Source organism: Rhodococcus sp. NPDC059968 (assembly GCF_042738615.1).
Lineage (GTDB): Bacteria > Actinomycetota > Actinomycetes > Mycobacteriales > Mycobacteriaceae > Rhodococcus_F.
On the sequence record NZ_JBHWUE010000020.1, the window covers coordinates 57672 to 115342 of the forward strand.

Sequence of the window (57671 nt, forward strand, 5' to 3'; positions counted from 1 at the left end):
CACCTTGTACTCTCCGCGTAAATGCGCTGCAACGATTTCTGCCTGCGCGAACACCACAGGGGGTGTCGCACCGACCGGTTGGAGCAAACCGATGAAGTACAACCCTTGGACATCCGGAGGGAAGATCTCAAGGTACAGAGGCACGTACTGATCATCGGCGGGCAGGGCCACTTCGTCCAGAAACGTGTGTGTGACGCGATACCCGGTGGCCCAGATGATCCTGTCGACCTTCTCGCGGGTGCCGTCGACGAAGCAGACGTAGTCGCCGTCGAAGCGTTCGATGCCTGGCTTGACCTTGACGTGCCCGTGGTTGATGCGGGTAAGCAGTACGTCGCTCACTGTGGCTCGGGCCTGCAGCACGCCGTGCGACGGCTGTGGGATGCCATACTTTTCGTTACCGCCCGTAACCATCCTGAGCAGTTTCGCAACGGCCCACTGGCGAATTGGCCGAGGGAGTCGCTGCAATGGCCTGTCCATGACGTTCATTCGCGGACGGCCGAACAGGGTCTCCGGAAACAGGTGGAAGCCACGTCTCGTGGATAAGAATGTCTGGTCGGTAACCCACGAGATGTCTGATGCGATATCGATTGCGGAGTTACCGGCTCCGACGATGAGGGTGCGCTTGCCCGCCTCGCTGAGGTTGTTCTGGAACGAGTGCGAATGGATCTGCTCACCATTGAAGACACCTGGACAGGGCTCGGGCCAACGCGGGTCGTTTAGGTGGCCAGTCGCGACGATAATCGCACTGAACTCCTCCACATCGCCGGAGGTGAGCTGAACCTGCCACCCAGTGGAGTTCGGCGTCACCCGCTCCACCTTGCTGTTGAAGCGGATCGACTCTCTGAGGTCGTGGCGGTCGACATACTCGTTCAGATATTTGACGATGTCGGCCCAGCTCGGGAAGAGGTCGGTATCGGCGGACATGGGCATGTCCGGATACGGGAAGGTAACCCGCGTTCCTTTCGCGTGCAGGCTCTTGTAGGCCGTGGTGCGGCCCGGCTCATCGCTGTAAACCCAAAGCCCGCCTAGGACGTCAGTAGCTTCCAGCGCTATCGCATCGATCCCGCCCTGTCGACATTGCCGCAGGGCGGCGATGCCCGAAACGCCGGCTCCGATAATGGCGACGCGTCCATTGCCTGAATGCCTCAACTGTGGTCCCTGCCTTCTGCGCTTACCTGTTCGATTACGAAGCGAATTCGACCGATGGAAATCGAGTGTCCACACCAACTCGATACCTCATCGTCCCGCCTGGGGATAGGCGGCCTATAATAGAAGTATACCTATATCTCAATTGCCCGCAATGGGCTTCAGTTCTCAGCCTGACAGGCGCATGCTGCCGTAACGTTGGAACGCGCGGTCGCCCGCCCGAGATGGAATCGCACAAGGCGTGCCTCCACTGCGTGTTGCCGGGATCGACGAGGGCGGTCGGGAAGATTCTCCACTGACGGTTACCGCAGGCGTGCTTGCCCATTTCGGCAGTCTCATGACTCGTGTATTGCCTGAACGCTGTACCAGTATCCGCGCGAGCCCGGCGCCAGCGACGGACTTATCGGTACCTTACGTTCAGCTCGCATTCTCGCCAGCGCGGCCTTGGCTTCCTCGAGGCGGCCGCCTGCAACCTCGTAGATCACCATGAACTGCCATGGCGCCTTCCCGCCGGCGTCGAACGGTTCCAACTGCATCCTCGTTGCCCTGGTGAAACCCTCCAGTTCGACTATTTCGGGAAGGTGGACATCGTCGTACCACGCGGTCAGCTCGTCGGCCTGCCCGTCTACGGCGTTGGAAAACACGACCAGAGCGTTCCTGATTGTGGTCATTCATGGAGCCCTTCTAGGCGTCGGAACCGGACGGCAACTGGATCTTTGCCGTTGCTGTCAAAGTGATTTCGTCACGTTGGTTAGTGGCCGTAACTTCACATGTGACGATCAGGCTCGAGGAATCGACGTCCGTGATGACGCCAGTAAATGATGTGACGTCTCCGAGCACATTTGGCCGGCGCAATCGGGCGTCGAGTTCGCGGACGAACCCACTGTCCCCGCACCAGTCGGTTAACAAGTGGGCCGCCCAGGAGATTCGTTGCGCGCCGAAGTCGTACGGCTGCGAGAAACCAGCGACCGGGGCCAGATCGCGGTCCCAGTGAGTGGCCTCGATCGTGTCGGGCCATAGCCCAGCAGGATGCGTTATAGCTGCGCCGGGACGGCTGTGCAGATAGTTGCTCAGCATCCGATTTGTCGACGCCATTGGCGAACCCCAACCGAGCATCCAACCGACGATGTTGGTAATAGTCAGCGGCCCTTTGAGGAGCACCGGCAGGCGGTCCCCCACGCTGACGTCCCGAATAGTACGGGGGGTCCTTCCGCGCCGGGTGTCGACTGCCTCGCTGAGATAGTGGTTGGTTATAGCTACAACATCCTCAGCTTCCAACGTCCGGACGGGAATGTCAGACGGAGGGCTGGGGATGCGGCGCCTGCGCAGCATGGTCTTGTCGCACTGGGCAATGATGTCTCCGTCCGCACCCCGATACATGGTGCGGTCGACGACCGTCACCATCCGGCCGTATCGAGAACTCTCACGTTCGCTGACGTCAACTAGCTCCTCGGCTGCGAACACCGGTTCACCGACATAGGTAGGACGGAAGAATTCCCACCGATCGGACAGCCAGACCGACTGACTGCCCGGGAGCCAGCTCTCAGCAGGATGCATGCGAGAGCTGTTGTCCGATCCTCCAGACCCGTTGCTGCAGCTATAGAGGAAGGTCGGCGGTGCCGTGTGTCGCCCCGGCGGCCCAGTCCGTGCGTATGCCTCGTCCCACCACATCGGGTTGTCGTCACCGATCCCCTGCGCGAAGTGTCGGACTGCGTCCGGTGTCACGACGGAGTTCCACCCCTTGACTGGGCGGGCGACATGCAGCCACTGCTGCAGGCTACCGATCGACTCGTCGTTGATGGGGCCACCATTCGACGCCTGCGATGACTTACCTTGCGGTACAGCAACATCTAACAGCGGTACAAAGTATTGAACGCCGTCGAAGTCTGTTTCCTCGGCGCCTCCACTACCTTGCCGCGGCAGGGTCAACTTCAGAGTCAGGATCTGCGGGCACTCGAAAAGCTGCACGTCCTCGACGCCGACCTGGAAGAGCTCGCTGACAAGCTTCGGCGTTATCACCTCGGCGTCGACAAGCTGCTGGTAGGAATCGGCGTCGCGCATCACGATGTCCAACGTCAACCAGGAGGCACCGGCATTCGCGCTCTTGACTGCCTTGGCTACATCTCGAAGGGTTTGCATTGTCATACCTCGAACAGTTCGATGCTGAAGGGCGACGCCGGATCCTCGACTTCGAGTAGGTGCCACAGACTCCACTCATAAACAGCGCCGCCGACGAGGACGTTGGGCGAGAAGGGGTACGCAAAGTTGCCTCCGCCGCCCAGCCGGTCGTTGAAAGTGGCCTTCGAGCCCGCTGGACCCGCTCGGGTGGCGAGCGCGGTGGCGATGTCCTGCGTCTGGGCAATGACATCGACAACCAACCCGACCTCATGCGGAATCCGCGAGCGATGGGGTTCGAGATCGCCGAGGACCGCGTCCCTGCCGTAGCAGCGAAACCGCACTGACCACGCGTTCGGCTCGATGCCCAGGCTTGCCGCCGACCGCTGAAGGTTCGCGCGAAACTCCTCGACGAAGGCGTCGAGTTCTTCGAGTATCCGAGGATCCCTGAGGCCAGCGACGAGTACGGCTCGAAAGCCCAACTGCCGCGCGCCTTCCAACTTGACAGTTGGGGCGGCCGCTACTTCGAAACGGCTACCCGTCACCCGGACACGCCTCTCATCCAACTGCTCGTACTCGGCCTTGTCGAGACAGATGTCGCCTTCGGGAAGGCTGATCCGAAACGGGTTCGGGTTCTCATACAGAGTCTGTTTGGCGACACTTTCAGTGGTGCAGCGCACGCCTGGCTTGGTCGGCTCGATGATGAAGTGATCGTGTTTGATCGTTGCGAGCACCGGCGATCCTTGGGCGGGGTCGGCAGTCGCCAGATAGCCCTTGTCAATCGCTTTCGCCGCATGCCAGGTGGGCGACGGTGTGGCTCCTCGGTGCAGGGCCGGTCCGGCAAAGATCGCAGCATCGGCGCAACGCCCGGCGAGGACAACGTCAGCGCCCTGAGCCAGCGCCTGTTGCACCGGGCCAGCACCCATCATCGCCACGATCTCGGTGCTCGCCTCGATCGCGGCCTTGTCGAGCGGCGGCCTGGGACCGAGTGGGCGAACTCTGCCGTCGTCCACCGCGGCACGAATCGAGTCGGGGCTCTGGGACGCGTTGACGATCGCGGCAGTGAAGCGAATTCCGCGCCGCTTTGCGATCTCGCGGATGATCGTCTGGTAGCCGGCCACGTGTGCCAGCCCGCCGGCCCCGCCGCATGAACCGAGGATCAGTGGAATCCCCAACTCGTGGGCGCCTTCCAGCATGATTGATAGGTCTCGTTCGACAGCGACGCGCGACTTCGGGTCACGCCCGCTTCCGAGGAACGCCGGCCCGTAGTCGGCGGAGCCGGCGTCACACCCGATAGCATGCGGTTGATGCTCGAGCCCTTGCCGAAACCCGCGGTAAGAGAATCCCAGTCCGACGGCACAGTTTGCGAGCAGTCGGACTTCCGCGTCGCCTGCCGTGAACTCAGTCATCGTTGGGCTCCTACAGCAACGACTGCTCGATCGTGCAGAGCGCAGGCCAATGCCGCCCTGCGGTGTTCGCCCGTGGTTCCGAACAACACGGCGTTGACCCGTGCTCGCCGGAGAAACAGATGCAGATCGTGCTCCCATGTCATGCCGATTCCACCGTGGATCTGCAGCGCCTCGCCCGCGATCTCGACCGCTGCATCGTTCGTGTTCGCCTTGGCCATATGCACATACCGCGCGGCGGAGGGCGTGTCGCGATCGTGGTGCATCGCCGCCACGTACAGCAGTGTCCGAGCTCCTTCGAGTCGGATCCTCAGGTCGGCGCACTTGTGCTTGATAGCTTGAAGGCTTCCGATTGGCTGACCGAACTGCACGCGCTCCTTCGCGTAGGACACGGTCAGCTCAAGCAGACGCTCTGCCACACCTAGACTTTCGGCTGCCGCAAGAAGCGCACCGAGTCGGAGCACTCTACCGGTTAACCACTCCGCTTCCGACCCGGTGGCCAATATTGCCTCGGCGCCAACAAGACAGTCGTCGAAGTCGACACGGCACAGGTGTCTGGACAGATCCAGCGTCTGTTGCCGCTCGATGTGTACACCCGCAGCATCGACATCGACCGCAGCAACCACTAGATCTGCGTGCTCCGTCCGTGCGGTCACGAGCAGCATCGTCCCCGAGTCGGCGTCCACGGCGTAGCACTTGCTGCCGTTCAGACGCAGCCCGCCATTGTTCGATGTCCCCCGCAGCGCGACCTCCTCGGCCTGCCAGGGCCGGGATTTCTCCGTCAACGCCCAGCTCGGGCGAACACTTCCGTCGGCAATCCCCGTCAGAAGATCCGAATTCCGCTTATCGACGCGGGCCAGAAATTCGGCAGTCAGTGCACATCCGAACAGCGATAGTGGCGCCACGGTGCGACCGAGCTCAATTGCAACGAGCAGCTGTTCGATCGTCGAGCCACCACTTCCACCCCGCTCTTCTGCGATTCCAAGCCCCAACCACCCCGCCGTCGACGCCGCGCGCAGGAGCCGACCGTCGAACTCGTCAAAGGAGTCGGATGGCGCTTCTGCTACGCGACGGGCGGGTCCGGTTCCTCCTTCGGATTCCAAGATCGCACGTGTGGTCGTCTGCAGAGCACGTTGCTCCTCGGATAGTACGTAATCCATTTCATCTCCTACGGATGCGTCGATCAACACAAGCGACCGGCTCAGCGAGGGCAGCGCACCGGCAGCGAATTCAGGTCATGACGAGCGGGTTGACCGGACTGCCGACGCCGCCTCGAATACGAAGCGGGGCCACTACCAATAGATAGGCGCCAGGACCGGCATCCGTGGCTAGCTCCTCGAGTTCAAGGTTTTCCAACAAATAGACGCCAAACCGGTTCAGCATGGCTCGATGCACGATCAGGCCCTCCCCCGTCGTGGCCGGTGGGACTGCCTCGACTCCCCAGTTGTCCGCGCCGATGAGAACGACGCCCTGTTCAGCGAGAAATTCCGCCACATCGATACCGATGCCTGGTTCGCCCCAGTTGTACGTCGCCTTGTCGACGGCGTACTGGGCAACCCAGCCGGTGCGAAGCAGGATGGCGTCACCCGCTTCAATCCTGCTGCCCGTACGTGCCACAGCTTCCTCGATGTGGTCGAGCGTGATCTCGAAGCCGTGACCCGCTTTGCCTGTTGGGCAAACAACCGATAGATCGAGAAGCAAGCAGCGCAAGACGAAACCACTGACTCGATCGATCGACAGATGCGGCGCTCCCTCACTGGTAATTGCGCCGGATGGCCAGCCGTTGTACAAAGTGTCGCCACGCCAATAATGTGACAACGCGTCGATATGCGTGCCCGAGTGGCTATGCATAATCAGCAGGTCATCGGCCGCGACACAGCCCGACTTGGCCTCGCGGACGGTCGTTGTGTGCCACGTCGGATGCTTGCGATCCTGCACGGGGGCTTCCCGGCCAACCTTGTGCGCGATACTGAACACGCGTCCCGTCCGCGGTGTTGCCAAAGCCCGCAGGACAGTCTCCGGCGTACTCAAATTCAGTGCGCCCAGCTGATCATCGCTGCCCCAACTCCGTTGCGCCGCCATGGTTACACCTTCGCCTGGTCGGAACTGGGCGACATGACGGGCTCGGCGCGGCGCGGTGCGCCGTCAATGGGTGCGCTTCCGTCAGCATCTTGACTCCCGGGATACGCCGCGCGGGCCGACCAGAAACTGTCCCAGGTTCCCCACGATTCCGGCAGCGTCCGTGGGCTGTCGACATTCATGATTCGACACTGTGTTCCGTCTTCGATGAAGAAACAGCGGATCTCACGCGATCGGAAACGCCACGATCCACGCTCGAGGACGTACTCGTCGCAGTAGGCGAGTTGGTGTGTGACCCATGTGCCGCCGAAATCACACCGTTCGGCGCGGCAATAGACAATCCCGGACGCAGAGGTTTCGCTCTTGCACTCGATAATGTGATTGCTCACTGAGTGCACGCTCGACCCGAATGTGCTCCCGAATTCACGGAAGAACGATGTACATCCACGGGCTCCGGCGCCGTGCCTGCAGAAGTCGGCATTCTCGCTGAAGAGCTCGACGACAGTCTCCAGATCACGCGAGTCGATGGCCAGTGCGTACCTGCATGCGAGTTGTTCGATCTGCGCGGCTACGTCAGCGCGAGCCATCTCCGGTGCGATCACGCTAGTTGCCTCCAGTGATTCTAAAACAGGGACTTGAACACGCTTTTTAGACAGCCGTTCTCGCCAGCAATTTACGACTGGCTGCCAGAACTCGGCAGTTGCTCATGGTGTTCCCGATCGGTATTCCAGAACTCGTGCCAGGTACCCCATGCATCGGGAAGGATCGGCCTGGGTTCTGGATGACCGACGTGACGCTCGCCGTCAATGTCGACATACCAGAAGTAACTCTTGCGACTGAGAAAACGCCAGTCGCCGTCCTCGATAGTGTAACGGTCAAAGTAGGCGAGTTGATATGTGCGCCAGGACTTATCATGCTGCTGCTGTTCGGCACGGCAGTAGACAGTACCGACAGCATGAGTGTCATCGATCCGATCGATCACATGATTGGTTACAGTATGAACACTCGGACCGAACTTCTCCCACACGCCGCGAAAGAAAGCCATGCAACCCTCCGAGCCCTCACCCCACCGGCTGAAGTCACTCTCTCTGCTGAATAGGCTCGCTACGCAAACCAAGTCGCGACTGTCCACTGCTAGGGCGTAGCGGAATGCAAGCTGACGTACCTCGGCATAGAACGCAGCCGTATCGAGATGTGGGTTGGTCATCGGGTTCCTATTCGCTGAAAGAGCCTAGGGCTCACATAGAACGATGCTGCTTTCCTCGATCTCCGGTTCTCGGCCTATAGCAGGTCCGCGCCTGCGGTCTGCCCGATTCGGCGGCGGCGCTGCGTAAAGTCACGCGCCGCGTTCCAGCCAAGAACTGCGGTAACACACCCGTTTGCGGCATACTCGCCGACGAATCTGTCATCCAAGCTTCCAACCGCGACGCGGAATACTGCGTCCGGCGCCACGGTGCCGGCAATCTGTATTCGTGCGTCGTACTGATCGGTCCAGGCATACGGAACAGGGGCAAACGGCTCATCGCTACCGAGAAGTGCCTTGGCGGCGGCGATGCCGTGTTCGGCGGCATTCATGCGATGCTCCACACGAACCCGGGTGTTCAGTCCGGGAAAGACCCAGTTCGCAACGTCACCGGCCGCCACTATGTCGGGCGCCGCGCGACAACTCGAATCGCAATCGATGCCGTTGGACATCGACAGCCCGCTGCCCGACAGCCAGCCGATAGCTGGGTCGCTCCCGATCGCCACAAGTACCGTGTCGGCGGCAAGGGTGCGGCCATCAGTCAAAACGACTTCTGTGACCCGCCCGTTCGCGCTCCCGAACGCTGTCACTCCGGTGCCGGTTATGACCTGCACACCATGCTCTTCGTGTAACTGCAGCACCCGACGCCCCACAATTTCTCCGCACTGCCTGACCAGCGGAAACTCCAGCGCGTCAACCAGGGCAACGTCCAACCCCATCTTCCGCGCTGTCGCGGCCACCTCCGCCCCGAGGAATCCGGCGCCAATGACCACCAAACGTGCGCTGGTCAGAAGGTCCTGCCGCAGCGCCAAGCTGTCTTCGAGAGATCGAAGCACATGGATGCCGGACAATTCTCCACCGAACGGCAACCGACGCGGCGTAAGTCCGGTTGCGATCACCAGCCCGCCGTAGGCCAACATCGACCCGTCTGAAAGTCTCAGCTTGCGGCATCCGATGTCCAGTGCGGTGGCGGAAACGCCGAGAAGCCAATTGGCATCGACATCACCTGGCAGAGAAACTCTTTCGGGGGCCCAGTCCCCACGCAAGACTTGCTTGGACAATGGCGGGCGCTCATACGGGCGTCGAACTTCCGCGCCGATGATCGTGAGTTTACCGCGGTAGCCTTCGAGTCTCAGCGTCTGCGCTGCAGTAAATCCAGCAACTGACGCACCGACTACGACGAGGTTGTCCGGCCCCACTTGGTTGTCAATCAGCACTGGATTCATCGACCGTGATGGCAAGCGCCGGGCACACCCTGGCTGCCTGACGGACGCCGCTTGCCATGTCCAGCGACGGGCTGTCCGTGAGCAGGAAGGCGACACCGTCGTCATCGCGCTGATCGAAAACGTCCGGTGCAGCAGAGACACACTGCCCTGAACTTACGCATCGCTCCTGGTAGAGGTGCACCTTCATTGTCGCTCCTTGTCTTGCCGAGCTACGGCTGCAGAAGTCTGGTAGCCAGCACAGCCAGAGCCATAGGGCCAGGCCGAGACGGAATCGCCCGCCGATCCAACGGCCGAACGAGCTTCCACCCAGACTCTCTAAAACGGTATCTGAATTAGCAGTATTGCCCCTTTGCATGTGGAGCGCAAGCCCCCACAAGGGCCGGCTCGGACGGAGCGTGATCGCGCGTTACCTCACCTGCGAGGCCCGTTGGGGCACGATCGATGGGCTGTTCACAGACCCCGCACGGCTGGAAAACAGCGCCCTGGTCCGTCCGTCGGCACCTGTACTGCCTGGGCATGACGGTGGCGGCGCGGCCGAGATTGAACGCGATGACCCCCACGGCGCCAGCCACTGTTCGCCGCGAATTGTCTCGGAGGCGGAGACGCGACGGGTAACCCGGCGGGCGCCCACTGGCAAGAACCACATCCGATCCCTCGGCTGACATCCCGTCTTGTTCGCTCCATCGTCACGTACCCGAAACCAAGCCCAGCAACCACAAGGAAGTGGCAACGGGAAATACTGAGCGAGCTGGGTTTTCAGCGGGGCGGCGAGACTTCCTGCTCAAGCGGCGCCAACAAATGCGCTTGAACAGGCTATTCGTCAGGTTTCTTGGCATACCGGCCCACTCGGGTTTGCTGACGCACGGCAGCGACAATCGGACTCCCACGCGAGCCGGAGCGAGAATCTCGCTGGGGCGGATCTAGACATTTTACATTCGATCTAGTTTGATAGCCGTCAACGCCCTCGCAGCACCATCCTTTTACAGCGGCTCATTGCCGGTTCAGAGAGCAGTCGCGCATGACGGTCACTACGAAAGTCAGTAATCACGCTGTTCATCAACATCTTTCGCTTGGACACGCGCGTTCCGGGTATGAGCGAATCGCCACAGCGGGTCGTGTCTCGACTCCTTGTGTTCCTCCCAGATCGCGAATCGTTGCAGTCTTCTACGGCCGTCGCACTACCGAATGGCACCACGCGGAAAGCCGCCACTTGAAGCGCCATAGCCGACCAGTTGAACGAGCCGATCCCACAACCTCATCGCGTTCCTTTTCCGAAACCTCAACCCCCGAAGCCTGCCCAAAGGATGGTGCCTAGTGACTTCCCCAGAGACCGACATCAACAGCACTCGGTTAATTGGCAGCCCAACTGCTCGACTAGACCGACTCCCCACCACTCCGACGCACATCTTCTGGATCCTGATCCTGGGCATGGGCTACCTCATCGAGACGTTCGACAACACCGTCTTCAGCTATCTCGCACCATCGATCAGATCCGAATGGAATCTCTCGATCGAAAGCGTGGGTCTCGTGAGCTCCGCGGTGTTCGTCGGGATGATGATCGGCGCCATCGGCGGCGGACGTCTGTCCGACCGAGTCGGCCGCAAGCCCGTGTTGATCTGGGGATCGGTCTTCTACTCCGCAACATCCCTAATGTCCGCATTGGCACCGAACTTTGAAATTCTGCTGCTCAGTCGGATTCTGACCGGCATCGGGGTCCAGGCCGCAACCGGCGTCATCATGGTCTACGTCAGCGAAATGTTCCCACGCCTATCCCGGGGGCGGTTCTTCGCCGTCATGACTTCCTTCGGATTCATTGCCTCACCAATTGCCTCGTTTACGGCGCTCGCCATCGCACCGACGGGGGTAGGTGCCTGGAGATGGGTGTTCGCGCTAGGCACAGTTGGTGTCTTCATCGCCGTCGCCGTCGCCGTCGGACTTCCTGAGACCGTGAGATGGCTCGCGCTCAAAGGACGTGAAGCACAAGCCGCCACGGTCGTCGAGAGGCTCGAAGCGAAAGCTCTGCGCCGAGGGGAGCTCGCCCCGATCCAGCCGGAATCGCCCGTCGTGAAACAGGGTTCCTTCCGAGAACTGTTCAAGCCCCAGTACCTGCAGCGAGTTACTGTCCTGGGACTCACCTTCGCCGGCCTAATTTTCTGCCTTTACGGCTTCGTCTCCTGGATGCCAACGGTTCTCGTCGGCCGCGGGATGACAAAAACCGAAGCTCTCAGCATGGCCAGCATTATCACTCTCGGATCTATCACCGCCGGACCAATCATCTTCTTAGTGGCTGATCGCATCGAACGCAAGACCGCTCTCCTGGTCGAAGGATTGATCGGTGGCGCAGCACTCGTCACCTTCGGTTTCGCGACCGACCATTCAGTCATGATTATCGCCGGGTTCGTCGCTCAGTTCGCGCTCTCAGCCAACTCGACAACCTTCTACACCTACATCCCCGAGGTATTCCCGACCGAAGTGCGCGGAGTCGGGGCAGGTACGGTTAACGGCTTTGCCCGAATCGCCGGCATCGCATCGGGGATCCTTGTTGCTGCCATGTACGCCCACATGGGAGCCACGTTGCTCTACCTCATCCTCGGTATCGGCCTCGTGCTCGTGGGGCTCGGTGCATTCAGATTTGGGCCGCGCACGACACGGCGTTCTCTCGAGACCATCTCCCCGGAGTAGGTCTGAGTGCTGGTGAGGGCCGTGCCTCGAGCGTCACGGCCCTCACTCAGCTTCCGCAGTCTGTAGCCAAGAGATTGTCCTTTGCGCGGTACGTCCGACATCTCCTTCGCATCCTGATTTTCCAAATAGTCAGCGCTACAAACACATTCGAACGAATCGGATCGGCTTCCAGGTGTTGATCAGCCCTTCACAACAACGGGATCCGATTGTAGGAACAGTGGTTGCAATGAACGAGGACGCCAGACAGGGCCATAGGCCGGCACCCGGAGTCGGGGGCCTCCCGCCTGTCTCCCGCCCGACTGAGAACGTCGACGACACGGTTCGCCATTACCGGCGCTGGCGTCACCGACGAAAAGCCGCCGCTCGGTTGCAAGACACGAAGCAAGCGCTTTCCCGCGACAAGGACACAGACGACGTCGTTGCCTTTGCGCGAACGTGGGCACCATACGGCGGTGCGCCGACTTCAGAAATCTTCGTCCGGTTCGGAATGTCACGATCACGCTTCGTGGACCGCCTGTGGCAAGTGGTACCGAGTGTCAGATGCGACCCCGCAATCGTGCGGGAACTTGCTGCCGTCTACCCGCGACGCGCACAGGACAATTGATCCGATAACAGGCGACAAGTCCTGTCACCTCAGACCACACCAGCCCCGCCAGCCGCGGCGAAACTCATCCCTGCGCCGTTGGACGGACGACAATCTCACCTACATCGACACCAGCTGGCTGCTCGATCGCGAACACGATGGAACGGGCGATCGCCTCGGGCGGCATTCCGAATGCCTCGCGGGACTTGACGAGCTGCGCCTTCACCTCCTCATTCGGTACTGATTCGATAAAGGGCGTCTGAGTGAAGCCCGGAGAGATGATCGTCACGCGCAGCTTGTCACCCGCTTCCTGACGCAGGCCTTCGGAGATTGCACCCACGGCCATCTTCGTGCCGGAATAGACTGCCATGTTCGGCGTGGTCTGGTGCGCCGCTACGGAAGAGGTGTTGACGAACTGTCCGAAACCCTGCTCCCGGAAGATCGGCAGAGCAGCGGCGATACCGTACAGGACGCCCTTGATGTTGACGTCGATCATCGCTTCCCAATCCTCGACACGCAGGTCGTCGAGAGGGGAAATCGGTCCGATGCCGGCATTGTTGACGAGTACATCGAGCTGGCCGAAGCGCTCGCATGCAAGCGTCACCAGGTTCGAAAGGTCCTCGCGCCGCCGCACATCCGTGGGAGCATAGACCGCTTCCCCTCCCGCGTCCGTGATGCGGGCCGCCAGCGCCTCCAGACGATCCTCACTGCGTGCCCCAAGCACAATTTTAGCGCCGCGCTCAGCAAGCAGAAGCGCTGTTGCCTTGCCAATTCCGCTGCTGGCACCCGTGATTACGACAACCTTGCCTTCAATCTCCGACATGCAATTCTCCTTTCTGGTCGCTCCTACTTGGAGTCGACCGGTGTGCAGCACCGGCGAGTCGCGCCGGGGCATCTTCACAACCTCAAATTGGCTCATATTGCGGCAGTGCGTTACACCTGCGCCATTCCGCCGTCGGCAAAAAGTTCGACGCCGGTAATGAAGCTAGAGACGTCGCTCGAGAGGAAGGACACAGCTTGTGCGATCTCCCGGGGCTGTGCGATCCGCCCAGTCGGGTTACCTTCTCCCATCTCCTTCACTGCGCCGGGGACCTGATCTGGTCCAATAGCCATTGCGAGAGCGCTTCGCAGAGAAGGGGTGTCCACTGCCCCAGGACTGAGGACGTTGAGCCGGACACCTGAGCCCTTGATGTCTTGAATCCAGCTTCGTACGAACGCTCGCACGGCGGCCTTGGCCCCACCATAGAGGCCCATTCCGCGCGGAGGCTGAATCGATGCTGTCGACCCAACGATGACAATCGTTCCGCCATCTCGCATCAACGGCAACGCCTGCTGAACTGTAAAGAGAACGCCCTTGACATTGGTATCGAAGGTCCGGTCGAACTGGTCCACCGTGATGGAGCCGAGAGGAGCGTGTGCCCCGATGGCAGCGTTGGCCACGACTGCATCCAGACGTCCATGCCTGACCATTACTTCTTGGTACATCGCGTCCATGTCCTCGAGGCTCGAGACGTCCGCCCTGATTCCCGAGCCAGCCGACCCGATCTCCGCGACCGCTTCATCGATCGAGGGCTGTTCGCGACCCGTGATTACAACTTTGGCGCCCTGTTCGACAAACTCCTTGGCGATCGCCAATCCGATCCCCTGCGTACCGCCCGTGACAACGGCAACTTTGCCTTCCATTCCCAACATGAAGTCCTCTATTCATTCCGGCCCTTGCTATGTGCGGGCCGTGGCCGATTCAGTAGAAGCGGAGACCTCTCCGCTAACTGGAAACTTTAACGGAGACGTCTCCGCTTGGCAAGTGTTGAGCTACGATCAGGAAATGTACGAGGGAATGAGACGCGGATGACCCAAGCGCCACGATCGTCAATGCGCGCCGACGCAGAGCAGAACCGGATCCGAATCCTGGAAGTTGCGCGGACGGCGTTCGCTGCATCGAGCGACGCATCGCTGAACTCGATAGCGAAACTCGCTGGCGTCGGTCCGGGCACCCTTTACCGCCACTTCCCGAATCGGGACGCTCTCATGCTCGCTGTGTATCGCCAAGACGTCCGCGAACTCGTCGATGCTGCCCCGTCACTTCTCGATACGCATCCTCCGTTGGAGGCATTACGTCTTTGGTTCGACCGCCTCGCGTCGTATGGGCGGATCAAACACGGCCTCGCGGAAGCGCTGAGCACTGCCACCAGCGCCGAACTCGCCGGCGAGTCGTACGGCCCGGTGGTCGGAGCAATCACGCTGCTGCTGGAAGCAGGCAAGAAATCAGGCGCGGTGCGACCGGACATCGACGCTGACGAGGTGCTGCTTCTCGTCGGATTTTTGTGGCGGATCGATTCCGATGCCAACTGGGAGACGCGTGCCCAGCACATGCTCAACCTTGTGATCGACGGCCTGCGCAGTCAACATGCGAGGGCTGATTCGTAACTGAATTTCTCCGAGTACAAACGGTTCGCCCCGTCCCACCGCCTTTCGGTAACACATGCACTGCTGCAACCGACCCTGGACCGGCCTCTCCATTACGCTTCCCCGCGCGGCGGTGACCTCGCCGAGGCGCAGGATTCCCAGCTGAACGGGATCAATCGTCGGGCTGCTGAGTTCCACTGACCTATCTTCGCTTCCTTCCACAGGTCCCAGGATTTCTCGCGAATCGGGCGCCGGCGGGGATCTGACGCCGAAGGCATTCGGGCACTCTGCAACTCGTGCCCACTAGCCAAGAGCGGTCCCTGTCAATTGCGGCTTGGATCGTTTCGGGTTGGCGTCAGGTTCGGTGCGCCTGCTTCTGTTCGATCAGCCAGGTGGCGATTTGTGTTCGCGAACTGAATCCCAGCTTGACAAGAATGTGTTCCACGTGGCCCTGTGCCGTTCGCGGTGAGATCCCGAGGTTGGCCGCAATCGCCTTGTTGCTCAGTCCCTGCGCAACAAGGTCGGCGACCTGTCGCTCCCGTTTGGTCAGTGCCTCCGTACTGTCGGTCGGTATCGTCGCACCCTGGGATTGCTCGCCGAGAGCATAGGTAACGGCCTCTTCCATCCCCAGTGCTCGGCCCTCTTGGTAGGCAGCGTGGTATGCCGATTCACCGAGGGCATGGCGAGCCAGTTTCTCGCACTTTTCGTGGTAAACGACCAGGTTGGGGAACACGACAGCGGTGCTGCCCATGGGCTGGGCCCGCCCGGCGGATTGGGCCATTGCCTCGGCCGCTGCCATCAGTACGACGGCACGCTTGGCAGTGTGCTCGTTGCACGCAACCCACGCCAGTGCCTCCAGAGTGACCGCGACCGTGAGTGGGTTGTCCACCAGCCTGCCCAGCCGCAGTCCCTGTTCGAGCAACCGCACTGCGCGGTCGCGGTCGCCTTGCCGCCACAGTGCTACCCCGGTCGCCCACAGCGAATACGCCCGATACACCGATTCGCCGCGCGAGGCCGTAATCTCGAGTACCTGCTGATGACAGTTGAAGGCCTGTAGGGTTTTCCCGCTCAACTCGTAAGCCAATCCAAGCATTTCCAGAATCTCGACGTGCACGAGGAGGCCTTCATCCTCTCCCCAGGTGTCGTGGATCGCGAGCGCGCCTTCCAGGCATGAACACGCCCGCGAAAAATCGCCGCTGTAGAGCGCAAGAATTCCGTCCGCGGTGGTGATGAGCACACGGGACCCAGTGTCGGTCCCCGGTTCGGTAAGAGCCTTTCCCTCCTCAACCAGGCGAGCCCCCGCCACGAGATCGCCCTGCACTTCGGCAAGCACGCTGTCGGCATAGAGCGCTTTGACCCGTTCAGTTGTCAGCTGCCCGGGTTGGCCCGCGAGGAGGCGGTCTAGCCAGCGCCGTCCTTCACTCAATAGTCCTTGGGAGAGCCAGAACGGATATAGCGCTGCAGCGATCGCCAGACCCGGCACGGACTCGACGGCGACTGCCTCCGACAGACAGAATTCCATTGCCTCTCGCAGGTTCGGCTGCTCCCGTTTGAGCCGCGCGATCCAATCGAGTTGTTTGGGACTGATCCACTCGGCCTCCGCTTGCAACGCGAGTTCTTGATACCAATCGCGGTGTTGCCGAGAGAGTTTGGTGTACTCGATGGTCTGCTGCAATTTCTCGCGGCCGTAATCGCGCAGGGTCTCGAGCAGCCTGAAGCGCACCACGGCGCCCGGTTCCTCCCGGATCAGGATTGACTTGTCGACCAGCGATGCCACCGCGTCGAGTATCTCCCCCGCCGCCAAGTCGTTGGCGCAGATGTTCTCCGCCGCATCGAGCTCGAAACTGCCCGCGAATATCGATATTCGTGCCCATATCTGCTGTTCCAGCGGGGTGCATAGTCCGTAGCTCCAGTCGACGCACAACCGCAGTGTCTGCTGCCGTGTCGGTGCATCCCTGTTGCCGGAGGTAAGGAGCCGATACCTGTCAGTCAAACGTTGCAGTATCTGCTCGGCGGACATTGCCCGCAACCGCGCGGCCGCCAACTCGATCGGCAACGGCAACCCGTCGAGCCGTCGACAGATCTGGGTGACGACGGGTTTGTTGTGGTCGGTGAGTTCGAACTCGGGTACCGCCGCGCGCGCCCGTTCCGTGAAGAGGATGATTGCGTCGTCACCGGCAGGTGAACCCCGCCGCGACACCGAACTGCCCGGACCCGGGACGGCGAGTGGAGGCACTCGCATCACCGCCTCGCCACTGATACCGAGGGGTTCACGGCTCGTCGCGAGTATCCGCAGTTCCGGACAGGTCCGTAGCAGAGGTTCAGCCAGCGCGGCGGCTGCATCCACGAGGTGTTCACAGTTGTCGACGACCAGTAGCTGCCGCCGGTCGGCGAGATACTCAGCCAACCTCGTCACTGGGGAATGCGCTGAGCGTTCTCGAAGACCAAGCGCCGCGAGGACAAAGTCGCCCAATAGGGCAGGGTCCCTGAGTCCGCTCAGTTCGATCAACCACACACCGTCGTGGTATGTGCGCCGCGTATCAGCCGCTACCCGCAACGCCAGCCTGGTCTTGCCGACACCGCCGATGCCCGTCAGGGTCACCAGCCGCGACGCGGACAGCAGTCGCTTCGTCTCAGCCACTTCGCGGCGGCGGCCGACGAAACTCGTCAACTCCAAAGGTAGGTTTCCGCTCTTGCCTCGATTCGCGATCACCAGAGGTATAGCGGTGTCGCTCACTGGCTGGGGTTGTTCCGGCAACGGACCATCCTGATCCCGCCAGGGAGGCATGTCACCGGCAAATTCGGTTCCTCCACCCACCAGCGCCATCTCGTCGACGCCGCGGTGGTTACGGCGTTCGGCGTCGCGGAACAGCTCCCCGAGTTCCATGGCAGTCGCTGGGCGCTCGGTCGCGCTCCCAGCCATGGCCTGCTCGATTGCCGCGCGGACATCGTCGGGAATACCCATTCCACCCAGATCGGGAATCGGTTCCGTGGTGATACGTACGAACTGTGCGACAACTTGCTCGCCGCTGCGCCGTTCGAAGGCAGCGTGGCCTGTGAGGGCACAGAAGAGCGTCGCGCCCAGGCTGTAGACGTCGGCGGCGGCGGTTGGGGATTCGCCCCTGAGGACCTCGGGGGCGGTGAACGCCGGCGAGCCAGTGACGGTTCCCGCCTCGGTCTCGAAGCCACCGGATATGTGGGCGATGCCGAAATCGGTCAATTGAGGCTCACCGTAATCGGTGAGCAGGATGTTTCCGGGCTTCACATCATGGTGAAGAACGCCGAGGCGGTGGGCCGTTTCCAGGGCGCCGGCGATCTTCACGCCCACCCGAAGGGCCTCGGGCCACCGGAGCGGACCGTCGCGCCGAATTCGGGCTTCCAACGAATCCTTCGGGTGGTACTGCATGACGATGAAGGGTCGTCCGCTCTCTACGGTTCCCACGTCAAAGATGTTCACAATGTTCGGATGTCCCGACAAACGCCCCATCGCACGTTGTTCACGGAAGAATCGGGCGAGATCCTCGGAGTCCAGATCGGACGTGAGAACCTTGACTGCGACAGTGCGGTCCAGAGACGGTTGACGGCAGCGGTAGACAATGCCGAAGCCACCGCGACCGATTTGGTGAACGTCCTCAAATCCATTCGCAGCGAGTTCTGCCGCAGCAGAGTAGGGCACGTCACGCTGTGTCGCCAGGGGGTCCAACTCGACCATCAGCTGCTTCAATCCCGGGATGGTGCATTCACAACGACGTCCGTCGAGCTGACCACCGGTCCACTATTCGGCTGGATTCAGACAAGTTGGGCGGCCCACCCAGAGCCTCGAATATTCGCACATATACTCACCTCTTGACACTGTGTACCCAGGGTATCGCGACCTCGGCCGTCTCCGGGTTGTTCGTCACAGCTTGCTTCACAGTTGCCGACTTCTCACCCTCCACGAACTCGATAGAGCTGATGCCGGTGTCGGCGTTGACGGTGGCGCCGACCTCGGTAGCCCGCTGGACCGAGATGAGCGCATACAGCGCCGCACCCGAGGCCGGTTCGACGCCTGCGTCGAACGCATCGACCGCGGTGCCGCGGGCAGGGTGATGGGGTGCGCGTCGAGCCCGGATGCCGCGGCCTCCTCGATCAGCGCCGGCCGGTAGTCGCCGGGGGCGGCGAGGAAGCGGTGCACCGCGACCGCGACCACGTCCCGCGGCGAAGCCTCGTAGCGGCCGGCGAGTGCGACAAAGCGGGCCGCCGTCGGAAAGTCGAGCTTCAGCGTGACCGGATCGTGCGGCAGCGCACAGGCCGCAGCGGCGACCCGCCGTGCCTGCGCAATATCGACATCGTGCGGGTACCCGATGAGTCTGCGAATACCGACCCGGAGCGGCGCCGAGCCCCGGCGGCTCATCCGCAAGCTCCTCCAGGCGGCGTTTGGTGTCCTCATCGAACCTGATATGTACGCCGGTTTGTCAAGGGCCGAGGACGTACACGAGGGTGCGGCAGAGTCAGATCCGTGCGGGCGTCTTCGCGGAGCACCGGGTGGCGGAATCGGCCTGCCCCGGTCAGGAAGCGGCGCAGAGCGATGCGGACGATCGCACTCCGATCGGTGTACAGGTCGCCGGCGAGTTGGTTGAGTCGAGTGCGTTTCGTGTCGAGGTCGAGAGGTCTCCACCCATGTGATGCGGCGAGCCTGATCCCGCTCCGGTTCGATCCGACGAACAAGCAACGGCGCGAGGAGTTTGCCGCCGGCATCGGTACGCGCCGATTCGGGGCGCTGGTGCGGGTGTCCGCACGACGACTTCTGTCCGGCCCCGACCGCGTGCCGGAGGCACTGGCCCAGGCCCGGCGCACTTGGGCGGCGTGCTTCCCGGCATCCAACAGTCTGTGTGAGGGACAGTCTGGGTCACGGTGGGGCACAGGGTGTCCACGGCAGGGGGCGACGCTGGACACAGGGGGTACATCGGCAGGGTCTCCAAGATCCTGCCCGCTCCGTCTGGAAGCGGTCCGTGGCTTCCATGACGGTGTCTATTCGCCGTCGGACCAGCTGACGTGCTGGGTCAGACTCTCGATACGCCAGCCATCCGATGTGCGGAGCATGTGGGTGGTGTACGAGCCGCGCAGCAGGAAGAACCCACCCTCGGAGCCCTCGCGGTAGTGCTGCGCGTACATATACGAGTAGCAGAGCGCCCGGTCGGAGTCGTTTTCGTCGAACTCGATGACGTGGTTGGTGCTGAGGTGCTGAGTTGCCGTGTAACCGCCGAGTGCCCCGCGAACAATGCCGACCAAGTCGTCGCGGGCGAAATCTGCTGCAGGCATCCCGTTCTCGGAGTAGTCGGCGTGCACGGGATCGGTGAAGCAGTCGGCGAACATCTCCCAGTCGGCACGGTCGACGGCCATCGCGTATTTGATGACCCGCTCGCTGATGAGGGCGCGGTCTTCGAGCTGGCGAATTCGTGATTCGAGGTCGGTGGTCATGGGAAGTCCCTCCAAAGGATCACGCCAATTTTCCTCGCGCGCAGTCATGATGAGCACAGTATCGCCAACCGCAAGCCGGTGGCGTCGAGTAGCCTCCGCAGTAGCCACCGACGACCGTCGCGCCGAGACCAGGTGCGGGCCGAGGCTTCCCGTCCAGTCGTTGATGATGTGCTCAGTGTGGTCTGGTGCGGCGCCGAACATTCATCGACGTCGGCGGATGACGTTGACGATCATGTCCCCGCCCGTCAGTTCGGGGTTCGGCATCTTCCAGGTCCCGTAGACCCGCCCTCAGACTGGCCAAGGAACCTCGATAGGGCAGGTGGTTGCCGGCCTGGCCACAGCGCTCGTCCCGCAGCGCTTTCCTCGGTCCCGGGCCTCGGACCACCGGTTCGGAGGTCGTGTGTCTCCCGGTATCCCTGCTCTACCGAGAAACGCCCTCGAGGCCAGCGGGACTAGGGGTGACCATAGGACAAATGAGACGGACCGTCGCTCTACGTCCGGGCCGCGCCTGGACTCAGCAGGTGTCTATCTTCGCCGTGGCGACAGAACGGGGACCTCCGGGGAGGTCAGGCTTCGTTGGATCGTGGCGCTGCCCGCTTTCAGCAGTTTGGCGATGTCCTCGATGTGGGTGATGAGTCGTGAGGTGGGCCCGGAGATGTTGATGACGGAGGTGATCGTGTTGTTGCTGTCCCTCACGGGTGTACTCACCGAGGTCAAGCCGATCTCGACCTCTTCGCTGGCAACGGAATAGCCCTGCGCTCGTTCATTTTTCAGCCGCTGCAGGAGCACATCCAGATTGGCCGGAGCGGCGAGCGTCGAGATCGGAGTCAACAGGTCCTCGGCGGTGAGTGCCTCGACGAGGTCGTCGTCGCTGTCGAAGAGCAGCGCCCGCCCGGAGGCGGTGCAGTGCATCGGGGAACTGCGCCCGACCCACCCGCCGGCCCGCAGCGACTGATGGGACTCCTCCCGGAGCACGGTCAGGGACCGGTTTCCCTGCTGCACCGACAGCAACGCCACCTCCCCGACCCGTGAGACGAGGGTCTGCAGGACCGGCCGTACCGCCCGCAGCAGCGGGGTGTCGCCCGCGCCGGTGGCGAGGACCAGCAGCGACCACCCGAGCCGGTACCGCTTACTGTCGGCGGCCTGCTCGACCAGACCGCCACGCTCGAGTGCTTTGAGCATGCGCGAGACCTGACTGCGCTCACGGCCGACCGCGCGCGCCAGGTCGCTGACGGAGTGTTCACCGTGGGCGTTGCCGCCGCGCCCAAACGCGCGCAGCAGCGCGGCCACCCGTTCCGCACTGGTTTCCGACACCACCAACCCTTCCGTTGCTGTATGAGCAACAGTATTTCATCAAGAATGCACAAAGGACCAGTAAGGCGAAAAAAGTGTTGCTGTGAAAGCACGGGTGATTGGCCACAGTGCGTGTGATTCCTACAGTTGTCACCACTCCCCCAGTGGTTTGCATCACACGAAAGGTCCACCTCATGGTCATCGCACAGACGACCGCCGAGCCGGCGACCCGGCTCTACGGTCAGCAGACAACCCTCTCGCTCGGGAACTTCCCCGGGCCCGGTCGTACCTTCGGTGATGTGCCCACTTTCGTGCGGAACTATGCCCTGGTGAAACTGGCCGCCGCCCGCGCCAATCACGACGTCGGTGTCCTCGACGAAGTCCGCAAGGATGCGATCGTCGCGGCGTGCGAGGAGATCGCGGCCGGCGCGCACGCCGGCCAGTTCCCGTCGGCGCTGCTGCTCGGCGGCGGTGGCACCACCACGAACATGAACGTCAACGAGGTCATCGCGGCCCGGGCCTCCCAGCTGCTCGGCGAGCCGGTTCACCCGAACGACCACGTCAACGCCTCGCAGTCGACGAACGACACCTACCCGACCGCGATGGCATTGACGGTGCTGGATCTGGCGTGCGAGCCGCTCGAGGCGCTCGGGCAGCTGGCGACCGCGCTGGAGGCGAAGGGCGCCGAGTTCGATCAGACCCCGCATCTGGGTCGCACCTGCGTGCGCGATGCGGTGACCCTCACCGCGGGCCAGTCCCACCGCGCCCAGGCCGCCGCGATCCGCCGCACCGCCGGCGCCCTCGGCGACGCGGTCGCGGAGATGCATGCCGTGGCGCTCGGGGCGACCGCGGTCGGGACCGGGCTCGGGGCACCGGTGGGCTACCGCGCGATCGCGGTCCGCGGACTCGCGTCGGTGACCGGCCGCGACCTGCACCCGGCCCCCGATCTGTTCGACGCCCTGGCCAACCTCGACCCGTATGCGGCCATCGCCGATGCCGGCGCCCGCGCCGGCCTGACCATGGCGAAGATCGCCGCCGACATCCGGCTGCTCTCCTCCGGTCCGGCGGGCGGCTTCGGGGACCTGACCATCCCGGCCGTGCAGGCCGGGTCGTCGATCATGCCGGCCAAGGTCAATCCGGCGATACCCGAGTACGTGATGCAGCTGAGCTACCGGATCCGCGGCGCGGCCCACACCGTGCAGTGCGCCGTCGCCGCCGGCGAGCTGGAACTGAACATCATGGAACCGGTGATCGTCGACTCGATCATCACCATCCTCGCCGACATCACCGCCGCCGCAACCTCGTTCGCCCACCGGTGCGTCGCCGGCATCACCTGGGACGGACCGCGCCGCGAGGAAAACCTCCGTGGCGCCCTCGACTCCTGGGTCACCCTCGCCGCCACCACCGGCTACGAAGCCTCCACCACCCGCTTCCACGATCAGGCGCCGACCGCCCCCGTCTCGAATGGTGCCCGCCATGACTAATCTCGCTCAACGCACCGCACCGGTCGCCTACGAAGACGCCCCGCTGACGAAGTTCCAGATCAAGGTCACCATCGCCGGCACCGGCGGCCAGTTCAGTGACGGCTTCATTCTCGGCATCATCGGTATCGTCATCACCGCCTCCACCGGCGCCCTCGGCCTGACCCCGCTGTGGATCGGTCTGCTCGGTGCCGCCACCCTCGCCGGCCTGTTCGTCGGCGCGATCGTCACCGGCCCGATCGCCGACCGGATCGGCCGCCGCGGCATCTTCGCGTGGGACATGCTCCTCTTCGCGGTCCTGTCCGCGATCCAGTTCTTCATCGAATCGCCCTGGCAACTCCTGGTTCTGCGGCTCCTGATCGGGGTGGTCCTCGGCGCCGACTACGTCGTGAGCAAATCCCTTGTCACCGAACACGCCCCCCGCAGCTTCCGCGGCCGACTGATGAGCCTGCTCGCCGTGGCCTGGGCCACCGGCTACGTTGCCGCCTACCTCGTCGGCTACCTCCTCACCCAACTCCACGGCGAATCCTGGCGATACATGCTCGCCGCCAGCGCCCTTCCCGCTCTGCTGATCTTCTGGTTCCGGCTCGGCGTGCCCGAGTCCCCGCTGTGGCTGACCCAGCACGGCCGCACCGAGGAGGCCGCCGACGTCGTCCGCACCCACCTCGGCGCCGGCGTGCTCCCACCCCCGGTGGAGACCACCACGATCAAACGCCGCGGCATCCAGGTGCTGTTCACCCCGAAATTCCGCAGGCGCACCGCCGTCGCCGCCCTCTTCTACGTCTGCCAGGTCATTCCGTTCTTCGCCCTGGGCACCTTCTCACCCCAGGTGATGGAATCGTTGGGGGTCACCAGCAAACTCGGCGCCGGAGCCGCCTACAACACCTTCCTGCTCATCGGCGCCGTCCTCGGCCTGCTCTTCATCGACCGGATCTCCCGCCGCGCGTTCCTGATCGGCACGTTCTTCCTCGGCGCGGCCCTGCTCGCGGCCCTGGTCGCGTTCGCCGAGACCAGTCCGATCGTCGCCGTGGTCATCTTCGCGCTGTTCGCGTTGGTCCTGGCCGCCGCGGTAAACCTCGAATACGTCTACCCCCCAGAGCTGTTCCCCACCGACCTGCGCGCCTCCGGCGTCGGGATCGCGGTTGCCGCCAGCCGCATCGGCTCCGCCGCCAGCACCTTCCTGCTCCCGATCATCGTGGCCCAGTACAGCGTCAACGTGGCACTGATCGCGTGCGTCGTCGTGTTGACCATCGGTGGCTTCATCTGCTGGGCCTGGGCACCGGAAACCGGTACCGAGTCTCTCGGTGAGGTTGCCGAAGAGGTGCAGAAGGAATCCGATGAGCACATCCGCCACTGACCCGGGCACCCGGCAGCCCTTCCGGATCGGCGCGGTCGCCGCCCGGTCCTGGCTGCTGGTCCCGGCCGACAAGCCGCACCGCATCACCGACGCCGAGCAGGTCGGGGCGGATGCGTTGATCCTCGACCTCGAAGACGGGCTCGCCGCACCGAACAAACACAGGCCCGCCGCAGCGCCCGGGACTGGCTCGACCACAGTGGGCACGCGTGGGTGCGGATCAACAGCGTCGACGAGACCGAACACTGGCGCCGCGATCTCACCGCCCTGGACGGGGCGGTGGGTCTGCTCGGGATCGTGCTCGCCAAGACCGAAAACGCCTCCCACGTCGACGTGACCGCCGCCCGCCTACCCGCCGGCACCCCGGTCATTGCCATGATCGAATCCGCCGCCGCGCTGGACCACAGCCGCGCCGTCGCCGCCTCCGACGCCACCGCACGGTTGGCGTTCGGGGTCGGTGACTACCGGCGCGACACCGGAATCGGCGCCGACCCCCTCGCCTTGGCTCATCCCCGCTCGGTACTCACCCACCACAGCCGTCTCGCCGGCATCGCCGCCCCGATCGACGGCCCCACCCCGGAAATCGACCTCGCCCGGCTCCGCAACGCCCTGGCCGAGACCGCGGCGATGGGGCACACCGGACGGCTGTGCCTTCGACCCGAGCAGGTACCGGTCATCAACGCCGAGCTGAGTCCCTCAGAGCAGGACCTCGGGTGGGCGGAAAGAACGGGAATTCTGAGGATTCGGCCAATCGGCGGTTCGGCTCCGAGGGACCGGGTCTCGCGGATCCGAGGTGGTGGACCCCGCAATCGCGACCCGGCGCACGATCTTCCTTGGTCGCCGGTACGGCGAGGGGCGGGCAGCACCGTCTCCTGGATGCCGTATGTGCCCGCAGCGAACACTTTTCGTGATCGGTATGCGCAGATCTTGGCGAGTCGTCCGAATCGGTCCACTAGGTGGGTGACGTCGACGCTGGAGAGGTGCCCCGAGCTTCTGTCGCGGGTATTCCTATCGCTACCGCGGTATGCGCCGGCCTTCTCCGCTGGCACCGAGTATGGCGATGCCCCTCGTGCCCGCTTCTAGCTGCGTTCCTTCTCCAGCTGCTCCCAGAAGTTGAGGGCCGCCTCTTCCATCGCGAGGCCAAGTCGCAGTGGGACCATCCGGTCGGCGATGTCCTCGCGTTCGCCGAAACGCCCTTGCATGTTCTCGTAGATCGCGATTCGCTCGCGGTGCTGGGCCACCTGCTCCCGGGCCAGGACCAAGATGTCGTTCGGCTGCGCGAACTCGCCGAAGAACAGCTTGAGCTCGGCGACGTCTCGCACCTGCATCGGTTCGTTGGTCGACTCCGCGAGCCAGTCCCGAAGCGCGGCTCTCCCGGCGTCAGTCACGGTGTAGGTCTGACGCCGACGACCTTCCTCCTCGCTGTCCACTGCGAGGAGCCCAAGGTCGACCAGGCGTTTCGGCTCCGAATAGAGCTGTGCGTGAGGGAAAGGCCAGAAGTAGCCCACCGTCCTGCCGCAGGCCCGTTTGAGCTCGTAGGACGTGGATGGTCCGCGCATCGCGACCATGCCGAGCACAACGTAAGAGATCGGCGCCAGTTTCACGTTTGACACAGTCCTAAGCATATCGTAGATTTCGACCGTACAAATCAGATGATCCGAAACATACGGTCGGGAGTCGCCAGATGGACCTTGCAACAGCGTTCCGATGGACGGCGGAGCGGTACCCCCATCGTCGTGCGGTAGGTGGTCCCGAACCGATGACCTACGCCGAATGGGATACGCGCACTGATCAGGTCGCCCGCGCATTGCACTCGCTGGGTGCGACGGAAGGCACCCGGGCAATTTTCCTAGTGGAAGGCGGAGAACCCCTCGCGACGCTCCACCTGGCGGCGCAGAAGGCGCGGGTCATCTCTCTCCCGCTGTCCAAGAGATTCGCCGTCGAGGAACTGGCCTACTGCATCACCGATTGCGATCCCGCGCTCATCGCGGTCGATGAAGCCACGCACAACCTGGCAGAGAGGGCGCTGGGGCAAGTGGGGAAACCACCGACTGTGGTCTGGGCGGGGAACCTCGCGAACACGCCGGAGGGGATGGTTTCGGTGCTCTATGTCGCCGCGCTTGTACCACCCGCGGCACTACCGGTCGTCCCGACCGAAGACGACATCAGCGTCATGCTCTACACCTCGGGTACCACCGGTCGCCCAAAGGGTGTGCCCCGAACTCATCGCGCCGAGTTCCATGCCGCCGTGGCGCATCTGATCCAAACCGGTCACGCGCCGGGGGAGTCAACGCTCGGTGTCATGCCGCTCTTCCACACCATGGGTCTGCGCAGCCTTCTGGCGAGTATCCTCGCTGCTGGAACCTGGGTGCCGCAGAATGGTTTTGAGGCCGAAGAGTCGTTGGAACTCATTACGCGCGAGAAGATCAGTGCCCTCTATCTCGTACCGACCATCTACTGGTCGCTGTTGCAGACGGGGCGCCTGGGTGAGGCGACATCGATCCGAAAGCTGGCCTACGCCGGCGCGATGATGACCCCCACTGTGGCCCAGCGGCTTTCTGAACTGCTCCAACCGGAACGGTTCGTCAATCACTTCGGAAGTACCGAGATCTACACCTTCAGCGTGGGACCCGCCGGTGCAGACAAGCCCGGCTGCGCGGGCAGGGCCGGGGTCTTCTCCCGGGTGCGCCTGCTCGACCCGCACCCGGACGCATCGCCGCACGAGATCGTGGCTCCGGGGGAGCAGGGCCAGGTCGCCGTCTCGATGGCAAGCCCGGAGGCCTTCACCGGATATTGGCATCGCCCCGACGCCGATCGCAAGTCGATCCGGGACGGTTGGTATCTCACCGGAGATCTGGCCACGGCAGACGAGGACGGTGACCTGTGGATCGCCGGACGTGTGGACGACATGATCAACTCCGGTGGCGAGAACATCTACCCCGACGAAATCGCCGATGCGCTGGCGGCGAGTGCCGACTGCGACGAGGTCGTCGTACTCGGCACTCCTCATGACAAGTGGGGGCAGGCCGTCACCGCGTTCGTTGTCGGCTCCCGCGGCGCCACCCCTTCCGAGACCCTCACCAGAATCACTCGGTTCGCGCACGAGGAGTCTGGGCTTCCCTCGCTGAAACGGCCCAAACGATTCGTGGTTGTCGACCAGATTCCCAAGTCGGCGGTCGGCAAGGTCCTCCGCCGCCAACTCACCGAAGGCAACTTCACCGTGCTTGCCGCCTCGGAAGAAGGAATTTCCCAATGACAGCGTTGTCCCGAATCGAAGACGCTGCCCTTCTCACCGGGCAGGGCCGGTTTCTCGATGACCTCGATCCTCTGCCCGGCACGCTGGTTGCGGCTGTGGTGCGTAGTCCACACGCGCACGCCAGAATTCGATCGGTCAACCTCGATCGTGCCCGCAGCCGTCCCGGGGTAGCCGCGGTGATCGGCCCCGAGGAGGTCATGGCCACCCTGAAGCCCTTTCCGCTCTCCGTGAAGGCACCTACGCCGTACTACCCGACCGCCACCGACAAAACTCGTTTCGTCGGCGAGCCCGTCGCGGTGGTGGTGGCCACCGACCGCTACCTCGCGGAAGACGCCGCGGAATTCGTCGACATCGACTACGAACCGCTCCCCGCCGTGGTGCGCACGGACAAGGCACTCGAAGCCGATGCGCCGCTGCTGCACGACCAGGCGGATAGCAACGTGGCCACCGACCGTATCTTCGCATTCGGTGAAGTGGACAAGGCATTCGCGGAGGCAAAGCACGTCATTACCCGTAGCTACTCGTTCCCGCGGTACTCCTCCACCCCCATGGAGTGTTATGTCGTGGTCGCCGAATGGCGCGACGGCGTCGACGGCCCCGAAATCACCGCCCACTCGAACTTCCACGGCCCCTTCTCGATGGCGCCGGTCGTCGCGGGGTCCCTCGGCGTCCCCACGTCCTCGCTGCGGTTGATCGTGCCCGCCGACATCGGCGGAAGCTACGGAATCAAGTCGGCCATCTACCCGTACATCGCACTGATGGCTCTGGCCAGCAAGCATGCCGGCCGACCGGTGCGATGGACCGAGGACCGCCTCGAACACCAGCTCGCCAGTTCCTCCGGGTCGGATCGACTGATGACCTATTCCGCCGCCGTCGACGACGACGGTGTGGTGAATGCCTTGCGTGTCGACCTCATCGACAATGTGGGTGCATACCTGCGGCCGCCGGAGCCGAGCACCCTGTATCGCTGCTTCGGCAACATCACCGGGGCATATCAGATCAGCGCTGTCGAAATCCGTGCGCGAGCGGTGGTCACCAACAAGGCGCCCACCGGTCTCAACCGCGGCTTCGGCGGTCAGCAACTGTATTTCGGCCTCGAACGGCTGATGGACAACATCGCTGATTCCTTGGACATCGATCCGGCCGACATCCGTCGGCGAAATATCGTCACCACCGACGCCTTCCCTTACGCGACACCGAGCGGCGGAATCTACGACTCCGGCGACTACCACCGGGCACTGGAGTTGGCCCTCGACAACGTTGACTACGCGCAACGGCGCAAGGAACAACTCGTCGCCCGAGAAAATGGCGAGTGGATGGGCATCGGGATCGCCACAATCGTCGACCCGTCCGCGACGAACATCGGCTACATCGGCCTCGCTACACCGGTCGAGGACCGCACCGCCAAACGCGGCAAGTCCGGCTCGACCGAACACGTCCGGATCGCCGTGGATCCCCAGGGCGTCGTGTCCGTCCTGCTGGGAACTGTCCCACAGGGCCAGGGCCACGCGACCGTCGCCCGAGACATCGTCGCCAAGCATTTGGGGCTGCCCGTGCAGCAGGTTCGTCCCCGCGTGGAAATGGACACCGCCAGCACACCGTGGACGATCAGCTCCGGTAGCTACTCCTCACGATTCGCGCCCCTGCTGACCAGTGCCTTACTCGAAGCGGCCGATCGGATCGTCGACACCGTCAAGGTGGCCGGATCGGTACTGCTCCAGGCCGAACCCGAGACGCTCGAGCTTGCCGACGGCCTGGTCCGTGTCACCGACGACCCCGAACGGTCTGTGAGTTTCCGGCACGCCGCCGGCCTCGTGCACTGGGACCCGGGCTCGTTGCCGGAAGGTTTCTCGGCCCGGCTCTACGAGGAAGCAGCCTTCACCCCACCACAATCGAAGGCTGCATCGCGCACCGACCAGATCAACTCCAGTCTCTGCTACGGGTTCGTCGCCGAAGTCGTCGTCGTGCGCATCGACAAGGAAACCTTGAAGATCACCATCGATCAGCTGTCGAGCGTGCACGATGCCGGAACAATCCTGAACAAGACGCTGCTCGACGGTCAAGTGCACGGGGCACTCGCACAAGCACTCGGCGGCGCCATGTTCGAAGAGATGACGTACTCGGAGTCCGGACAGCCGACCGCCGGAACCTTCATGGACTACCTGTGCCCGACCTCGGCCGAAGCCTGCTTCCCACTCACCAGCGATCACCTCGAGACACCGTCACCACTGACTCGGCTCGGCGCCAAGGGCTGCGGCGAGGGCAGCTCGATGAGCCTTCCCGTCGCGATCGCCAATGCGGTCGCCGATGCGCTCGCCCCCGATGGCGTGGATATCACGTCACTACCGCTGCACGGAAATGTCCTGCACCAACTGCTCAACTCCACGAAGGGAACTTGAAAATGGCACTCACCGGAGGCGAAATCCGGCTCGAACGCAGCCACGAGGGTCGCGTAGCCAACCTCACCATCGACAACGGCCGCTTCAACATCATCACGATGGAAACACGGCGGGTGATGGCCGAACGCTTCGCCGAGATCGACGCGAACAAAGACATTCAGGTCGTCGTCATCCGCGCCGAGGGTGAGCACTTCACCTCCGGCGGTGACATCGCCGGGTTCCTCGAAGTCGAGCCGATCGACCTGACCGATCTCGGGCAGGACATCACGGCACCGGCGCGTAGTCCCAAACCGGTCATCGTCGCCATCGACGGGTATTGCTTCGGCGTCGGGCTCGAGCTCGCACTGTCCGCCGACATCCGCATCGCCACCGACCGGTCCCGCTTCGCCCTTCCCGAAATGACGCTGGGCATGATCCCGGGCAGCGGCGGCACACAGCGCCTCGCCCGGCTGATCGGGCTCTCTCGCGCCAAGTTCCACATCCTGACCGGCAAGCGGATCACGGGGCAGCAGGCCCTCGACTGGGGTCTGACGTCCCACAACTGCGCGGACGCCGAAGAGCTCGAGAAGACCGTCGACAAGGTCGTCACCGTAATGCTCGGCTACTCGCCCGCCGCCCTGCGCACGGCCAAGGAAGTGCTCGACCGGGGCGTCGATGGACCGCTCTATACCGGTATCGAACTCGAGCGCAAGGCGTACTCGATGTTGCGCGCTACCCACGACTTCGCCGAGGGCGTCAAGGCCTTCGGCGAAAAGCGTGTACCTCAGTTCCAGGGACGGTGATCAGGTAATGAAGGCCGCCCCATTCGCCTACGTGCGCCCCGGAACGATCGACGACACTGTCGCCGAACTCGGTCGCGACGGTGCCAAGGTACTGGCCGGAGGTCAGTCGCTCGTGCCGGTTCTCGCGATGCGGATGGGGCGACCAGCCACCCTCGTCGATATCAATGCCGTGCCCGAGCTGAACACCCTCTCCCGCAGAAACGGTTCGATCCGCGTCGGTGCTACCGTGCGCCAACGCCGGGTGCAGAACGATGACCTCTCGGCCCTGGTGCCGCTGCTGCGGCTCGCGCTGCCCTGGATCGGGCATCGCGAGATCCGTAGCCGCGGCACGGTGTGCGGCAGCATCGCGCATGCCGACCCGTCTGCCGAACTCCCCGCGGTCGCATCGTGTCTCGATGCCACCCTGGTGCTGACCAGCGCTCGGGGGCGTCGCGAGGTGCCCGCCTCCGAGTTCTTCACCGGTGCGATGTCCACGGTGATCGAGCCCGACGAACTGCTGACCGAGACACTCTTCCCCGTGGCGGCCGATGATGAAGGATTCGGCTTCGGTGAGTTCGCCCGCCGTCACGGCGACTTCGCCCTCGCCGGTGTCGCAGCGAGGGTGCGCTCGGGCGGTAGCACTGTCGAGGCCCGGATCACCTGTTTCGGTATCGCTGACCACGCAGTGACCGTCGATATCTCGGCCCAGCTCAACAACGCACTCGAGCAGCTTGGCCCATCGCCCACAGAATCCGAGTTGCGCCGAGCCCTGGCACAGCACGCCGATGACATCGCCGCCGATGTCGTCGATACCGGCGGCGACGCCCACGCCAGCGCGGCCTACCGCCGGCAGCTCATCGCCGCAATCCTCGCCCGCGAGGTCAGCCGCGCCTACCTGAAATCTCGCTCCACATCAGAGGTGTCACCGTCATGAACTTGCCCAAGGCCTACGAACGCACCGAAGCCGATCAGACGGTCGAGGTGAGTATGACCATCAACGGCAGTCCTGTGACGATGTCGTTGCCCGCCCGAATCACCCTTTCCGATGCGCTTCGCGACCACCTCGGTCTGACCGGTACCCACGTCGGATGCGAGCACGGCATCTGCGGCATGTGCACGGTGCTTGTCGACGGTGAGGCCGCTCGCGCGTGTCTGCTGTTCGCCGTCCAACTCGACGGCGCGGAAATCACCACAGTGGAGGGACTCGGCCGGCCCGACGACCTCCACCCTCTGCAGGAGGCGTTCGGCCACCATCATGGTCTCCAGTGCGGATTCTGCACGCCGGGCTTCCTGATGAGCTCCTACGACCTGCTCGAGCACCAGCCGGACGTGAAACGGGAGGACTTGCCCGCCGAGCTGTCCGGAGTCTTGTGCCGCTGCACCGGCTACCGAAACATCATCGATGCGGTCCACGACGTAGCCGAGACCTACCGCGAGGGGATTCCGGCCCCGGGCAACTGCGGCCACCGCACCCTGGTCGGACGATCACCGGCCGGGTCTTCCGGTGCAGCGGGCGTCGACGACGACTCCGTAGTCGAGCCGGACGCAGAGCCCCGCCCCGAGGAGATTGCTCTGCCCTCAGGTGAACCGACCATTCAGATCGACGTCACGAAGGACCTCACCGCCAGTCCCGAGGATGTGGCGCGGGTCTTCGCGGACGTGCGTCTGCTGGCCCGTTGCCTCCCCGGGGCAGAGCTGACCGACGAACTCGGTGACAACTGGTACCGCGGCCGCGCGCGAATCGCACTCGGCCCCGTGCGGCTGTCGTTCAACGGGATCGCACACGTTCTCGATCAGTCTGCCGACCGGATCGCCATGAATGCCCAAGGTAAGGACAAAGGTGGTGGAGGTGCCCAAGCCGGAATCGTGATGACCGCGTCGCCCTCCGCCGCGGGAACGACACTGCGAGCCGAAGCAAGCGTGTTCCTCACCGGCCGGATCGCCGGCTTCGGCCGATCTCTGGCCGGCGACGTCAGCCGCCGGATGTTCGAAGACTTCGCGCGCGCAGTCGACCAGGTCGCATCAGGGGCCGAACCGGATGGCGTGACGTCTCAGCCGCCGAGCGCCGTCGCTATTGTCGTCGCCGCCCTCGCCGACCGAGCCCGTGACCTCATGAAACGGACCAGGAATCGCACGAGGAAGTACCGGGAAGCGCACCGTCGAAACCGCTAGCAAGTTCCGGACGTAAGCGGACGAGGTAGACCTGGCAAGGAGGTAGTCGCACGTGCGAGAGCTGCTGCCACATCTGGCACGGCACTGGGAGGCCGGTGAGCCCACCGCCCTGGCCACTGTGGTGCAGACCTGGCATTCCGCCCCACAACAACCGGGAGCTGCACTGCTGGTCGGACCAGACGGGGTCTACGGCAGTGTCTCGGGAGGATGCGTCGAGGGCGCCGTCTACGAGCTGGCACAGGACGTCCTCACCGACGGCATCCCGCAGTTGGCCCGCTACGGCGTCACCGACAACGAGGCATTCGACGTAGGACTCACCTGCGGCGGAGTCCTCGATGTCTTCGTCGAACGCATCGATGCCGGCACCTTCCCATCTCTGACATCGGTCGTCGGCTCGGTGCATTCCCTCGAGCCCATCGCCATCGCCACCGTCATTCGTCACCCCGAACCAGATCGGATCGGCCAGCGGCTGGTACTCGACTCCTCCTCGACACTCGGATCGCTGGGTTCATCCCGCACCGATCGCGCCGTGACCGAGGACGGCCGTGGGTTACTGGCCCACGGCAGGAGTTCGGTGCTGCACTACGGACCGGACGGCGAACGGCTCGGCGCAGGTATGGACGTCTTCCTCCGCTCCTTCGCTCCGCCACCACGAATGATCGTCGTCGGAGCCATCGACTTCGCCGCTGCCGCAGCTCGGATGGGGAAGTTTCTCGGCTATCGCGTCACCGTGTGCGACGCCCGCCCCCTCTTCGCGACGCAGGCCCGCTTCCCGGACGCGGACGACGTCGTGGTCGACTGGCCGCATCGATACATCGCGGCCGAACGAGACGCCGGCCGAGTCGACTACCGTACGGTCCTCATCGTCCTGACCCACGATGAAAAGTTCGATACCCCACTCCTGCGGATGGTGCTCGGCGACGATTGGGGTGATCACCGCCCGGCCTACATCGGAGCGATGGGATCTCGACGCACACACCACAAGCGGGTGGCGAATCTCCGCGAAGCCGGACTCGGCTCTCACGAAATCACGCGACTACGTTCACCCATCGGGCTGAACCTCGGGTCGCGCACACCGGAAGAAACCGCTGTCTCCATCGCTGCCGAGATCATCGCTGCCCAGTGCGGCGGCGATGGGCAGTCCCTGTCCTCGACCACCGGCAGCATTCATCCAACCCAGACCTGACCCACCGTTCGCGACGTCCGTCCGCACGTCGGAGCGCGGAGCGAAATGCTGATCGGCAGGGGGCTGCCGCGTCGCGATCACCGCATGTTCTCTCGAACTGCGCGGTCAGGGGCACCCTCACCGAACGTAGCGACGACGAACTGTCCGCGGGAAGACCGCGAAAAAAACTCCAATGCAACCCGATGAAAGGACGCTTCCATGAGAGTCGTGCTGTGCGGCCCACCCGGCGCCGGAAAAGGAACCCAGGCAAAGTTGTTGTCGGAGTATCTCGCAGTCCCCCATATCTCGACCGGAGACTTGTTCCGCGCCAACATCGGCGAGGGGACGCCGCTGGGAGCGACAGCGAAACAGCACCTGGACGCCGGTGACCTCGTGCCACCCGAATTGACCATTGCCATGGTGCGGGGGCGCCTGTCCGACCCAGACACTGCGGCCGGGTTTCTGCTCGACGGATTCCCTCGCTCGGTCATGCAGGCCAATGCGCTCCTACAGATCCTCTCCGGCCGGGGGGAGGAACTCGACAGTGTCGTGGAGTTCAGGATCGACAGCGACGACGCCGTGCAGCGGATGCTCGAGCGCGGGCGCGTTGACGACACCGAAGACGTGATCCGCAATCGCCTCGAAGTCTATCGGGCGGAAACACTCCCACTGCTGGACTTCTACGCCGAGCAACTCGTCACCGTCGATGCTGTGGGTGAGGTTTCCGAGGTCAACGACAGGACGCTGAAGGCGCTACTCGCCTAGATCTCAGAGGAAGTGGCGGATCTGCGCTTGCACACACCGCCCATCCTCATTCGGTGGGCCACGAAGTCGCGAAGGTCCTGTCGGCGACTCATCGCTCACCACGCGCGGCCCGCGGTCTGACGAGACCGACACCAGGTGTGGCGTGGGGGACACACGCGGGTCCCGCCTGCGGGTCGGTGGAAGCAGTGCGCGAGTAAGCGGTGCATGATCGCGCTGACCAGCACATTCAGTCATTGACACCGTCTAAACAGGACGATATGGTTCACGCCATCCGAAACGTACGGTCCGGATTGGACTATTAGACCCGGGCTGATGTATCTGACCTCTCCCAGATGGGCAAATTGACATGTCACAACATGACGACAGGACCTCAGGACAACAAAGTGTGCCGAAGGCGCCGCTGGCCGCAGCATTCGCTTCCGTAGCTGGCTGGGCATTTGACCTGTTCGACCTATTCCTGCTCCTCTACGTGGCCGGCCCGGTCGGCCGCCAAATCTTCCCAGCACACAGTGAGACACTCAGTCTGGCAGCGGTATTCGCTTCTTTTGCCGTCAGTGTCCTCATGCGTCCGGCAGGAGCCGCCGTCTTTGGGGAACTTGCCGACCGAAAGGGCCGCAAGGCCATCATGGTCACCGTCCTCGCCGGCGTCGGCCTCTCCACAGCGGCCATGGGCCTAGTTCCCACGTATGCCACCATCGGGGTAGTCGCACCGATCATCTTCATCGTCCTCCGCATCATCCAGGGGCTCTTCGTCGGCGGTGTCACCGCAACGACTCACACCCTGGGCATTGAGAGCGTGGCCCCACGGTGGCGGGGACTGATGAGCGGCCTCGTCGGCGGCGGCGGCGCGGGTCTCGGCGCGGCCATGGCGAGCATCGTCTTCCTCGTTGTCAGCACATTCTTCGCAGGCGATGCTTTCGACGAACTCGGTTGGCGTTTCATGTTCTTCAGCGGCCTCCTCGGTGCACTGCTGAGCCTGTTCGTGCTACGTAAGGTCGAAGAATCTCCCCTCTGGCTGGCCGAGCAGGCTCGCGCTAAGACGCGCGCACACACCAACCCGACAGCGAACAACACCAAACGAACACGATTCCGAGACCTCGTGGCCGGGCGCTACCGAAAGATCCTCCTCATCAACATTGCCGTTACCGCAGGCGCGGGCGCCCAGTACTACCTCACCTCAGGCTTCCTGCCCACCCTGCTCGACTCGACGATCGAGATGCCGGCCAGCAGCCGCGGTACCGTGCTCCTTGTCTCGAGCCTGGTCGTGGTCCTGTCCGCCACTGCAGCCGGTGAGTTGAGCGAACGAATCGGGCGCCGCAAAACGATGCTCGGGCTCGGTGCAATCAACCTCGTGGCGCTGCCACTGATCACCCTGACCCTGGCGAAGACCAACCCGACGAGTACCGGTGCGGTCATGCTGTGGGCCTGCCTACTTGCAATGCTCGCCAACGCCGCCTACGCGCCAGTGATGGCCTTCCTCAACGAGCGATACCCAACGGCGCTACGCTCCCGAGGCACCGCAGTCTCGTGGAACACAGGGTTCATGCTCGGTGGACTGACACCCACGTTCGTGAACCTCCTCAGTCCCACCATCGACGATGTGCCCGGACGCCTCGCGATCTTCCTCATCGGCGCACTGATCGTGTTTCTGGTTGCAGTGTCGAGCAGTCCCGAAACCCGTGGCAATCTAGACCACCCCGCCCTCGGCGCCCAGCCCGGCAACGCGGGCGAGGCGGTCTCCACCGCTGGTGAGGGTCGACCCAGCCCGGACCACCGCCGATCGCTGCACTAGCAGCCCCTGGCGCGCAACATGATCACCGGCACGCAGGACATTGCCGATGTTCGGGTGTCCTGACAACTGTCCCATCGCGCGCTGCTCGCGGAAGAACCGAGCGTAGTCCTCCTGGTCGAGGTCCGAGCGCAGCACCTTGACCGCGACAGTGCGGGCGAGCGCCGTTTCCTGGCACCGATAGACCACGCCGAATCCACCGCGCCCGATCTCACTCACGTCCTCGAACCCCTCGGATTCGAGTTCCACCCTGATCAGTGGGCTCACACCCTGAGAAGGTGGCGGTCCGTCCGGGTTGGTCATCGACTGGACCGCCTCCTCAACGAGGGGGCATGACCTTGGACCATCTTCTACCGCCGACTCGATCTGGCGGTCCGCGCTCCACCAACTGGTTCACGCGGCACGCCGATCATCGCTTACATCGGTGATGAGCCTACCGCTGACCACGATGCCCTCGAGTCGTCTTGTGAGGGGTCTCGGTAAGCCGTCGCGGCCAACCACGACGAGGTTGCTCGTGCGTACGCGAGCTGTCGAATCAGCGCGCGTGGCGACATGCATGACCGACCTGTGATGAGGCTGAAAATCGCGATGAGGGCATGGAGGAACAAGGTGGGCACGGGGATCCTGTCGTGTGCGAATGCGTGAGATCTGTGGGGAATCGAGCTACCGATTGGTGCAGCGGGAGCTAGTGCGCCGTGGGACATGGCTTCGGATACGAGCCATTAGACGATGTTGTTGCTCATATGTCACCCACTCGCAGTGGATTTCGATCAAGCGCCGATATCGCAGACAGCCCGTAGACGAACTCACGGGAGGTGTCACCTTTCCGAAGTTGGGACACTTGGAACCCGACAGCTGCTGCTAGTCGGCGTTCGTACTCGTTGATGTCGATTGCGAATGCGGCAGTGACATCCCTCGGAGCCGGCCCACCAAGCGGTTCCCAAAGAAGCGCAAAGTCCAGAATGTCGTTGTCACAAAGACTGTTCCACATTTCGTTCCTATGTGAGGCGCGTGCTCAAGTTTGCGTAACTGCCTGGGATCTGTCGGATCGCCAGCCGCCCGATCCGTCCACGTGACCCGCCGAGCGACTCACGGAACGAGACGAGGATCGTCCGTTCGCAGGGGGTGCGGGGTATGTGCCCGCTAAACTGCGTATTTCCCCTTGAGCGCAGTTGGAATCAGGTATGACCTGCCACAAACGTTCGATGAACCGGAGCCGCGACATTCCGAAGTGAACGAGGATCTCTTCCTCCTCCGGACCGCCGTATGGTGCCCACATACTGGCGAACTCGATGAGGCGCTCCGCCTCGGTGTCGCGATGCTTGTGCGTGCGGTTGACCTCGGCCCATGCGGCGCGTCGCCGCTGGGACCATCTGCGATACTCGCGAGAATTCATCGGATTGAACGATCTACTCAGGGCCTGTGGTGGCCTTCGGAATTTGGTCGTCCTTGCCGCGGCAAGGCGTGAAAGCGGAGTGACATCGGTTCAGGGGTGACTGTCAAGTTGATTTCCGCACGGCGCACTAGGAGAGGCGAAGGGCGCGCTGGCGATATTCGCTGGGGGTCATCCCGTACTCCGCGCGGAAGATCTCGCCCACAGGCTGCATGGCCTGGAGCGGGTCGGCGAGGTCCAGTCCGGTACTCCTCGGTGTGGACGCTTCGAAATCAGCTCGACTACTGCACGCCGGGCGATTCGGTCGACGTGCCTTGTGCATTGTTCAGGTGCGTATCGATCAGCATGGCGGGGATGATCTCGGCGTCCGCGGATTCGCACTGGCACTGGCCCGTAACGCGGCCAGAACGCGCTGCGGTGTAGGAACGTCCAGCCGGCACACGCTGTCGCACAGGTGCGTACCCTCGGGGCGCATCACGTCGAGGCCGTCGACTAACACTGTCGGTGATGCGTATTGGCCGACGATCTCGATGATCGCAACATCATCGATGCCCAGATCGACCAGACAAGCACTCACGAGTCGGCGTGCAGAGTCGGCGTGCGGGCAGCCGGGTGAGGTCCGCAGTTCGATACGCACAGGAATCACTCCTTAGCCGCCGTACAGCTCGTCTCTTTGGTAAGTATTCTCCGAAAGGGGGCGAGTTGTACGGCGGCATGCTTGTCTATGTGGTGCTCAGTACCTGTCTCTTCTCCCGCTCCTGCTGCATGGTGACTCTCCTGCGCGTGACCGGCGGCGTGGCGATCCCGATCCCACCGATGGCCAGCAGAATGATGCCAGGCGCGAAGAACCACCATGACAGTGTCGTCGTCGCGGTGCCGGCAGTGGGAATACTTGCTGCCTTCTGGAAGCTCCCGACATTGTCCTCGATGGCGGAAACCAGACCTTGGAAGCGGGGAAGAATCGTGTTCAACTGCGAGACACCGGTGGCGACGGCGGGGTAGTTCTGCACCATGAAACCTTGGAACTGTGTGGGATTCATGTCGAGAGCACCCGCTAGCGCCGGCAGGGTCTGCTGCTGCAATTGGTTGGACATGTTCTGAATGACATCCATGTCCGACCGTGCCGCCGCCGCCCCCTGGTCCGTGAACACCGGGCCGAACGCTGTGGTCAGATCATCGACGGCTGTGGCCTTGCTCGGTACCGACAGCACGAGGGGCGCAACGATGAACACAATTCCGACGACGGCGCTCACTACGAGGGTTGCCCGAGCCAGTTTCTCCCGGCCGAGAACGAGGGCGCTGCCGGCGAGGAGGAACAGCGCCGCACCGGGGATCAAGAACAGGAACGGCACCGTCGTGCTCGGCAGAAAGTTCGTTGGGATCTCATCGGCTTTGCGGAAGTTCGGAGCCTGCATCTCCAGTCCGCCGACGAGATCCTGAAACTTGGGCAGGATCGTGTTCAACTGCGACACGCCATTGTCGACGTCCGGGAAGTTCGTTCCCATGTAATCCTTGAATTCGTCTGGGGGCATACCGAGGGCGCCAGGCAATGCTGGCAGCGTCTGCGCTTGCAGTTGGTCGGACATTGCTTGCACGGTGTTCATGTCGGCTCGAGTCTGGGCGAGCGCGGAGGGCGTCATACTCGATCTCAAGCTTCCCGTCAGTTTCTCGACGCCGTTGGTGTTGCTCAACATTCCCGTTACGAGCGGAAATAGAAAAAGTACTATCCCGAGGGTCGCGACGGCCGTGAGCACTATTTTCTTTACCGACATCACTGTTCTCCTGTAGCTTCTTTGCGCACCTTGTTGGTGTGGTCGAATTTGCGGAGTAATGGTCATTGGCGCCCCTTGGGAGGACGGTCATTTCGATGGGCAAATCGCGTAACTGTGGGTTGCGCCACAGCACTGAAACGACAGTACGACAGCGCCTACTCGATCGAATATCGTTAAGCTGCGGAAAAGTAGCCCATTCGTGGCCGGTTTCGACAAATTCGGTCAACAAGGCCGTTCGCAGATCGGACAGGCAACAATCGGCCAGGCTCCGAGGGAAGTTGTCCTACTGTCGGATAGTTCTCCATCCATTAGGGAAATCGACTGACATCACCGCACTCAACGCGTCGGCGCACATCGACTGGGTGTTTGAGTGGGTCGTGCAGTTCAAAAACAAGAAGTCGAAGATTGGCGTAGCGACGACACCGCCGACTACGAATCAGGAGACGACCACGCTACGAAATTAGTGCTGCGCCTGCGGGGTCCACTCCGACCTCGGCGACTTGTTCGCTGCCCGGCCCGGACACGCCAGGACCTCGACCGGTGAGGTGGCCTGAGTCGTCAGCATGTGAAGGCACTGATGGTGGCCGTCGACATCGTCCACGGCGGGCGGGGTACACAAGTCATCGGCAGCGGCGGAGTGTGAAGGCGAGAATGCGTGATCAACCGACGAGCGCCGGAATATCAATAAATGAGACGGGAATGTGGCGTCGGCCCAGCGGTCACAATGACCTCATCGATCACACGCATCACCTAGCGTTATTGCGACCGGTTGTTGGAAGCGGCTCGCCCCGAAGATGAGCCGTCCGGGGTGGGCCGATGTCTAATCTTTCGAAATACCCTCACCTGAAAGCTATGCCGGTCACGGATTTGCGAGGGCAATGTATTTGGTTTCGATATATTCCTCGATTCCTTCGTGGCCGCCTTCGCGGCCCAATCCGGATTGTTTGAGACCGCCGAAAGGTGCTGCCGCGTCCGACACGACACCACGGTTGACGCCGACGAGCCCAGCTTCTAATGCTTCGGATACTCGCAGTGCTCGATTCACATCACGGGTGTAGACGTAGGCCGCTAATCCGTATTCTGTGTCGTTCGCACTCGCAATCGCTTGATCTTCGGTGTCGAATCCGGTGATTGCTGCAACAGGACCGAAGATTTCCTCACGTAACAGCCGCGCGCCGCTGGGTATGTCGGTGAGGACGGTCGGAGCGTAGAAGTATCCCGCACCGCCGAGTGCATGTCCGCCGGTGAGCACCGTGGCGCCGTGCATCACAGCATCGTCGACGAGGGCCCCGACGACGCCCAGTTGCCGTTCGTTGATCAGCGGGCCGAGTCGGGTCCCGTCTTCATAGCCTGGGCCCACCGCAAGGGCGGAGATCTTTTCGGTCAGCTTCGTCGTGAACTCCGCGCGAACCGCGTTGGCGACCAGTATGCGATTGGCTGCGGTGCATGCTTGGCCGCCGTTGCGCATTTTCGCCGCCAGTGCCCCTTGGACCGCGTCGTCGATGTCGGCATCATCGAAGACGATGAATGGTGCGTTGCCGCCGAGCTCCATCGACGTTCGCAGGACGAGGTCCGCGGACTGGGCGATCAACCGTTTTCCCACAGCGGTCGAACCCGTAAAGGTGACCTTGCGCAATCGGGCGTCTGCCATCAGCGCCCCGCTGATCGCAGCAGCGTTCGAGGTGGGGAGAACCGATAAGACGCCTCCCGGGAGCCCCGCTTCGACGAAGATCCGTCCGAGCACCATGAGCGTCAACGGAGTGTCTTCGGCTGGCTTGACAATCATTGTGCAGCCGGCGGCGAGCGCCGGTGCGATCTTGCGGGTGCCCATGGCGAGCGGAAAGTTCCATGGTGTGATCGCGAGAACCGGACCCACCGCCTGCTTGGTCACCAGGATACGGCCGTTCCCTGCGGGCGCGTGGGTGTAACGGCCGTGTATACGGGTCGCCTCCTCGCTGAACCATCGTAGGAACTCGGCGCCGTATGCGACCTCACTACGGCTTTCGGCAAGCGGTTTACCCATCTCGAGACTCATCAGCAAGGCCAGCTCTTCGCCGCGCCCGACAACCAGTTCCCACGCGCGACGCAAAATCACAGATCGCTCCCGGGCAGGGGTGGCGGACCAGGACTGTTGAGCGGCAGCGGCGGCATCGAGTGCGGCAACGGCGTCCGTCTCGGTCGCGTCGGCGACGTCGATGAATGTCTCGCCTGTCGCCGGATTGCGCACGCCGAATGTTGCACGGTGCGCGGAGTCGGATTCACGGCCACCAATCAACAGCTTGGTGGGTAATCCGGCGACCAGGTCGTCGAGCTTGCTCAGGAGTGCGGTGGTCATAGTGGGGACTCCAGGGAGTAGTGATGTGCTCTGGCAAGGATTGGGACGGACCCGGAGGCCGTTGGCGTTTGCAGTGCCGGGTCTGGCGGCGCCCGAGTCGACACCTGTCGCGACTGCGGAGGGTTACACCTCGGCGTGGTTTTTTGCGGTGTCAGGCAGGTACGGGTAGAGGGGGAAGGCGTCGGCGAGCGTGGTTGCCCGGGCGGCCAACTCCGCCTCGTCGCCGCCGATGAGTGTTTCGGCGACGATGTCGGCCACCTCAGTGAACTCGTCCCGGCCGAATCCCCGCGTGGCCAGTGCGGGCGTGCCGATTCGAAGTCCGGAGGTGACCATCGGCGGACGCGGATCGAAAGGTACCGCGTTGCGATTGACGGTGATTCCGACACGGTGCAAGGCGTCTTCGCCGTCGCGTCCGGTCAAAGGTGAGTTGCGCAGGTCCACCATGGCGAGGTGTACGTCGGTACCGCCGGTGAGGACGGCGATCCCTTTGCTCCGCACGTCGGTCTCCGACAGACGGGCCGCGAGCAGCCGTGCCCCCTCGACCGAGTTGCGCTGCCTGGTACGGAACTCCGCGGTGGCAGCGATCTTGATCGCGACAGCCTTGGCCGCAATGGCGTGCATTAGGGGGCCGCCCTGCTGACCGGGAAAGACGTTGCTGTCGATGGCCTTTGCGTGCTCCGCCGTCGTGAGGATAACCGCGGAACGCGGCCCGCCGAGGGTCTTGTGCACCGTGGTGGTGACGACATCGGCATACGGAATCGGCGACGGGTGAAGTCCCGCGGCGACAAGCCCTGCGAAATGTGCCATGTCCACCCACAGCGTGGCCCCCACGTCGTCGGCCACAGCGCGGAATGCCTCGAAGTCAAGTTCTCGTGGATACGCCGACCATCCGGCGATGAGGACCCGCGGGCGTTCGGCGCGGGCAATGGTGAGCACCTTGTCCATGTCGATCCGCGACGTCCGAGGATCGACCTGATAGGCCGCCGCGCGATAGAGCTTGCCCGAGAAATTGAGCCGCATGCCGTGGGTAAGGTGACCGCCATGTGCAAGGTCCAAACCCAAGATGGTGTCCCCGGGTTGGGCGAAGGTGCTCAACGCGGCTGCACTCGCCTGCGCACCTGCGTGTGGCTGGACGTTGGCGTGCTCGGCTCCGAACAGCACTTTGACGCGGTCTATCGCGAGTTGCTCAACGACGTCGACGAACTCGCAGCCGCCGTAATACCTGCGCCGGGGGTACCCCTCAGCGTATTTGTTGGTCAGAACTGAGCCTTGGGCCTCCAATACCGCACGCGGTACGAGGTTCTCGGAGGCGATCATTTCGAGCGTCGAGCGTTGCCGCCCGAGCTCGCCAGCCATCGCAGCGGCGAGCTCGGGGTCGACGTCAGCGAGTGGCAGGTCCATCACGGACTGAAGACATGTGCTCACGCTTCGTCGCCGACGGTCGTGAACGTTGCCACCGAGCGGCTCTGCAGACGCGGAATGACCTCGCCGAGGACGAGCGTTTGAAACGGCTCGGAGGCGCGGTGTTCCTCGTAGCCGGTCGCGTCGGTGTAATGCTCGTAGACGACGAAAGTGTTCGGGTCATCGTTACTGACCTGCGCTTGGAAGTGGACCGTCTTCTCTTCGGCGCGGTTGCCCCGGGTCATTTTCTCGAGGATTGCCCGGATGTAGTCGGCCTCGCCTTCTCGTGCGGTCCAGGTGGCGATGATGACGTGTCCCATGATGTGTTCCCTCCGGTGGGTGAGCTCAGATGGTGAATCCGATGGCCTGCAGTTGCTCGCGGCCATCGGCAGTGATGTCGGACGGCTTCCATGCTGGAACCCATTGCCACTCGATGCGGAAGTCGGAGACGAGCCGATCACCTTCTGCCGGCAGCAGCTCGGCGCGCATCTGGTCGGACATGATCTCGGTCAGCGGGCAGGCCGCGGACGTCAATGTCATGGTGATGACGGCCACGCGACCCTGCTCGACCACCACGTTGCGAACGAAACCCAGGTCCACGATGTTGACACCGAGGTCGGGATCGATGACCTCGTACAAGCGTTCACGGACAGAGTCGGCCAGCGGATCACGGTCGGCAGGTCTGCGATCCGCCACGTCATCGTCGCCGCGTGACACAGTCGGCGACGGAGCCGGCGCGACGTCGGCACCGGCAGCCTCGTAGAGGCCTCTCGGGGTCAGGTCGAACCGGATGTCGCTGGTGACGCTGGCGATCCAGTCGGCTTTCCCGTGCGCCTTCCGTCGTACCCGCACGATGTCCTCACCCGCGGTCACCGCTGCGGCGGTGACCACGAGCTGTCGCGGGTCGAGGCCCGAAGACCGCGCATCCGACATCGCTTTGTCGATGATGCGGGCGACCGGTTCGCAGGTGTGGCCAGCTGCGAAGCGGAGCTTCTCCCGCGCCTGGGGTGCGGTCAGCCCAGTGACGGTGTCGAGTGCCGCACGCGCCTCGTCGCACGACACGCGCACTTGCGACTCGGTAATCGTCAGTGCGGTCACGAGAGTCATGAGGTCCTCTCCTCTGCTGTGGCGCTCGCGGGCACCCGTGAGCGCAGTCGGTTGAGCGGCATCGACTGATCTCGCAGCTTGTCGGCCGTCGCATCATGGTCGACGAACAGCAACCGGCGCACCGCAATCACGTCGCGCGGCTGGTTGAGCGAGACTACGCTGCGAATGCGCCCGTCCCGCAAGGCGAATGCCGAGAATTTCAGGTCGTCGAACGAGCCACGGATGACGACTTCGTCCGAGCCCTCGGCGCGCCCCGTCCGCTGCAGGTTGTGTTCGTACTGATCGGACCAGAACCAGTGCGCCTCGACGAACGGCTCGTCGTGGCCGAGAAGATTTCGCGCTGCCGCCGCGCCGTGCCGGGTGGCGGTGTCGTGGTGTTCGACCCGCAGGTGCTGGTTGTAGAACGGGTGATAGGAGGAGGCGACGTCGCCGGCGGCGTACACGTTCGGCACGTTCGTTCGGCAGAACTGGTCGGTGACGATGCCGTTGTCGGTGACGATGCCGGCCTCGGCGGCCAATTCCACGTTGGGCAATGAGCCCGCTCCGACGACGACGAGGTCGACCTCGATGGAACCGTGATTGGTACGCACGACAGCCGACGAACCGGTGTCGTGGACGCCGAGGACGACACTGTTGAGATGCACCCCCACCCCCTTGGCGCGGTGTATGTCGGTGAACACGGCGCCGATCGAATGGCCGAGTGCTCTGCTCATCAACACGTCGGCGCGTTCGACGATGGTGGCCCGCTTCCCAAGACCCACGGCAGTTGCCGCGACCTCGCAGCCGATGAATCCGCCGCCGAGAACTGCGACGTGTTCGGCCGATGCGAGCCGAGAACGCAGCAACTTTGCGTCCGCGAATGACCGCAGCATGAGTACTCGGTCGCTCGCCTCGCCCAGTGCCGGCCGGGCGCGGACTCCGGTCGCCAAGACGAGTCCGTCGTAGGACAGCGATTCGCCGGTCGAGAGTGTCAAGCGCCTTGCTCGTGGGTCGAGGCGTTGAGCCTTCACCCCGAGAAGGGTCTGCACTTGGTGGTCGACGTACCACTGTGGCTCGCGAATCAGCGTCGGAATCGGGGGTGAATCAGGTTCCAGGAAGTCTTTCGACAGCGGTGGTCGCTCGTAGGGCACAGTGTCGTCGTCACTGACGAGGACGAGTTCGCCGTCGAAGCCGCCGGAGCGAAGGGTGGCCACGGCTGAGGCCGCCGCCACCCCTCCTCCGACAACGACGTGTCGTACGGTACTCATCCGACGTCGACCTCGATCATGCCGTCGTCATTCACCCTGCACGGGAACGACTTCAGTGTGGCGTCATCCGGGTTGATACCCGCGCCGGTATCGGCAACGAAGGTCCACATGTGCCGGATGCAGGTGATCGACTCACCGTCGAAGTCGCCTTCGGAGAGGGCCCATGCCTGGTGCGGGCACTTGTTTTCGAAGGCACGGACTGCGCCGTCGACATTCACCAGGAGAACCTTTGTGCCGTCGATCTCGACACCGACCATGTCGCCTTCCCACAAGTCGTCGATGTGCTGAGCGTCCTGCCAGCGCCGGGTGGCGTCGTCTGTCATCATGGCGTGCTCACCTTCGCCACCGCCTCGGCTGGTGCGAGGATGCCGCGCAGCAAGCCTTCGCGTGCGGCCTTGGCACCGGCAGTGACGGCGTCGGCGTCGCGTGGGATTTCGGGAGTCTCTGCGAGGATCGTCGCGAGCCCTTCTGCAGCGGCATCGGCGATCGGGGACCACTTGGCCACCCATTTGTCGATGGCCGACGCGCTGGAGGGCTGCTGGGTGATCGCGAACTCCGCCAGGGCGATGCTCCACCGGTTTCGTCGCTGGTTGTCCGCATCGAGGAAGCCGTGCAGAAGCCAGGTCAGTTCGTCGCCGTTGTCACGGGCTATCTCACCGAATTGGCGGCTCAGAACGTCGTCCAACGTCGGCAGCAGCACGAGGTTGAGCGCAGTGAATGCTTCGCCCCAGTCGTAGGTGACGAGCACGCTCTCGACTGCCTTGCGGGCGGGTTGCCATCCGGGGTGTGTCTCCCACACTCTGCGTTCGCGATCGGTGCCGATGTCGGAGCTCGGTTGTGCTAGTTGCAATTCCCGAGTGCGGTACGCGATCGTGGTGACCCGACGCAGGAAGTCCGCGGTGGCGAGACCTGCCGCATTCGTGACGTAGGAGGTCGGCGCCATGTAACCGATGTAGGCCTCGATTTGTTGAAAACCGTGCACGGGATAGCGCGACGGTGTGTACAGGGTGGCGAGCGTCTCGACCCAGCCCGGAGCCAGGGCCGCAGCGGAACCGGCCGACGCGTACTCCTCGAGCACGCCGTGCACCTGCGACTCGGACTCCGCTTGGGCGTTGACGTACATCCGATAGGTGTACTGGTCCGGGTCGCGAAACTGCTCCCAGTCATCGGCTTGGAGGGCCGAGTTGTCCCGGTACGTGTTGAACCACATGTTGGGCGCAGAGGAGGGATTCTGTTCGAACGCCGACGTACGGTTCTGCCGCGTTGTCCAGTTCTGCCCGTGCGTCACGATCTCGTATTCGCTCGGCATCTTGCGAATTTCACCGAACGCACTGAACGTGCGGCGTGCGCGTGGTTTGCGAACGTGTTCAGTCATGAGCGACTACTCCTTCGGGTGCGGTGCGTTTGATGTTCTCCCACACGATTTCGTCGCTGTTGTTGACGACACGGCCGACGAAAGACGACATCATCGTTCCGAAGGAACGAATCTCGTAGTCTGCGCCCAGATATTCGCGAAGCGTGTCCTGCGTGAGACGAATTCGGTCATGTCCTTGGATCCGCACATACGACCCGCGGTCGACGATCTCGATGTCTTGGTCGGGATTGTCATCGCGGATGGCGGCGATAACTTCTTCGATCTGGTCACCCATGCGCAGGATGGGACCGACAACACCGTTCATGACGCTCCCTTGGGCACGAGGTACTCGACCGCGATGTGGTCGAGCGGTGCGAAGCCGGCCTCGGCGACGGTCATCTCCGCGGGAACGACCCGACCGTTGTGGATGACGACCTTCTCATACGGACGGGCACGCACACGTTTGCCCTCGACGTGATGGGCGACCGCCGCCGCCACTTCGGTCATGGTGTCAGCGGTGGTCACCGGCACCAGGATCTGGACGAAGTCCGTCGCGAAGATCGCGTTGAGCGGTACCAGCTCCGGTGCCCGATCCGCGGGCCCCAGCTCGACTGTTTCTCCAGACTGCGTCATTGCGTCGCCCCCTGAACCGTTGCGGCAGCGAGACCCTCGACCGCGCGGCCGACATAGTCGCGAGTCCAGGCGCCGTAGTCGGGGTCGTCGCCCATGGCGTCGGGCGTCATACCCATGTAGTTCAGGATCCCGCCGACATCCATCGGCTGGATCTGACCGGCCAGGAACCGGTCGATGAGCGTCTCATGATTGATATTGTCACGGTCTTTCCAGAAGATCTGCCGGCAGGCGTTGGTGCAGAAGTGGTACTTCTTGCCGTCGTAGTCGAGTTCCCAATTCCGAACCTTCCACTCCCCGTTGCGCGACGGGGTCGCGTTGCAGCACGGGAGATGGCAGGTGCTGCACAGCCACGGCAACGTTTCGGGCAATGTCGCCTCGACGTTGTTGGCGTTGACCTGGTCGATCATCACGTCCCATTTGTCGCCGTAGACGTTCTCCCAGTTGGGGTACTTGGACGCGAGCCAGGCGCGTTCGTCCTTGCTGACGCCGGCCTTCGGGCGCCACCATGTGGTGGGTCGCCAGTACCACAGACCCATATGCAGCCCGTGGTGCCAGGTGTCGAGTCCAGTGATGAACTCGTCCCAGTACCACGGCTTCTTCAGTCCGTAGTCTTCGATCGTGTGGATGTACTGATCGATGATCCACTCCTCCATGAACTCCCGGTAAGACTGCTTGCGGTGTTCGAGAGGGGTGTAATAGTCCATCGCCGGTCCGGTGAGCGCGGCGAAAGCTCGGGCCGAGCCCCAGAAGCTCTTGTCGATCACCCACTGTGCGCGGACCGGGTCGTGCTCGACCAGGATCTCCATCGTGGGGCCACCCTGTTGGGAGTGGCGAGCTTCGTCGGTCTGGATCGAGGAGATCATGTTGGCGAAGTTCACGTCACCGGATTCCAGTGCGTCCGCCGAGAGAGCAATGAACTGCAGATTGGTGAAGCCGGTCTCGAAGGTGAACGGCAGCTCGATCGCGAGGTCGACGACGTTGGGGGAAGTGATCATGCCGTCGAACAGGTTTCGTAGCGCGATCGGTACCCAGTCGTTGGTGTGGAACGTTTTCTGGGTCCAGTCGTACTGTGCGTCTTGGCCGACGAACTCGTGTCCGAAGAACGTGGTGATCTGCGCGTGCCGCATCTCGTCGAGCTGACCGAACGTCGCCATGTTGCGCCAGGATCCGTTCAGTCCGAACCGTGCCATCTTCAGTTCACCGAGCACCGCAGCGTATTCGACCAGCGCGACCCCGCCGAAATGCATTTTGGTGGCCGACTTCCACCCCTCGTCGAGGTCTTGAAAGGTATTCGAGCGCTGCAATGCGGCCTTGACCGCGTAGGTGGATGATTCCTTTTCACGTTGGGTTGCCACATATTCGGGATAGCTGACTTTGTAGGACTCCTCCCATCCCTGCCACGCCTCGCGCGGTACTTTCCCGGTACCGCAATGCCATTCAGGATAGATTGCCTCGTCGTCGACGTATGTGGGCGTCCAATCGACGTCGCGGACGAAGCCCTGCCACTCTTCTCGCTTCAATAGGGTCATAATGGTGTGCTCCTCTAGTCGACTTCCATGTGGCCGAGCTGTTGGCTGATTCCGGCGTTGTTCCAATAACCGGTCACCGATTCGATGAGCCCGTCGCTGTTGAGCCGGAAGAGGAAGATGTGTGGCTCGCTGAAGGTCTTGCCTGCGGGGAGGACCATGCCCCATGGCTGCTGCTGAGTTCCGCCGATATCGACCTGGACGACGACGTCGCCCTCGTCGTTGGCGTCGACGGAATGCACGACATTGGACAGGTTGGGAAACGCGGTGATCAGGCCCATCCAGATCGGCTTGCCGACTGTTCCCACCTTGCCGTCGCCACGCAGTACGCGCTGTTTACCCCACACTTCGAAGGGCGGGTAGGAGAAGTCTGCGTTGATCGTGCAGAGATCCACCATCCCGTCGACGTCGTGTGCGCGGTACCGGTCGAAGAACTCGGTCACCACCGCGGCGTTCTGCGCTGCAGTGCGCGACGACACAATTACTGATGCACTGGACATGGGTGAGCTCCTCAGACGATTGCTATTTGGTCGAACCGCTTGACCCCGAGGCGGCGGTAGAGCTGCTGCTGACACCAGTACGCGTCGATCTGCGTGATGCGGTCCTCGGCGACGACGAAACGCCACACTTCGTCCAAGTCGATGTGCTTCTCCTGGTTGATCGCGCCGGCGTAGGGAGCGGCTTGGGTGCCCTGGACGTTGATCTCGGTGGTGACCACGTCGCCTGCGGTGATGATCCTTTTCACGGTGACGATCAGATCGGGGAAGGCCTCGACAATGTCGGCGAGGACGGTGCGGATGGTGCCACGCCCGGTATCATGGCGACCGAGTCCGTAGACGTTGACGTTGATGTCTTCGGCTGTGTTGCCGAGGGCTCCGTCGATGTCACGTCCGGCGAAGTCATCGAGAAAGTCGCTGACGACTTTCTGCGGGCTGCGACTGTTCACAGGGGTACTCCTTCTGGTCTTGCGCAGGAACGACAGCACCTCAGGCTGCTTTCGCCGAGGGCGCGGCTTTCAGCGCTGTGATGACGGCGGCGGCGACGGCCTCGGTCGAACCCGGGTTCTGGCCCGTGATGACGTGCCGGTCGACAACAACGTGGCTTGCCCACGCGGACGGGCCGTCGTCGAACACGGCGCCGGCATTCTTTATCGCGGTGTCGACGTACCAGGGCAGGCCGAGGAGGCCCGGTTCGGTTTGGTTCTCCTCCTCGTCGGTGAAGCACGTCATCCGGTAGCCGTCGAAAAGCCATTGACCGTCAGCACGTTCGGGCGCCGAGAGCATCAGCGCGGGGCCGTGACACAGAGAGGCGATCGGCGCACGCTTCTCGTGCAAGGCAACCAGCAGTCGCCCGACATCGGGGTTGTCTGCCAGGTCGACCATCGGTCCGTGCCCACCCGGGGCGAACACCGCATCGAAGCCGGCCAGTTCGTCGTCGCCGAGGCTGCGCAGATCCAGTGGATGGTTGAATCCGTCGATCTCGTCGAGTCGTGCTTTTCGTTCGCCGGCAAGTTCTTCACTCGCTGCGCGCTGTTCCGCGACGGCCTGATGAATCTCTACCGGGCTCAGTCCTGCGGTCAGGCCGTCCTCCACCATTACATCGGCGAGGTGTCGATCGTGGCGCCACGCGATCTTGGCTGCCTTGCTGACCTGATCGTGTGCCTGCGCCGGTGTCATGCCCTTACCTTCGAGTGCCGCTGCAATCCGGCGACTGGCGGCAAGTCCTAATTCGGTGTTGTGGTGCAGCGTGAACCGGATGTCGTCGACATCGTGGGAGAAGGTGCGCACGACGGAGTTGAGATAGTCCTTGTCTTCCTCCGGATAGTGGAAGTACCAGGTCAGTCCGTAGGGATCGGCTGTGGGCTTCGTGCCGTCGGGGGTGATGACGGCGACGTCGAAACCAGCCGCGGTGAAACTTTCGAAGGGCTTGATCGCTTCCTCGGCGAAGTACCCTGTCGGATGGGTCGTGCCATCGGCCATGGTGATCTCGGTTGCGCTCGAGACCAGGTAGGCAATGCGCGTCATCGGCTTCCTCCTGCGTCGTTAGATGGTGAGAATGTGACCGCGATTACATCCACCTCCAATCATGGCCCCGACCACAACCGCAGCGGTACTGCGTTCCGACTCAACCTGTGCCCATTCCGAGCGACTCTGAAATACCGATATCGCAGACCGACGGACTTGTATCGGAATCGAACTCAGTAACGACTATCTCCACCGTCTCGGACCTAGCGTGGGGTTGCGCGGCCGTCGGCCGCGTTGTCACCGACACGACGGAGGATCATCAATGTCCCGCATACTTTTTGCCGTGACCGGATCAGATAGTTGGACACTGGCCGACGGCACTGTGCACCCCTGCGGATACTGGCCCGAAGAGTTGGCTGTCCCGCACGAAGTGTTCACCACCGCCGACGCCGGGTTCGAGATCACGATCGCTACTCCGGGCGGCGTCCGCCCGGTAGCAGACGAGGCTGGGTTCTCGCCGGAAATGAACGGCGGCACAACCGAACCCGGAGACAAATTTCGTTCCTACCTCGACGGCATTGCCGATATCCTTTCGGTACCAACCGATCTGAATGGTGTCCGTGCCGAGGACTTCGACCTGGTCTTCGTCCCAGGGGGGCATGGCCCCATGGAAGACCTTGCAGTGTCGGATACTTTCGGCGCACTCATCGGCGAATTCGTTGCACAGAGTAAACTCGTCGCCGCGGTGTGCCATGGACCGGCGGCGCTGTTGCCGGCCCGCAACGGAGACGGATCATGGCTGTTCAAAGGCCGCCGTGTCACGGGATTCAGTAACGCCGAGGAATCTCAGGTGGGGTTCGCAGACAAGGCGCCGTGGCTACTACAGAACCGGCTCATTGAGAGCGGAGGCGTGTTCGAAGAGAGCGGCTCGCCATGGCAGGCGCATGTCACCCTGGACGGCAACCTCTACACCGGTCAGAATCCAGCATCATCGAGGCCGTTGGCGGAGGCACTGGTTGCGGCGCTGGTCTCAGCTCGCGTCTGAGCGAATCGCCCGCATTTCCTCGCCCAGGGCCTGCGCATCTGCATAGGCCCTGGGCGTCGCCCCGAATCGCCCCCGGAATTCCTTGATGAAGTGGGACACGCTGGAGTAGCCCACCGCACGCGACACCTCGGTGACAGCGAGTCGACCTTCAACGAGCAGTTCGCGTGCGCGGTCGAGGCGAATCTCCTTCACGAACTGGTACGGCGACCGGCCTGTCACCTCGCGGAACAGATGCGAAAATGCCGATGGGCTCAGACTCACTTGCTCAGCCATATCGGTGACAGTCATCGGTTCGCCGAGATGGGCACGGATGTAGGTCAACGCAGCCGCGACCGGATTGCCCGCCGCCTGCTGTGCGGCGATATGCAACATTCGCGAGAATTGCTCCCTCTGCAGGACGCGATACACCATTTCCTGCATGTACAGCGGGGCCAGCACGCGGCGATCAGCTCCCACCGACAGCGCTTGCAAGAAACGCACCACCGTGCCCATCAGGTCCTGGTCTAGTGCCGATACCACGCACTTGTCGGGTTCTGCGTCGACGCGTACCGGCGGGAACGACGCGGCTCGACGCTCGAGCATGTCCGTCGACACCTTGCGGACGAGCGCTGGGTCGATCTGCAGAACGAACGACAGGAAGGGCAGACGTGCAGAGGCCTCGAGAATCTCTGCTTGAAAATGCAGATTACTGCTTAGCACAAGGTAATTGAACGGGTCGTACACGTAGCGCTTACCCTCGACGGTCACTGCCTTACGTCCCTGCGCGACGATTCCCAGAGATAGTGACTGGATTTCCTCCCACTGCGGGTCCATCGGTTCGGTGAATCGATAGATAGTCAGTCCTGGCCATCCGCCGTCGTTGCCACCGACCCGCGGCGCCCGCGCGGCGAGCGCAGCAATAAGATCACCGGAGGTGATTCTCTGCTCGATTTGATTGATACCAGTCATTGATCGGACCTTCCGTCAGCGAGCACACGCCGCAGCACAATATATGGGGCCCGCGGCAGCCGATTCGCCGAGATCTGGGGTCCAGGTGTCCTCGTGGATTTCGATGAATTATACGCCTCGTCGCCGCAAAAGTCATTCGTCGTCCAAATGCGAAGCGGAACTTGTAAGTGTGACCGCCGTATTCGCTCAGTCGCACCTCGATGGGCGCTGTGTACTGTTTACGCAGTTCCGAGATTCCCCCCAATTGGTTCTCGGAACTCTCGCCCCGGCGTCATCCCCCGACGTCGGGGCCCTTAATGTCCGGACTCCGGTCAGACGCAACCCTATGGGTAGAGAAGGAGAGGACAGGGTCCCTCATCGACGAGACTGAGAAGGTCCGTAGGACAGTAGCGCCTGCGGGCTTTTTCTCTGCCCGAATGCAGTTCCGGTGCCGACGGTCCTTATGTGGGCGGCGGGGTGTACCTGTACCCCCGATCCTTCTGCGGGCGCGCACCGTCACCTACGCGGAGATTTTGGATTCGTTCTTCCGCGCGTTGGTGTTACGTGAGAGGGCACCATCTGCGGAGCGGCGCTTTCCGATCGAATGACCATCCTCGACGTTAGCGGGGCCCGGTCGGCAGTCAGGAGCGCGTTCCGCACCTGCGAGGACGACGGCCGGGATCGGCGGGCGCACCGAGTGGAGACGCTTCCAACTTGGTCTAGCGTCCTGACTAGACGGGCGTATCGCTGTGAGGCCGGCCGGTGGTGTCGTACCCCACCGCTACGGTCCGCGAGTATGGGCGAGAGCACGATTCCGACGTCGGCGATTGTCGACGCCGCGGAACTGCTGGCTTCCGGCGACGCTCGTCCCGGAACGGGATCCGCCATTGGGAACGAGCGCCGGCAGCGCAAGCGCGACAATAGGTGAATGACCGAGCTGCAGATTCGCGAGGCGACGTCGGACGATGCCCAGGTGTGTGGGCGGCTCATGTTCGACGCCTTCGAGGCGCTCGCCACGCGCCATAACTTTCCGATCGAAGCGGGCACGCCCGAATTCGCCGACTTCCAGATCAAGGCGATGCTGGACACCGACGGCATCTATGGTCTGGTTGCCGAGCGCGACGGCCGAATCGTCGGCAGCGCCTTACAGGACGAGCGCGGCAAGATCGTCGGCATAGGACCCGTGGCCGTCGACCCGGCGGCGTCGGACGCGGGGGCGGGCCGTGCGTTGATGAATGCGTTGCTTGAGCGATCGCGCGAGCGCGACGTCGCAGGCGTGCGGCTGGTACAGACGGCGTACAACTACCGGTCCTTCTCCCTGTACGCCAAGCTCGGCTTCGCCGTGCGTGAGCTGTTGTCCGTCTTCCAGGGAACGCCACGCGGGTCCGCGATTCCCGGCGCAGTCGTGCGTCCGGCGACACCGGACGAGATCGCCGCCTGCGACGAGATCTGCCGGCAGGTGCACGGCCACGACCGCCACGGCGAGCTGCAGCACTGGGTCAATATCGGCACCGCCCGCGTGGTCGAACGTGGCGGCCAGATCACCGGCTACGCGACGGGTTTCGGCTACACCTGGCACGCGGTCGGCAAGGCCGACGACGACGTCATCGCGCTGCTCGCCAGCGCCGACGAGTTCACTGGCCTCGGGTTCCTCGTGCCGTCACGCAACACCCGCCTCATGGCTTGGTGCTTTGATGCTGGGCTGAAGATCGTCCAGCAGTCGACGCTGATGACGAGCGGGCTCTACAACGAGCCGCAGGGCGCATGGCTGCCGTCGATCGGCTTCTAGGCGTCCTGGCGCAACAATGCACCGCGCCCGCGCCGACTCGGTTCCATTTGGGCATGGGCCGGCGCCCGCTCTTCCGCTACCGGCTGTCCAGTAAACCCACGAAGGCCCGAAGGTCGCCGACGTACAGCCCCGCCACCCCGCCACCGCGGAGTACCCGCACGAGCGTGACGGTGATCCAGTGACCGCGGCACGGCTCTACGCCGAACCGCAGCACCCGGCCTCCCGGAACCGGCGACGAGGGCCCGCACGCACGCAAGCCGATCCATTACCGGGACTGCCCGGTCTGATTCCAGTACCACCCGCCGGAATCATGAGAACCTACTGTTCATGTGGACTGCGGACAGCTTCCAACGAGATGTTTCGGCAGGAAAATGGATAGATGAGAGTCTGAAGCGATTCGCCAGAGACCACCGCGCCGTCGTCGTCGGTTCGGTGTTGCCGACCGAATTCGACTCCTACGCAAGGGTATTCCACCCCGCCCACCGACGCACCGGACCATCCGCTGGTCAGGTCGTACCGGTCACCTGGCGTGCAGTCGCTGCGGCGAACGGGCGCACCGCGCATCCACTGATGGAATGGGAGTTCCTGCTTCCCACCACCGCGGCTAGAACAGGGCAACCCGGGCTGTGGGATAAGGCGCCTGGCACCGGCGAACTCGCCCGCCCCACTGCCGAAGCCCTCGCCGGTGTACTCGCAAACTTCACGACAACCACCGACCAGTGTTGGTACGCGATATGGGAAGGCCACACGATCCTCGATGACGTCCGCCAAAATGCCGGCCGCCTCGAGATATACGACAAGGGCATGTTCCTGATCAAAGATTCCATCGCGGCGGCAGGAAACCGCTTCCGCAGCCTCCTGTCACCGAACCTCTGGTGGTCGGACGACCGCGCCTGGTGCGTGGCAACTGACACCGACCTCATGGCTACCTACGTCGGTGGATCCGCGAGGTGTATCGACGCGATCATCAACTGCCCGGATCTGGAAGCGCTGGAGGTGTCCGCCACGATGAGCGTCCAGTGGGACAGCGACACCGTCAATCCTCGCCCGGAACGCTATTGACAGCCGTCAAGGTGCGTTGAACTGTCACCGCTAGCGGATCGGCTACATGCAGCAGGGTCGCTATCACCTGTCCTGTTGGATCGCTACTGTGCCAGGTGTGAGGGAACCGGTGCTGGATCGGCACGTCGACGTTGCACAGCTGTGGCAACTGGCCAGTGAGGCGGCCCGGAAGGGCGAGAAGTGGGGGCAGCGCAAGAAGTCGGTGAGCGACGCCATGGTGACCTACTACGCCCAGCTGCGACGTGACAGACGCGGCGCGAAACGGTGGGTCGCCGAGGTCGTTGATCTCCTGGGATATTTCGACCTGTCAGCGGACTGGCGCGCAGTTGAGAAAGGCCTGCAAATACTCGACCAAGCTGACGGTGACGTCACCGGTGCCGGTGCTGAGCTACAGCGGCTGGAGGTCGTGCCGGCTTCCTCGACGAAGAACTCTCTCTTCAAGAGCTCCTAGTAGGGCGGAGTCAGGCGAACCGCTCGCGTTCGCGGCCAGGTGCGACGGCAGGTTCACATCGCTTAGGACACGGATCGAGAATTTCCCAAATAGCCAGGTCAGACTACGAATCGGGCAGTTCTGAGCCGGAATCCGGCCATCCTTCCCTCGCAAAGTTCTCCAGCCATTCGGGTGAAGCCATCGCAGTGAGGATCACTTCGAGCGATTCCGTGAACCGCTCGCCGAGGTCGCCCTCCAGTGCCGTCATGTCGGACATGTACCGCTGGCCGGCGAGCGACGCCGCCAGGACCTGGGTGAACTTCTCGGGGTCGGCGCCGGGGCGGAGCAGTCCGTCGCGCTGAGCGCGGATCGCGAACTCGTGCGCGGTCCGCCCCCAGACCTGCGAGCCGCCGGACTGTACGTCCGGATAGAACTCGGGTTCGACGATCAGCCGGAACTCGGCCCGGACGAGGACGCTCGAGTGGAACAGCTTCGCGAGATCGAGAACGAAGCCGTGGAGGGCTTCGAACGGCCCGATGTCCGTGCGACGCGTCCACCGATCGGTCAGAGCAGAGAACTGCTCGATTCCGGACTGGAGGACGGCTCGGGCGAGTTCTTCCTTCGATTGGAAGTGGAAGTACATCGCCCCCTTGGTGGCGTTCGAGCATTCGAGGATCGTGTTGACCGGCGCCGCCGCATAGCCGCGCTTGGCGAACTCGATCGCGGCCGACTCCACCAGCGCAGCGCGAGTGCGTCGCGCGCGCTCCTGCTGACGTGCCATGACGGTGAATCCCTCTCCCAGATGTAGTAACCCCGCCTTTCGCCCTTCCGGGACGAGCGTGGAGCCATACATAACAGTATCCCCGTTTTGAAAGAACCGACAGAGCAGTCTGTCACTCATGGAA

General features: G+C 63.2%; 50 protein-coding genes and 2 pseudogenes (1 of these 52 only partly in view). 18 read left to right on the forward strand and 34 right to left on the reverse strand.

What is annotated here, in order from left to right; all coding sequences use genetic code 11:
• The 10 genes from ACFWAY_RS18405 to ACFWAY_RS18450 form a co-directional block, all read right to left on the reverse strand.
• Positions 1-1149, reverse strand: the 5' portion of a protein-coding gene (locus tag ACFWAY_RS18405; protein ID WP_378511566.1) for a flavin-containing monooxygenase. 192 nt of this gene lie to the left of the window's left edge; only the first 1149 of its 1341 coding nucleotides appear in the window; it begins with the start codon at positions 1147-1149; its stop codon lies beyond the left edge, outside the window.
• Positions 1150-1481: 332 nt separating this feature from the next.
• Complete coding sequence (locus tag ACFWAY_RS18410; protein ID WP_378511567.1) at positions 1482-1817, reverse strand: hypothetical protein; 336 nt, start codon at positions 1815-1817, stop codon at positions 1482-1484.
• Between the two features lie 13 nt (positions 1818-1830).
• The gene (locus tag ACFWAY_RS18415) at positions 1831-3291 is read right to left on the reverse strand and encodes a DUF4387 family protein (RefSeq protein ID WP_378511568.1); all 1461 of its coding nucleotides are present in this window, start codon (positions 3289-3291) and stop codon (positions 1831-1833) included.
• A complete protein-coding gene (locus ACFWAY_RS18420; protein WP_378511569.1) occupies positions 3288-4457 on the reverse strand; it encodes an acyclic terpene utilization AtuA family protein in 1170 nt (389 codons plus the stop codon). Before ACFWAY_RS18420 ends, ACFWAY_RS18415 begins: the two co-directional genes overlap by 4 nt.
• 209 nt (positions 4458-4666) lie before the next feature.
• Positions 4667-5827: an acyl-CoA dehydrogenase family protein gene (locus ACFWAY_RS18425; protein ID WP_378511570.1), complete on the reverse strand. Its 1161-nt coding sequence runs from the start codon at positions 5825-5827 to the stop codon at positions 4667-4669.
• 70 nt (positions 5828-5897) lie between these two features.
• Entirely contained in the window at positions 5898-6749 is an 852-nt protein-coding gene (locus tag ACFWAY_RS18430; RefSeq protein ID WP_378511571.1) for a cyclase family protein, read from the reverse strand.
• Between the two features lie 2 nt (positions 6750-6751).
• Entirely contained in the window at positions 6752-7333 is a 582-nt protein-coding gene (locus ACFWAY_RS18435) for a nuclear transport factor 2 family protein (protein ID WP_378511572.1), read from the reverse strand.
• An 86-nt stretch (positions 7334-7419) separates the two neighbouring features.
• Positions 7420-7953, reverse strand: a complete 534-nt coding sequence (locus ACFWAY_RS18440) for a nuclear transport factor 2 family protein (protein ID WP_378511573.1) — start codon at positions 7951-7953, stop codon at positions 7420-7422.
• Positions 7954-8027: 74 nt separating this feature from the next.
• A complete protein-coding gene (locus tag ACFWAY_RS18445; protein WP_378511574.1) occupies positions 8028-9215 on the reverse strand; it encodes an NAD(P)/FAD-dependent oxidoreductase in 1188 nt (395 codons plus the stop codon).
• Complete coding sequence (locus tag ACFWAY_RS18450; protein WP_378511575.1) at positions 9196-9402, reverse strand: ferredoxin; 207 nt, start codon at positions 9400-9402, stop codon at positions 9196-9198. Before ACFWAY_RS18450 ends, ACFWAY_RS18445 begins: the two co-directional genes overlap by 20 nt.
• Before the next feature lie 1127 nt (positions 9403-10529).
• Here ACFWAY_RS18450 and ACFWAY_RS18455 point away from each other — a divergent pair.
• A complete protein-coding gene (locus ACFWAY_RS18455; RefSeq protein WP_378511576.1) occupies positions 10530-11897 on the forward strand; it encodes an MFS transporter in 1368 nt (455 codons plus the stop codon).
• A gap of 668 nt (positions 11898-12565) precedes the next feature.
• Here ACFWAY_RS18455 and ACFWAY_RS18460 read toward each other — a convergent pair.
• Together ACFWAY_RS18460 and ACFWAY_RS18465 are read right to left on the reverse strand one after the other, a co-directional pair.
• Entirely contained in the window at positions 12566-13303 is a 738-nt protein-coding gene (locus tag ACFWAY_RS18460) for an SDR family oxidoreductase (protein ID WP_378511577.1), read from the reverse strand.
• Between the two features lie 110 nt (positions 13304-13413).
• Entirely contained in the window at positions 13414-14172 is a 759-nt protein-coding gene (locus ACFWAY_RS18465) for an SDR family NAD(P)-dependent oxidoreductase (protein ID WP_378511578.1), read from the reverse strand.
• A gap of 180 nt (positions 14173-14352) precedes the next feature.
• Between ACFWAY_RS18465 and ACFWAY_RS18470 the strand changes: the two are divergent.
• Positions 14353-14508, forward strand: a pseudogene (locus tag ACFWAY_RS18470) (TetR/AcrR family transcriptional regulator); the annotation flags it as partial.
• Positions 14509-14907, forward strand: coding sequence for a hypothetical protein (locus ACFWAY_RS18475; protein WP_378511624.1), 399 nt, complete (start codon positions 14509-14511; stop codon positions 14905-14907).
• Positions 14908-15241: 334 nt separating this feature from the next.
• Here the strand turns inward: ACFWAY_RS18475 and ACFWAY_RS18480 are convergent, their stop codons facing one another.
• The 4 genes from ACFWAY_RS18480 to ACFWAY_RS18495 form a co-directional block, all read right to left on the reverse strand.
• Positions 15242-18598 carry a protein kinase gene (locus ACFWAY_RS18480; RefSeq protein ID WP_378511625.1) on the reverse strand — a complete coding sequence of 1119 codons (3357 nt, stop codon included), beginning with the start codon at positions 18596-18598 and terminating at the stop codon, positions 15242-15244.
• 198 nt (positions 18599-18796) lie between these two features.
• Positions 18797-19279, reverse strand: a complete 483-nt coding sequence (locus ACFWAY_RS18485) for a hypothetical protein (RefSeq protein WP_378511579.1) — start codon at positions 19277-19279, stop codon at positions 18797-18799.
• 617 nt (positions 19280-19896) lie between these two features.
• A complete protein-coding gene (locus ACFWAY_RS18490; RefSeq protein ID WP_378511580.1) occupies positions 19897-20346 on the reverse strand; it encodes a nuclear transport factor 2 family protein in 450 nt (149 codons plus the stop codon).
• A 525-nt stretch (positions 20347-20871) separates the two neighbouring features.
• Positions 20872-21660 (reverse strand): IclR family transcriptional regulator, encoded by a 789-nt coding sequence (locus ACFWAY_RS18495; protein ID WP_378511581.1) that lies wholly within the window; start codon positions 21658-21660, stop codon positions 20872-20874.
• 173 nt (positions 21661-21833) lie between these two features.
• Here ACFWAY_RS18495 and ACFWAY_RS18500 point away from each other — a divergent pair, with 173 nt between their 5' ends.
• From ACFWAY_RS18500 to ACFWAY_RS18510, 3 genes are all read left to right on the forward strand, one after another.
• The gene (locus tag ACFWAY_RS18500; protein WP_378511582.1) at positions 21834-23123 is read left to right on the forward strand and encodes a lyase family protein; all 1290 of its coding nucleotides are present in this window, start codon (positions 21834-21836) and stop codon (positions 23121-23123) included.
• Entirely contained in the window at positions 23116-24477 is a 1362-nt protein-coding gene (locus ACFWAY_RS18505) for an MFS transporter (RefSeq protein ID WP_378511583.1), read from the forward strand. The genes ACFWAY_RS18500 and ACFWAY_RS18505 overlap by 8 nt, the downstream gene beginning before the upstream one ends.
• Before the next feature lie 210 nt (positions 24478-24687).
• Positions 24688-25557, forward strand: coding sequence for an HpcH/HpaI aldolase/citrate lyase family protein (locus tag ACFWAY_RS18510; protein WP_378511584.1), 870 nt, complete (start codon positions 24688-24690; stop codon positions 25555-25557).
• Here the strand turns inward: ACFWAY_RS18510 and ACFWAY_RS18515 are convergent.
• Positions 25554-26087, reverse strand: coding sequence for a PadR family transcriptional regulator (locus ACFWAY_RS18515; RefSeq protein ID WP_378511585.1), 534 nt, complete (start codon positions 26085-26087; stop codon positions 25554-25556). The two genes, ACFWAY_RS18510 and ACFWAY_RS18515, sit on opposite strands and share 4 nt — an antisense overlap.
• A 71-nt stretch (positions 26088-26158) precedes the next feature.
• Between ACFWAY_RS18515 and ACFWAY_RS18520 the strand changes: the two genes are divergently transcribed.
• The 8 genes from ACFWAY_RS18520 (at position 26159) to ACFWAY_RS18555 (ending at position 36784) form a co-directional block, all read left to right on the forward strand.
• On the forward strand, positions 26159-27730 hold the full coding sequence (locus tag ACFWAY_RS18520) for a class I adenylate-forming enzyme family protein (RefSeq protein ID WP_378511586.1): 1572 nt from the start codon (positions 26159-26161) through the stop codon (positions 27728-27730).
• On the forward strand, positions 27727-30129 hold the full coding sequence (locus ACFWAY_RS18525) for a xanthine dehydrogenase family protein molybdopterin-binding subunit (RefSeq protein WP_378511587.1): 2403 nt from the start codon (positions 27727-27729) through the stop codon (positions 30127-30129). The genes ACFWAY_RS18520 and ACFWAY_RS18525 overlap by 4 nt, the downstream gene beginning before the upstream one ends.
• A gap of 2 nt (positions 30130-30131) precedes the next feature.
• Positions 30132-30911 (forward strand): enoyl-CoA hydratase/isomerase family protein, encoded by a 780-nt coding sequence (locus tag ACFWAY_RS18530; protein ID WP_378511588.1) that lies wholly within the window; start codon positions 30132-30134, stop codon positions 30909-30911.
• 7 nt (positions 30912-30918) lie between these two features.
• Positions 30919-31824 carry an FAD binding domain-containing protein gene (locus ACFWAY_RS18535; protein WP_378511589.1) on the forward strand — a complete coding sequence of 302 codons (906 nt, stop codon included), beginning with the start codon at positions 30919-30921 and terminating at the stop codon, positions 31822-31824.
• Positions 31821-33062: a 2Fe-2S iron-sulfur cluster-binding protein gene (locus tag ACFWAY_RS18540; RefSeq protein ID WP_378511590.1), complete on the forward strand. Its 1242-nt coding sequence runs from the start codon at positions 31821-31823 to the stop codon at positions 33060-33062. Before ACFWAY_RS18535 ends, ACFWAY_RS18540 begins: the two co-directional genes overlap by 4 nt.
• 52 nt (positions 33063-33114) lie before the next feature.
• Positions 33115-34248: an XdhC family protein gene (locus ACFWAY_RS18545; RefSeq protein WP_378511591.1), complete on the forward strand. Its 1134-nt coding sequence runs from the start codon at positions 33115-33117 to the stop codon at positions 34246-34248.
• 198 nt (positions 34249-34446) lie between these two features.
• Positions 34447-34992, forward strand: coding sequence for an adenylate kinase (locus tag ACFWAY_RS18550; protein WP_378511592.1), 546 nt, complete (start codon positions 34447-34449; stop codon positions 34990-34992).
• Between the two features lie 385 nt (positions 34993-35377).
• The gene (locus tag ACFWAY_RS18555; protein WP_378511593.1) at positions 35378-36784 is read left to right on the forward strand and encodes an MFS transporter; all 1407 of its coding nucleotides are present in this window, start codon (positions 35378-35380) and stop codon (positions 36782-36784) included.
• 24 nt (positions 36785-36808) lie between these two features.
• Here ACFWAY_RS18555 and ACFWAY_RS18560 read toward each other — a convergent pair.
• From ACFWAY_RS18560 to ACFWAY_RS18630, 15 genes and pseudogenes are all read right to left on the reverse strand, one after another.
• Positions 36809-37084, reverse strand: a pseudogene (locus ACFWAY_RS18560) (protein kinase); the annotation flags it as partial.
• Between the two features lie 1812 nt (positions 37085-38896).
• A complete protein-coding gene (locus tag ACFWAY_RS18565; RefSeq protein WP_378511626.1) occupies positions 38897-39946 on the reverse strand; it encodes a hypothetical protein in 1050 nt (349 codons plus the stop codon).
• 859 nt (positions 39947-40805) lie between these two features.
• On the reverse strand, positions 40806-42281 hold the full coding sequence (locus ACFWAY_RS18570) for an NAD-dependent succinate-semialdehyde dehydrogenase (protein ID WP_378511594.1): 1476 nt from the start codon (positions 42279-42281) through the stop codon (positions 40806-40808).
• 123 nt (positions 42282-42404) lie between these two features.
• Positions 42405-43682 (reverse strand): serine hydroxymethyltransferase, encoded by a 1278-nt coding sequence (glyA, locus tag ACFWAY_RS18575; RefSeq protein ID WP_378511595.1) that lies wholly within the window; start codon positions 43680-43682, stop codon positions 42405-42407.
• Between the two features lie 20 nt (positions 43683-43702).
• The gene (locus tag ACFWAY_RS18580; RefSeq protein ID WP_378511596.1) at positions 43703-44002 is read right to left on the reverse strand and encodes a putative quinol monooxygenase; all 300 of its coding nucleotides are present in this window, start codon (positions 44000-44002) and stop codon (positions 43703-43705) included.
• A 25-nt stretch (positions 44003-44027) separates the two neighbouring features.
• Positions 44028-44789 (reverse strand): iron-sulfur cluster assembly protein, encoded by a 762-nt coding sequence (locus ACFWAY_RS18585; protein ID WP_378511597.1) that lies wholly within the window; start codon positions 44787-44789, stop codon positions 44028-44030.
• Positions 44786-46036 (reverse strand): NAD(P)/FAD-dependent oxidoreductase, encoded by a 1251-nt coding sequence (locus tag ACFWAY_RS18590; RefSeq protein WP_378511598.1) that lies wholly within the window; start codon positions 46034-46036, stop codon positions 44786-44788. Before ACFWAY_RS18590 ends, ACFWAY_RS18585 begins: the two co-directional genes overlap by 4 nt.
• The gene (locus tag ACFWAY_RS18595) at positions 46033-46362 is read right to left on the reverse strand and encodes a Rieske 2Fe-2S domain-containing protein (protein ID WP_378511599.1); all 330 of its coding nucleotides are present in this window, start codon (positions 46360-46362) and stop codon (positions 46033-46035) included. Before ACFWAY_RS18595 ends, ACFWAY_RS18590 begins: the two co-directional genes overlap by 4 nt.
• Entirely contained in the window at positions 46359-47411 is a 1053-nt protein-coding gene (locus tag ACFWAY_RS18600) for a toluene hydroxylase (protein WP_378511600.1), read from the reverse strand. Before ACFWAY_RS18600 ends, ACFWAY_RS18595 begins: the two co-directional genes overlap by 4 nt.
• Positions 47404-47715 (reverse strand): MmoB/DmpM family protein, encoded by a 312-nt coding sequence (locus ACFWAY_RS18605; RefSeq protein ID WP_378511601.1) that lies wholly within the window; start codon positions 47713-47715, stop codon positions 47404-47406. Before ACFWAY_RS18605 ends, ACFWAY_RS18600 begins: the two co-directional genes overlap by 8 nt.
• Positions 47712-48023: a toluene-4-monooxygenase system B family protein gene (locus ACFWAY_RS18610; protein ID WP_378511602.1), complete on the reverse strand. Its 312-nt coding sequence runs from the start codon at positions 48021-48023 to the stop codon at positions 47712-47714. Before ACFWAY_RS18610 ends, ACFWAY_RS18605 begins: the two co-directional genes overlap by 4 nt.
• Positions 48020-49552 (reverse strand): toluene monooxygenase, encoded by a 1533-nt coding sequence (locus ACFWAY_RS18615; protein WP_378511603.1) that lies wholly within the window; start codon positions 49550-49552, stop codon positions 48020-48022. Before ACFWAY_RS18615 ends, ACFWAY_RS18610 begins: the two co-directional genes overlap by 4 nt.
• A gap of 14 nt (positions 49553-49566) precedes the next feature.
• Positions 49567-50049 carry a nuclear transport factor 2 family protein gene (locus ACFWAY_RS18620; protein WP_378511604.1) on the reverse strand — a complete coding sequence of 161 codons (483 nt, stop codon included), beginning with the start codon at positions 50047-50049 and terminating at the stop codon, positions 49567-49569.
• Between the two features lie 11 nt (positions 50050-50060).
• Positions 50061-50495 (reverse strand): nuclear transport factor 2 family protein, encoded by a 435-nt coding sequence (locus tag ACFWAY_RS18625; RefSeq protein WP_378511605.1) that lies wholly within the window; start codon positions 50493-50495, stop codon positions 50061-50063.
• 40 nt (positions 50496-50535) lie between these two features.
• Positions 50536-51573 carry a DJ-1/PfpI family protein gene (locus ACFWAY_RS18630; RefSeq protein WP_378511606.1) on the reverse strand — a complete coding sequence of 346 codons (1038 nt, stop codon included), beginning with the start codon at positions 51571-51573 and terminating at the stop codon, positions 50536-50538.
• Positions 51574-51835: 262 nt separating this feature from the next.
• Here ACFWAY_RS18630 and ACFWAY_RS18635 point away from each other — a divergent pair, with 262 nt between their 5' ends.
• A complete protein-coding gene (locus tag ACFWAY_RS18635; RefSeq protein ID WP_378511607.1) occupies positions 51836-52558 on the forward strand; it encodes a type 1 glutamine amidotransferase domain-containing protein in 723 nt (240 codons plus the stop codon).
• On the opposite strand, the gene ACFWAY_RS18640 is transcribed toward ACFWAY_RS18635, so the two are convergent.
• Positions 52544-53506 carry an AraC family transcriptional regulator N-terminal domain-containing protein gene (locus ACFWAY_RS18640; RefSeq protein WP_378511608.1) on the reverse strand — a complete coding sequence of 321 codons (963 nt, stop codon included), beginning with the start codon at positions 53504-53506 and terminating at the stop codon, positions 52544-52546. The two genes, ACFWAY_RS18635 and ACFWAY_RS18640, sit on opposite strands and share 15 nt — an antisense overlap.
• Positions 53507-54413: 907 nt before the next feature.
• Between ACFWAY_RS18640 and ACFWAY_RS18645 the strand changes: the two genes are divergently transcribed.
• The 3 genes from ACFWAY_RS18645 (at position 54414) to ACFWAY_RS18655 (ending at position 56787) form a co-directional block, all read left to right on the forward strand.
• Positions 54414-55274, forward strand: coding sequence for a GNAT family N-acetyltransferase (locus tag ACFWAY_RS18645; protein ID WP_378511609.1), 861 nt, complete (start codon positions 54414-54416; stop codon positions 55272-55274).
• A 327-nt stretch (positions 55275-55601) separates the two neighbouring features.
• Complete coding sequence (locus tag ACFWAY_RS18650) at positions 55602-56336, forward strand: hypothetical protein (protein WP_378511610.1); 735 nt, start codon at positions 55602-55604, stop codon at positions 56334-56336.
• 97 nt (positions 56337-56433) lie between these two features.
• Positions 56434-56787 carry a hypothetical protein gene (locus ACFWAY_RS18655; RefSeq protein WP_005562459.1) on the forward strand — a complete coding sequence of 118 codons (354 nt, stop codon included), beginning with the start codon at positions 56434-56436 and terminating at the stop codon, positions 56785-56787.
• 103 nt (positions 56788-56890) lie between these two features.
• On the opposite strand, the gene ACFWAY_RS18660 is transcribed toward ACFWAY_RS18655, so the two are convergent.
• Complete coding sequence (locus tag ACFWAY_RS18660) at positions 56891-57547, reverse strand: TetR family transcriptional regulator (RefSeq protein ID WP_378511611.1); 657 nt, start codon at positions 57545-57547, stop codon at positions 56891-56893.
• Positions 57548-57671 lie beyond the last annotated feature (124 nt).

Bases quoted from the DNA above. Each gene is read 5' to 3' on its own strand.
- ACFWAY_RS18610 (WP_378511602.1), bottom strand. From the start codon at position 48,023: ATGACGCAGTCTGGAGAAACAGTCGAGCTGGGGCCCGCGGATCGGGCA.
- ACFWAY_RS18525 (WP_378511587.1), top strand. From the start codon at position 27,727: ATGACAGCGTTGTCCCGAATCGAAGACGCTGCCCTTCTCACCGGGCAG.
- ACFWAY_RS18635 (WP_378511607.1), top strand. From the start codon at position 51,836: ATGTCCCGCATACTTTTTGCCGTGACCGGATCAGATAGTTGGACACTG.
- glyA (WP_378511595.1), bottom strand. From the start codon at position 43,682: ATGGACCTGCCACTCGCTGACGTCGACCCCGAGCTCGCCGCTGCGATG.
- ACFWAY_RS18620 (WP_378511604.1), bottom strand. From the start codon at position 50,049: ATGTCCAGTGCATCAGTAATTGTGTCGTCGCGCACTGCAGCGCAGAAC.
- ACFWAY_RS18630 (WP_378511606.1), bottom strand. From the start codon at position 51,573: ATGACGCGCATTGCCTACCTGGTCTCGAGCGCAACCGAGATCACCATG.
- ACFWAY_RS18460 (WP_378511577.1), bottom strand. From the start codon at position 13,303: ATGTCGGAGATTGAAGGCAAGGTTGTCGTAATCACGGGTGCCAGCAGC.
- ACFWAY_RS18650 (WP_378511610.1), top strand. From the start codon at position 55,602: ATGTGGACTGCGGACAGCTTCCAACGAGATGTTTCGGCAGGAAAATGG.
- ACFWAY_RS18570 (WP_378511594.1), bottom strand. From the start codon at position 42,281: ATGACCACCGCACTCCTGAGCAAGCTCGACGACCTGGTCGCCGGATTA.
- ACFWAY_RS18440 (WP_378511573.1), bottom strand. From the start codon at position 7,953: ATGACCAACCCACATCTCGATACGGCTGCGTTCTATGCCGAGGTACGT.
- ACFWAY_RS18645 (WP_378511609.1), top strand. From the start codon at position 54,414: ATGACCGAGCTGCAGATTCGCGAGGCGACGTCGGACGATGCCCAGGTG.
- ACFWAY_RS18565 (WP_378511626.1), bottom strand. From the start codon at position 39,946: ATGTCGGTAAAGAAAATAGTGCTCACGGCCGTCGCGACCCTCGGGATA.
- ACFWAY_RS18640 (WP_378511608.1), bottom strand. From the start codon at position 53,506: ATGACTGGTATCAATCAAATCGAGCAGAGAATCACCTCCGGTGATCTT.
- ACFWAY_RS18465 (WP_378511578.1), bottom strand. From the start codon at position 14,172: ATGTTGGGAATGGAAGGCAAAGTTGCCGTTGTCACGGGCGGTACGCAG.
- ACFWAY_RS18450 (WP_378511575.1), bottom strand. From the start codon at position 9,402: ATGAAGGTGCACCTCTACCAGGAGCGATGCGTAAGTTCAGGGCAGTGT.
- ACFWAY_RS18490 (WP_378511580.1), bottom strand. From the start codon at position 20,346: ATGACCACCGACCTCGAATCACGAATTCGCCAGCTCGAAGACCGCGCC.
- ACFWAY_RS18590 (WP_378511598.1), bottom strand. From the start codon at position 46,036: ATGAGTACCGTACGACACGTCGTTGTCGGAGGAGGGGTGGCGGCGGCC.
- ACFWAY_RS18430 (WP_378511571.1), bottom strand. From the start codon at position 6,749: ATGGCGGCGCAACGGAGTTGGGGCAGCGATGATCAGCTGGGCGCACTG.
- ACFWAY_RS18600 (WP_378511600.1), bottom strand. From the start codon at position 47,411: ATGACTGAACACGTTCGCAAACCACGCGCACGCCGCACGTTCAGTGCG.
- ACFWAY_RS18410 (WP_378511567.1), bottom strand. From the start codon at position 1,817: ATGACCACAATCAGGAACGCTCTGGTCGTGTTTTCCAACGCCGTAGAC.
- ACFWAY_RS18505 (WP_378511583.1), top strand. From the start codon at position 23,116: ATGACTAATCTCGCTCAACGCACCGCACCGGTCGCCTACGAAGACGCC.
- ACFWAY_RS18660 (WP_378511611.1), bottom strand. From the start codon at position 57,547: ATGGCACGTCAGCAGGAGCGCGCGCGACGCACTCGCGCTGCGCTGGTG.
- ACFWAY_RS18485 (WP_378511579.1), bottom strand. From the start codon at position 19,279: ATGAGCCGCCGGGGCTCGGCGCCGCTCCGGGTCGGTATTCGCAGACTC.
- ACFWAY_RS18540 (WP_378511590.1), top strand. From the start codon at position 31,821: ATGAACTTGCCCAAGGCCTACGAACGCACCGAAGCCGATCAGACGGTC.
- ACFWAY_RS18420 (WP_378511569.1), bottom strand. From the start codon at position 4,457: ATGCTGGAAGGCGCCCACGAGTTGGGGATTCCACTGATCCTCGGTTCA.
- ACFWAY_RS18480 (WP_378511625.1), bottom strand. From the start codon at position 18,598: ATGGTCGAGTTGGACCCCCTGGCGACACAGCGTGACGTGCCCTACTCT.
- ACFWAY_RS18435 (WP_378511572.1), bottom strand. From the start codon at position 7,333: ATGGCTCGCGCTGACGTAGCCGCGCAGATCGAACAACTCGCATGCAGG.
- ACFWAY_RS18500 (WP_378511582.1), top strand. From the start codon at position 21,834: ATGGTCATCGCACAGACGACCGCCGAGCCGGCGACCCGGCTCTACGGT.
- ACFWAY_RS18535 (WP_378511589.1), top strand. From the start codon at position 30,919: ATGAAGGCCGCCCCATTCGCCTACGTGCGCCCCGGAACGATCGACGAC.
- ACFWAY_RS18585 (WP_378511597.1), bottom strand. From the start codon at position 44,789: ATGACTCTCGTGACCGCACTGACGATTACCGAGTCGCAAGTGCGCGTG.
- ACFWAY_RS18425 (WP_378511570.1), bottom strand. From the start codon at position 5,827: ATGGATTACGTACTATCCGAGGAGCAACGTGCTCTGCAGACGACCACA.
- ACFWAY_RS18530 (WP_378511588.1), top strand. From the start codon at position 30,132: ATGGCACTCACCGGAGGCGAAATCCGGCTCGAACGCAGCCACGAGGGT.
- ACFWAY_RS18475 (WP_378511624.1), top strand. From the start codon at position 14,509: ATGCTCGCTGTGTATCGCCAAGACGTCCGCGAACTCGTCGATGCTGCC.
- ACFWAY_RS18595 (WP_378511599.1), bottom strand. From the start codon at position 46,362: ATGATGACAGACGACGCCACCCGGCGCTGGCAGGACGCTCAGCACATC.
- ACFWAY_RS18445 (WP_378511574.1), bottom strand. From the start codon at position 9,215: ATGAATCCAGTGCTGATTGACAACCAAGTGGGGCCGGACAACCTCGTC.
- ACFWAY_RS18415 (WP_378511568.1), bottom strand. From the start codon at position 3,291: ATGACAATGCAAACCCTTCGAGATGTAGCCAAGGCAGTCAAGAGCGCG.
- ACFWAY_RS18520 (WP_378511586.1), top strand. From the start codon at position 26,159: ATGGACCTTGCAACAGCGTTCCGATGGACGGCGGAGCGGTACCCCCAT.
- ACFWAY_RS18615 (WP_378511603.1), bottom strand. From the start codon at position 49,552: ATGACCCTATTGAAGCGAGAAGAGTGGCAGGGCTTCGTCCGCGACGTC.
- ACFWAY_RS18580 (WP_378511596.1), bottom strand. From the start codon at position 44,002: ATGGGACACGTCATCATCGCCACCTGGACCGCACGAGAAGGCGAGGCC.
- ACFWAY_RS18550 (WP_378511592.1), top strand. From the start codon at position 34,447: ATGAGAGTCGTGCTGTGCGGCCCACCCGGCGCCGGAAAAGGAACCCAG.
- ACFWAY_RS18605 (WP_378511601.1), bottom strand. From the start codon at position 47,715: ATGAACGGTGTTGTCGGTCCCATCCTGCGCATGGGTGACCAGATCGAA.